We start from the raw sequence: 51,015 nt of genomic DNA, 5'->3' as shown, positions 1-51,015 counted from the left end.
ACATCGCCAGGCTTTAAATTTTGGACACTTGCAGTAGCGAGTGATACCACTGCGGAGTGGTAGTTCAGTTGGTTAGAATACCGGCCTGTCACGCCGGGGGTCGCGGGTTCGAGTCCCGTCCACTCCGCCACTTATTTGAAGGTTTCGACCTTCGGTCGAATGAGTCCCGCTTGAACGCAAGCCCGGCCATTTCGCCACTTATTTGAGAGTCGTCTCATTAAAAACGAACTGCAGGGGTGTAGCTCCAATTGGCAGAGCAGCGGATTCCAAATCCGCGTGTTGGGAGTTCGAATCTCTCCACCCCTGCCATTATTAAGAAGCCTCGTTCGAAAGAACGGGGCTTTTTTACATCTGTAATTTGGGGATTGTAGAGTCGCTCCAATTGGCAGAGCAGCGGATTCCGCTAATACCAAAAGATCAGTGCGTGTTGGGAGCTTGGGGGCAAGTCCCATCGAATCTCCACCCCTGCCATTATTAAGAAGCCTCGTTCGAAAGAACGGGGCTTTTTTACGTCTGTAGTTTGGTGTTTGCAGAGCCACTTACTGGGATGTCGAATATAGCTATTGTCAGAGCATTATTTCTCTCCTAGCTGAACCAGGTGTTACCGACAGTGTCCGGGCGGTTTAGTCTCAACCTTTCTTCTTGTTGTTCTTCGCCATACTATCGATACCATGGTGGTTTCATTTCGCCTTTTCCTAATTAGTTCTAAACTTAGTCTATTCCTTGCTCGACTGGAGCTTGAGTTAGACCATAGTGCGCGCCGGGTGATATAAAACGGACTTCTTGATATGATCGCGGCTTAATTCTAATAATGGAAAGTACGTTTATGCCACATTTTCGATTTCGTGCTGTAGAGCCTCAAACGGTTCAGGCTCTGTCAAAACCGCTCACGGATGAACTGCAACCTCTGATGGAATGTCCGCGTGAGGACTTTACTTTTGAGTACATCTATACGACGTTTTTTAGTGAGGGAGAAGTTAGCGCAGCATACCCTTTTGTGGAGGTGCTTTGGTTTGATCGTGGGCAGAAGGTTCAAGATAAAGTCGCTAAAACCATTACTCAGAAAGTTCGTGGTATCGTTGGAGAAGATATAGATGTTGCAGTGATATTTACTCCGCTCTCTCCTAAAGCCTACTATGATAATGCTGAACACTACTAAGGAGTGACATTATGAGGCTGAGTATTTTTCTCCACACCAGTTTGCTTTTCTCAGCTTCTATTTTTGCAACTCCGTGGGAGCAGGTTTCGGCTCCCACTCAGAATTCTTCTTCTTCCATTGGTAGTTATGCGAATGGCTGTCTGGATGGCGCTTATCCTTTGCCTCTCGAGGGGACTGGATATCAAGTCCTGCGCAGTAGAACGAATCGCTACTATGGGCATCCCAATACTATCTCATTTATTGAAAATCTTGCCTTAACAGCGAATAAAGAGTTAAGTACAAATTTATTGATCGGTGATCTGTCATTGCCTCGTGGTGGTCGTTTCTCATCTGGTCACTCTAGCCATCAAACTGGTTTAGATATTGATATCTGGCTGCGTTTAGCTGACCAGCCGCTTTCCTACAATGAATTACAACTGCCTAAGCCAATGAGTGTGGTTGACCTTAAAGGCTATTCAATACTTGATCATCGCTGGGATGACCGGCATTTTGAATTGATTCGCTATGCTGCTCAGAATGATGGGGTCGCGCGCATCTTTGTTCATCCAGTCATTAAAGAGCAGTTATGTTCGCAAGAGGAAGGCAAAGATCGTACTTGGTTACGTAAAGTTCGCCCTTGGTGGGGACACCACTATCATTTTCACGTTAGATTATCTTGCCCGGATTCCAGTCGAAATTGTGTTGATCAAGCGCCTCCTCCGGCCGGAGATGGTTGTGGCTATGAGTTAGCGAGCTGGAAACCGAAGGCGGTAGTGCCTGTAACCCCTTCGACTAAAAAAGTGGTGGCAAAACCAAAACGAGCGAAAGTGATTCCATCGCAATGTCAGCCACTTATTCGTACCAATTAAAAAACGCTGAGCTTCTTATAGCCTTTGTCGAATCTCCGTTATGAAACTGGAGAAACATCATACTTTTGTCTACAGTGAATAATACGAATATAAAAATTAACCTAATTAGTTTGGGTGACATGTTATAGGAATCTCGAATAAACAAAGGGTTACGGTTTTTTAGGTTAGTGCCTCTGTTTTTTTAAGTTCTTTTGTCGCGATACTCTGATTTCTGTTCAATATGTCCGTCGCTTGGTAAAAAGAAAAATAGCAACGTGGGCAATTGTATTGAGGTAGGTTTAGTGGTGTTACCTGCCAATAGAGTTAATCAAGGATAAAACCATGACTATGATTTGTGCAAAAGAGTTTGCAGAGTGGTTAAGACACAGATTTAGCAGTGAGACCAAGGGAGTCTTTTTGACTCGAGAAGATTTGAATCATCTGACAGGGCGTCAGCGTCTTGATCCGGGGTTTGTTAATGATGTGCATTACGAGCTGATGCAATACGGGATGGCTTTCGTTACTGATACCAGCCGGGAGAATTTCTATTTAGTTCCAGTATCTCAAGCGGAAAACTGGCGAGATAGGCTAGAGTATCATTTTGAGAAAGAGTTATTCTGCAATATCTATCCCATCGAAAAATCGGGCTAAAAAAAAGGTTCAACTTTACATACAAAGTTGAACCTTATCTAACTACGCCAATCCTTGGATTATCACGAACTTTTCTAGCAACTGCTCTTCTGTTTCGACATGATTCGGATCGGTGATAATGCATTTCGTAATAGGACAAACGGACTGACAGGTCGGCTTATCATAATGACCCTTACACTCAGTGCACAAATCTGGGTCGATTTCGAAAATACTGTCGCCCATGCTGATCGCGCCGTTAGGGCATTCTGGATCACACATGTCACAGTTAATGCATTTATCGGTAATGAGTAATGCCATGATTACTTACCAGTTGGGTTACGAGTGTCCTGACCAGAGTTTAGGTTACGCATTAACAGGCCGTACTCTAAGTTCATATCTTCTGGTACTGGAATAAATACGAAGTGGCCGTTACCTTTTGCATCTTCGATTGACTGTGACTTACGGTTTTCCATCGCCTCCAGAGTGAAAACAACGTTGCCTTTTGGTGTCATTAGCTCAAGGCTGTCACCTACCAGGAATTTGTTCTTCACTTCTACTTCAGCCATGTCACCACGACGTTTACCTGTGAATTCACCAACAAACTGCTGCGCATCAGATACTGAGTAGCCATAGTCGTAGTTTTGATAGGTGTCATGTGTATGACGGCGTAGGAAGCCTTCAGTATAGCCACGGTGAGCCAGGCTCTCTAGCGTACTCATTAGGCTTTCATCGAATGGTTTGCCTGCGACAGCATCATCGATGGCTTTACGGTAAACCTGAGCGGTACGAGCACAGTAGTAGAACGATTTAGTACGGCCTTCAATTTTAAGCGAGTGCACACCCATCTTAGTCAGACGCTCAACATGCTGGATTGCACGAAGGTCTTTAGAGTTCATGATGTACGTGCCGTGCTCATCTTCGTAAGCCGCCATTTTTTCTTCTGGACGGTGAGCTTCAGAAAGTAGAACCACTTCATCTGTTGGCTTGCCACGCCCGATTGTGGTTTCAGGGCGTTCATCTTGAACTTCGACAGGCTGTGCTTCAGATGGGTCAAATTTCTCAACGATATCGCCAGTGTCGTTTTCTTTGCCTTCTTCTACTTTGTATTCCCAACGACATGCGTTAGTACATGTACCTTGGTTAGGGTCACGTTTGTTGATGTAACCAGAAAGCAGACAACGACCAGAGTAAGCCATGCAAAGTGCACCGTGAACGAAAACTTCCAGTTCCGTTTCAGGACAGTGCTCACGAATTTCTTCGATCTCTTCAAGAGAAAGCTCACGAGAGACGATGACGCGCTCAACGCCGTTTGCCGCCCAAAACTTAACGGTTGCCCAGTTTACAGCGTTGGCTTGTACGGAAAGGTGAATTGGCATTTCTGGGAAAGCTTCACGAACCATCATGATTAGGCCTGGATCAGACATGATCAGTGCGTCCGGACCCATTTCTACAACCGGTTTAAGGTCGCGAATGAAAGTTTTTAGCTTAGAGTTGTGCGGCTGAATGTTACATACCACGTAAAGCTTTTTGCCTTGGGCATGCGCTTCATCGATACCGATTTTTAGGTTCTCGTGGTTAAACTCATTGTTACGTACACGAAGGCTGTAGCGAGGCTGGCCTGCGTACACCGCATCAGCGCCATAGGCGAATGCGTAACGCATGTTTTTCAGGCTGCCCGCAGGAGACAGTAGCTCAGGTACGAATGCTTTCTCAGTTGTCATTGCTCAATTCTCTTAATATCTGATCACAAGTCAGGCCAATTCCACCTTATGGAAGTGGGGCGCAAATTTTACGTCAAAATGTGAACTGTGACTAGGGGAATTGTGCTTTTGGTGAACAAACGCCCCATAAAAAGTAGGGGCGTAGCGAGTGAAAAGTAGGGTTATTTTAGGTGTTCGGGTTTGGTAGCCCACCTAATGCGTCGTATAGATTTGGTAGGAACGCACTGAATTCACCGCACATCAGTGAAAAGTCGGCATCGAAACGAGCGGCTTGATCTTCACGTGGGATGTCATCGTTTTGATCTTTTATCTCGTCGGAGAATTTCAGACGTTTGATGCCCGCATCTTCAGTCATGATAAACTCGATGCGGTCTTGCCAGTTAAGAGCCAGTTTGGTGACCACTTTGTCCGCAGCAATGTGATTGCGGATTTCGTCCGTGGTCAGTTCTTGTTTCTTACAGCGGATTACACCGCCTTCTTCCAACACGGACTTCAACTCAGCTTCGTCCATCATTGTGATGCCTTGTGGCGTATCACCGGTTTTTACCCATTCTGTCAATGTTGTCTCGATGGCCACTTCTGGAATGGCTGGAACGACTGGCAAACTGCCCATGGTTTTACGCAGCAGTGCTAGTACATCTTCTGCTTTTTTATAGCTGCTCGCGTCGACAAGAATAAAACCTTCTTTCGGCATGATTAATACGTGAGTGTGACTGCTGCGGCTGAACGCGCGAGGGAGCAAGTCCATCACGATGTCATCTTTTAGGTTGTCTTTCTCTTTTTTCTTTAGCGGGCGACCTTCTTGCGCTTCCATCGCTTCAACTTTTTCATTCAGAGAGTCTTTGATCACGGAGGCTGGCAGCATCTTTTCTTCTTTCTTCGCGCATATCAAAATGCGGTTTTCAGATACGTGAGTCATCATGTCGCCATGTCTACCCATTGCATTTACCCAGCCAAATTTCTGCTTATCTTGGCTGCCACAAGGGGTGAATTGAAACTCAGCAAGTTGAGTTTCCAGTTGATCTGCATTGAAGTTAACCTCGCGGTTAACGCGGTATACCAGACAGTTTTTAAACCACATAAATCTTCTCTAGGCTTGATGACAAGGGACTAATCATAGGGAATTTTGTTGCTGATGTCCTAATAGAAATGAAAAATATCAGGATGAATCTCAAAAGAAAGTTATATGAAAATTTGTTTTCAAAGGTCACAAAAGTGTCATAATTGGTAGTGATAATGCTTATGCATAGAGGGGCGCTTTGTCTCTTAATTTTATTAGTTCAACAAACATAAGGTTATTCAAGTATGTCTAGAAGGATTCTGGTTGTTGAAGACGAAGCTCCAATTCGTGAAATGCTCTGCTTCGTCCTTGAACAGAAAGGTTACCAAGCGGTGGAGGCTGAAGATTACGACACGGCAGTAACCAAACTGGCTGAACCCTTCCCTGATTTAGTTTTACTGGATTGGATGCTACCAGGCGGTAGCGGTATTAACTTTATCAAGCACATGAAACGTGAAGAGCTAACGCGCAATATCCCTGTGGTGATGCTAACGGCTCGTGGTGAAGAAGAAGACAAGGTTCGTGGATTAGAAGTGGGTGCGGATGATTACATCACTAAACCTTTCTCACCAAAGGAGCTGGTTGCTCGTTTAAAAGCCGTCATTCGCCGTGTCACGCCAACTGCACTGGAAGACGTAATTGATGTACAAGGCCTTAAGCTTGATCCTGTATCGCACCGTGTGACCGCTCATGACGGCCCTGTCGACATGGGACCAACAGAATTCAAAATGTTGCACTTCTTCATGACGCATCAGGAGCGTGTTTACAGTCGTGAACAACTGCTAAACAATGTGTGGGGCACCAACGTGTATGTTGAAGACCGTACCGTTGACGTACACATCCGTCGTCTGCGTAAAGCGCTAGAAGCAGCAGGGCATGATAAGCTAATCCAAACGGTTCGTGGCGCAGGTTACCGTTTCTCGACTAAGGCATAAGTTCTTAAACAGCTGATCGGTCCCATTTTTGGAGTAATGAGTGGTTGAAAGATTAACGTGGAAAAAGCTGGCCTGGGAGCTGGCTTTTTTTTACACCCCTTGGGTGATAGTAGGGTGGATATTCGGTTATATGCCGTGGTTGCTATTAGCAGCCACGGTATTACAGCTTGTGTGGCATTTGCATAATCAAGTTCGGTTGTCCTCTTGGTTATGGGACGAAAAGCGTCTTACGCCGCCTTCAGGTAGCGGCAACTGGGAGTCTTTGTTTAATGGACTATATCGCTTACAGCAGCGTCAGCGTCGTAAACGCAAAGAACTGACCAATTTAATCCGCCGATTTAGAAATGGTGCGGAATCGCTACCGGATGCCGTGGTGGTATTCCGAGCAGAAGGCAATATTGTCTGGTGTAACAAACTGGCTCAGCATCTTTTGGGCTTCCATTGGCCGGAAGATTCCGGTCAACCGATTTCAAACCTGATTCGCACACCAGATTTCATTAAATACCTCAATAAGCAAGATTTCTCTGAGCCGCTAGAAATGCGTTCTCCGATGAATGTGGAACGTATGCTAGAGCTGCGTATCGTACCTTACACTGAAGGTGAGCACTTGATGGTGGTACGTGATGTCAGTCAGTTAAAGCAACTGGAAGGCATGCGTCGCAACTTTTTTGCCAATGTTTCTCATGAACTGCGAACGCCTATGACGGTACTGCAAGGCTACCTGGAGATGACGGAAGATCCAGATATGGTCGTCGGCCCAATGTGGACGAAAGCACACGGCGTTATGACCGAACAGCTTAACCGTATGAATGCATTGGTTAATCAATTGCTGACGTTATCTAAAATAGAAGCTGCGCCAATGCATGAGTTGGAAGATGTCGTCAATGTGCCAGCCATGCTCGAAGTTCTGGAAAAAGAAGCGGCAAGCTTAAGTGGTGATGATCACCATAAACTGAAATTTGATGTCGACAAGAGCCTGCGCGTGTTCGGGGACGATGACCAGCTTCGTAGTGCAATTTCTAACCTAGTGTATAACGCCGTGAAATATACCCCGCCAGGCGCCAATATTAACGTGCGTTGGTATCAGAATGCACAAGGTGCCTGTCTGGAAGTTGAAGATAGTGGTGATGGAATAGAGCCTCAGCATTTACACCGACTGACGGAGCGTTTTTATCGAGTAGATAAGGCACGATCTCGTGACACCGGTGGTAGTGGCCTTGGCTTAGCGATCGTAAAACATGCGCTTAGCCACCATGACTCTCATTTAGAAATACAAAGTGAAGTCGGAGTAGGGAGTAAGTTCTCTTTCGTTCTTCCTGGTCGTTTGGTGGCGAAGTAATGGAGTCTCGAGTGATTAAATCTGCCGGACTCGCGGCGCTGATTGTATTAGCGAGTTCCGGGACGTCTATTGCAAAAGACAAACCTTTGCCAAATTATCAGAAAACAACGGGTATCGTCGGTAATTTGCTGTCGGTTGGCTCGGATACATTAGCTGGCATGACGACGTTATGGGTGGAGGAATTTAAATCCATCTATCCAAACATTAATGCTCAGGTTCAAGCATCCGGATCGTCAACGGCACCGCCAGCGCTGGCTGAACAAACCGCTCAGTTTGGCCCTATGAGCCGCCCGATGCGCCTGAGGGAAGTCGAAGCCTTTGAGAGAGGGCACGGCTACAAGCCAACGGCATTGCGTGTTGCGATCGATGCTATCGGTATCTTTGTCCATCAGGATAACCCGATTTCGGGGCTTAACTTTAAGCAACTGGACGCGATATTCTCAGCCACTTTGCGTTGTGGTGAGAGTAACTTTATTACTAACTGGCAGCAGCTCGGGGTGCAAGCCGAATGGGCTAAACGTAATGTACAACTGTTTGGTCGTAACTCGGTGTCGGGGACTTATGGCTACTTTAAAAGCAATGCCTTGTGCGGCGGTGATTTTAAAACCCGTGTAAATGAGCAGCCTGGTTCGGCCTCGGTAGTACAGTCCGTGGCGTCAACGATAAGTGGTGTCGGTTACTCCGGGGTTGGCTACCGAGTTGCGGGGGTTCGCCTGATCCCTATCGCCAAAGCTGGCACAGACTACATCCGTCCAACGCGAGATAATATTGTGACAGGTAAGTACCCACTTTCGCGCTATCTCTATGTTTACGTAAACAAGCACCCAGACTTTCCGCTCTCGCCTATCGAAGCAGAATTCATCCGGTTTATCTTCTCTGCTCAAGGGCAGGCGTTGGTTGAAAAAGATGGGTACGTGCCAATCACGGCGGATTTCGCAGAAGAAGAGCTAAAAAAAGTCGGCTTATAATTAGCCGACTTCTTCATTTAGAGTGTTGCCTTGTTTTAGAAGGTGAGCACCCACTTCGCGTTTTCCCAACGCTGCTGCTCTTCCTGTAAGTCTGCATGAAGCAACTTATTGTTCTCCAGCCACTCTTCATCCGTACAGGTTAACGTCCAAACATCGTCTTTGATCGATAGAGTGATGTCGGGGAGTGGCTCGTCGTTGCGTTGCCCATTTAGTACAATCGAAATCCTCAGGATTTTAATCAGGCTAAGTACATCACTTTGTTTGTAAAGATTAAAGTCCGGTAATTCATTGAGCTTTAAAGCTTTACGCTGAAAGCGAGCCAGCGTCGCTAACACTAGTTGCTGTTCACGGTTAAAACCTGGCAGCGTTGAGTGCAAGAGAATATAAAACGAGTGGCGGTGAAAACTACGCAAGTTAATGCTTAGACCAACCTCGTGTAGCAGTGCTGCCCATTCGAGTAGGTCAAACAGATCGCTTTTTTTCTTAATACCTAGTTCGGAATGAACGTGTTCTAACATCTCTCTGGCCTGACCTTTAACACGTGCTGCATGTTCAAGATCGACGCGATGCTTCTGCGCTAAGTTTTCAGTGGTACGCATGCGAATGTCAGAACGGGCAAAGCGCTCTTCCATTTCATACAGCAACCCTTCTCTCAATGCACCATCGGAAAAGAACATCTGTTCAACTTTTAGTGCCTGGAAAATGGCAGTAAGAATCGCGACACCAGCTGCAAAAACGGGCTTACGCTCGTCAGTCAATCCGGTGAGTTCAATGTCGTCAATGGAGGAGAATTCGCATAAAGCCTCAATAAGTTTATTAAGGCGTTTTAACGTAATCAAGCCGTCTTCATAGCCCAACCCAATCAATACTTCTTGAATCGCTTTTATGGTACCCGATGAACCAAGCGCGATGTCCCAGCCTTTTTTGCGATACTTACTCGCGATAGATTCCAGCTTTTGCTCTGCCGCCAGCATGGCTTTGCTAAAGTTTTTTCCAGACAGCTTGCCATTTTTGAAAAACTGTTCGGTAAAGCTGACGCAACCCATTTGTTTACTGTTAAGAAGCTCAGGTTCAAACCCCTGACCGATGATCATCTCGGTACTGCCGCCGCCGATATCAACAACGAGTTTAGAATTTGACTCGACCTGAGTATGCGCAACACCTAAATAAATAAGGCGTGCTTCTTCCTCTCCCGGGATAATTTCAATCGGGAAAGGCAACACTTCTTTGGCTCGGTTAATAAACAAGTGCGCGTTTTTTGCTCGTCTTAGGGTGTGAGTCGCGGCAATGCGCACGTTAGACTCGTCCAAGCCTTGCAGACGTTCGGCAAACATTGCCAGGCATTCAAGCGCTCTCTCCATCGAGGCGTGGCTTAAGTTCAGTTCACTGTCCAGGCCGGAAGCCATACGAACTCTTTGTTTATGACGGCTGACTAATTGCAGGTCACTACCGACAACTTTTGCCACCACCATGTGGAAACTGTTAGAGCCGAGATCAATCGCGGCAATATAACGTTCATCTTGTTCAAGTATCTGAGACATCTGGCCTTTGTCTTCTGGTTTGCTTTTCTATATTTTTAAGATAGTCATAGATGGCAACTTGTGAACGAACTTTTTTGCGGTTACCGCGAGGTACGTAGCTGTTACTCATCTCTTTATCTATCAAGCGCGCCTTTACGGTATCGGTAAAGTGGATATTGATTATATCAATAATTCTTTGCTTCAGGCGAGGATCACGAATTGGTGTCGTGACCTCAATGCGGTGATCGATGTTACGAGTCATCCAGTCAGCAGAGGAGATATATACCTGCGGATCGCCATCATTGTGAGCGATGATTACCCTTGGGTGCTCCAAAAAGCGGTCCACGATACTGATGATACGGATATTCTCACTCGCTCCTTCGATACCCGGAACCAGAGAACACATGCCTCGAATGATCATGTTCACTTTTACGCCCGCATTACTTGCCGCGTAAAGTCTGGTGACGATGCCTTTGTCGACCAGGTTGTTAATTTTGATCGTGAGGCTTGCTTTTTTACCCGCTTTTGCGTTGGTGATTTCACCATCAATAAGGCGATAAATTTGTGAACGCGAGTTTCGTGGAGAAACCATCAGGTGGTTGAATTTAACCGGGCGATAAGGATTCTCAATATAACCGAAGACATTGCGAACTTCCGTAGTGAGATCTTGGTCTGCGGTAAGCAGAGCGAAGTCGGTATAAATTCGTGCGGTTTTCTCGTGGAAGTTACCCGTACCGATGTGTGCATAGCGAACAATGTCGTCATCTTCACGACGACTAATGAGCAGCAACTTAGAGTGAATCTTCAGACCTGGCGCACCGAAAATAACGTGTACGCCCGCTTCTGTCAGTACTTTAGACCATTCGATATTCGCTTCTTCGTCAAACCTTGCTTGCAGTTCAACAACCACGGTAACGTTCTTTCCGTTGTGAACAGCATCAATCAATGAATTCATTAAGCGTGAATCTTTGGCGACTCGATACACATTGATTTTTATACCGATGACTTTCGGATCGAACGAGGCCTGGCGAACCAGCTCTGTGATATGGTCAAAAGTATGATACGGGTAGTAAAGCAGAATATCCTTGGCTTTAATCGCCTTGAAGCTGTTGGGATAACCTTCGAAGTCAGCACACTTCATTGGTGGCATAGGTTTGTTTTCTAGGTAGTCACGTCCAACGTTTGGGAAAGAGATAAAGTCTTTGAAGTTCTGGTAGCGACTGCCGGGAATAAGGTTATCGTAGCTCGAAATCTTCATCTTACTGCACAAAAAGTCGAGCATATCCTGTGGCATTTCGCGCTCATAGACAAAGCGTACTGGCATTGCAGTAAGACGCTGATTCACACCCTCTGACATCTGTTCCAGCAAGCTGTATTCGATTTCATTACGTAAATCGTACTCTGCATCCCGAGTCATTTTCATGGCATAGCCATTTAACTCGTCATAGTCGAAAAAGCCTTTAAACAGCTCGTCTAAGCAGTAGCGAATAATGTTATCAAGTAAAATGATGGTCTTACGGCGTTTGCCTTTTTGTTCTGGTACCATCACGAAGCGAGGCAAGTGGTCGGTTGGAATTTCGATCAACGCGTACTGTGAGTTTTGTTCTTTGCGTAACTCGACCGCGATATAAGCGTATTCATCTTTGAGAAATTGAAGGACGTCGATTTCGTCTTTCATCAGTAGCGGCGTAATATGTGGCATCACTTCGTTACGGAAGTATTTGGTTATCCACTTCTGCTGTACTTCATCAAGTTGCTGTTCATTAACCAAGAAAATGCGACGTCGAGCCATTTCTCGTATTAATTCACTGTAAAGTTCGTCGAATTTTTCGTTAAGCTTGAACGCTTTCGCCTGCATCTTTGACAACAGGCGTTTGGAGCTGTCATTTACTCCGCGTTCTTGATTGATTAGGATTCTTCGTTTTACGTCAGCAAAACGTACTTTATAGAACTCGTCCAGATTGTTGGAAAAGATCCCGAGAAATCGAATTCGCTCGATCAATGGAACGGTCTTATCTGCGGCTTCTTGCAATACTCGTTCATTAAAAGACAACCAACTAAGCTCTTTTTCTACATATAGTTTTTCAGTGCTCATTATCTTACCTAGCCAAAAGGTGAAAGTTGCATATTCATCAAGGAAAATATAGTTGAGTGAGAACATTATGAGATTTTTGTTACAGTTTTATTTCATCGTGCTTGTTAGCTTCCAGAGTTGTTTTCTTTTCAGTTGGTTAATGTGATCTGTAATATAATTGTCATCTAAAAGACATATTCTGGTACTGAGTAAAAAAAGGTAGAGAGATAAATGGCACAAGCCGAGTTTTCATTGCAGGAAAAAGATAAGAAGCGACTGATTAAAGATCGTTTGGTCAGGCTTGCAGTGACGATGGGTGGTGTAGGCGTTCTGGCTGCGCTGATTTTGATTTTTGTCTATCTTGCTATGGTGATCATTCCTCTGTTTTCGGATGCGAAAATAGAGACGAACCATGCTTCCAGAAGTGTTCAGCTAGGCGAGCCATTAGCGATATCTGTTGATGATTATGCCCAACAGGCTTTTGTGCTTACCGAAGATGGCCAGGCTCAGTTCCTGTCGATGGATGAGTCGGCGCCGACTTCGCTTTACTCTCAGCAACTCGTTACTCAACCTGTTTCTTTTTCACAATCAGCACCGGGCCGTGGATGGTACGGATTGGTTGATGAGCAAGGCAAAGCGCATATTTTCAAACCTGAGTTTAATGCGACTTTAAAAGAGGATGCGCGTCCGCCAGAGATCGTTACTTTCCATACCAGTATGGATATGGTTCTAACCGACGAGTCTGATCCCGTGGTTCAATTTGCTTTCAGTGCTAGTGAGCAAGCTCCAACCATTGTCTGGCAGACTCAAAATGGCCAGGTTCACGCTCGTTGGCAGTATTCATCTTCTTTGCTAGGCGACGAGCCAAGTACGATAGATTTTACCTTTTCTGCTGGTTTCAACTATCCCGATCAAATTCTGCTAACCCCGGGTGGAGAAACCTTGTACCTGCGAGATGGGTCCGAACTGATCGTTTTGAAGAAAGATAAGTTCACCTTTGTGGTACGTGAGGTGATTGACCTGACACAGGGCGATAGCAAGCATTCGGTGCGAAACATCGATTTACTCTCTGGTGCTTACTCTCTGCTTGTCACCCACAATGATGGCATGGTTTCACAATGGTTCGATACGCTTCAGGGTGATAAGCGAACTCTGACTTACATTCGTAATTTTAAACTGGCGTCGGAGCTCAAATACTTGTTACCAGACTCCCATCGCAAAGGTTTCTACAGCTTCTATACCAATGGCACAGTACAAAGCCATTACACCACCAGTGAAAAGCTGGTGCTATTTAAGCGTGCTTATCAGCAAGCGCCGGCTCTAGCTGCGATGTCGAGTAATGAGCGTTATTTAATTAGCTGGCAAGAGGACAAGCTTAATGTTGCCAAGGTGGACAACCCGTACCCTGAAGTGTCGCTCTCGTCTTTGTGGCAGGAAGTCTGGTATGAAGGCTATCCTGAAGCGGAATTTGTTTGGCAATCAACGTCGGCTAGTGATGACTTTGAAGCCAAGTTCAGCTTAGTGCCTATCGCGTTTGGCACGATTAAAGCTGCGATGTTTGCCATGTTGTTCTCAGTACCACTGGCGGTATTGGGAGCAATTTATACCGCTTACTTTATGTCCCCGCGTATGCGAAGAGTGGTTAAACCTTCGATAGAGTTGATGGAAGCCTTACCAACCGTGATCATCGGTTTCCTTGCCGGGCTTTGGTTTGCGCCAATTGTCGAGGATCATTTGATTACTGTTGTGGTGATGCTGTTTGTATTACCGCTGGGTACGATGATCATTGGTGGACTTTGGGCTCTCCTTCCACAGTCGTTAAGAAACAGACTGCCAAATGGCTGGCATGCTCTGGTATTGATGCCGTTATTGCTGTTGCTGATAGGATTGGGAGTCTGGTTATCGCCCGCTATCGAGCAGAGCTTTTTCGGAGGGGATATGCGTTTATTCCTGACAGAGCATGGTGTTGGCTTTGACCAGCGTAACGCATTGGTTGTCGGGTTGGCGATGGGCTTTGCCGTTATACCAACGATTTTCACCATTGCCGAGGATGCGATTTTCTCCGTACCGAAGCACTTGTCGGATGGCTCTTTAGCTTTGGGAGCAACACCATGGCAGACCTTAATTTACGTTGTGCTGCTGACTGCGAGTCCCGGTATTTTCTCGGCCATTATGATGGGATTGGGACGTGCGGTAGGTGAGACCATGATCGTGCTAATGGCGACGGGTAACACGCCGCTTATGGACTGGAACATCTTAGAGGGAATGCGCAGTTTATCAGCAACGATTGCGGTTGAGTTACCGGAGTCAGAAGTAGGCAGTACGCATTTTCGATTGCTGTTCCTTGCGGCATTAATATTGTTTTTATTTACTTTTGCGGTGAATGCCCTTGCTGAGTTTGTCCGCCAAAGACTGAGAGATAAGTACCGTGCGTTGTAATAATAGTTTGAACAAAGAGCGAGTGGTTGCGTGTTAAATTGGATTCGTTCTGGCGCACCTTGGATATGGCTAACGGGTGGAGCTGTGAGTATCAGCTTGCTCTCCGTTTTAGGTTTGCTTCTGCTTATAGGCTGGAAAGGATTAACCTTTTTCTGGCCTGCACCTTTGTATCAATGGAACGTAGCAGCGTTAACGCCTGTGCAGGGGGAAGTACTGCAGGAAAATAGTAAGCTGATTGGTCAGGTTTACGAGCGGAGCTTTGTGCCCAAAAGCTACTTACCGCAAGAAGCGGTAAATAAACTCGGCGATGATGAAGATTTTGCGACTCGCCTGAGTATTAAAATTGCTAACCGAGAGCTTTATCCTGCGGATTTTATCTCCGTATTACAAATGCAATTGGATGAGCCAACCACCCCTAAAGATTTAGCCGTCATTGAACGCAGCAGCGGTGGGTACTTTTTTGGCAAAATGATCGCGTTTGAAGATGGGGACAAACGCTATGAAAAGAACCTTCGGACGATACTTGATGACAAGATAGACGATGCTGAGATATTACGCCATGAGATTGATTCGCTGGTGGTCGATCAATTACAGGATCTCGGCTGGAAGTTGGAGCAGTTACGACTGGAAAAGCGTAAACATGAGCTCAACAACACCGTTACCGATGCGTTTTTAGCGGATAACCAGCAGAGAAAAGAGCAAATTGAACAACAGCTAGCAAGCCTGGATTTACAGCTTGATGGTCTTCGCCTACAACTATCTGACTATGCTTTAATTGTCGAAGACATGACTGGCGAGCAGGTCGCGATTCCACTCGAAGACATTCTTGATTATTGGTACCCAAATCAAATGTCTCTGCTAGGTAAAGTGGCGCACTGGGGGAAGCAAGTCTGGAAGTTTTTATCGGATGATCCGCGCGAGTCTAATTCCGAAGGTGGCGTCTTCCCGGCGATTTTTGGCACGGTATTCTTAGTAATCATCATGTCTATCATCGTCATGCCGCTGGGGGTTATTGCCGCGATTTATCTGCATGAGTACGCCAAAAACAACGCACTGACACGCGTGATACGGATTGCGGTAATTAACCTGGCTGGTGTTCCGTCGATTGTTTACGGTGTCTTTGGTTTAGGCTTTTTCGTCTATACCATTGGTGGCTCGATCGATAACCTGTTCTATAGCGAGAAACTGCCAGCCCCGACATTTGGTACACCGGGCTTGCTGTGGTCCGCGTTGACCCTTGCTGTGCTAACGTTGCCTGTAGTGATTGTTACCACAGAAGAAGGGCTTACTCGCATTCCCAATTCTGTTCGTCATGGCTCTTTAGCCCTGGGAGCAACTCAGTTTGAAACGCTTTGGCGTGTGATTTTACCCATGGCGACCCCTGCCATTATTACCGGCTTAATACTGGCGATAGCTCGTGCTGCTGGTGAGGTGGCACCACTCATGCTGGTGGGGGTCGTTAAGCTGGCTTCAAGCTTACCTGTTGATGGCCAGTTCCCATACGTGCACCTAGACCGGAAGTTCATGCATTTGGGCTTTCATATTTACGATGTCGGCTTCCAGACCTCTAATATTGAAGCAGCGCGCCCCCTGGTATATGCGACCTCTTTCCTGCTCATTACCGTGATTGTCGGGCTAAACTTAACAGCAATCAGTATTCGTAATGATTTGCGTGAAAAATACAGAACGTTAGGACAAGATTAAGTATGTTTAATTTTGATAATACATTGGGTTACGAGCCACCGTTAGATGTGCATAACCTCACGGATGAACAAACGGCTATCTCCATTGAGAACCTTAATCTTTTCTACGGGCAAGCTCAGGCATTACATGATATCTCGATGCGTATTCCGAAAGGTCGGGTAACGGCATTTATCGGTCCATCAGGTTGTGGAAAATCGACTCTGTTGCGCTGTATCAACCGCATGAACGATTTAGTTGAAGGTTGTAAAGTCACTGGTGAAGTACGACTGCATGGAAAAAATGTCTACCATCCCAGTGTTGATGTTGCAACGCTCAGACGCCGTGTTGGTATGGTATTTCAGCGGCCAAATCCATTCCCTAAATCGATCTATGAAAATGTGGTGTACGGCCTGCGCCTGCAGGGGGTAAAGAATGGCCGAGATCTTAATGACGCGGTTGAACGTTCTTTGCGCGCAGCAGCCCTGTGGGATGAAGTGAAAGACCGATTACATGAGAATGCCTTTGGTTTGTCAGGTGGTCAGCAGCAACGTTTGGTTATCGCGCGTGCCATTGCGATTGAACCAGAGGTGCTATTGCTTGATGAGCCGACATCAGCACTTGATCCAATCTCCACTTTGACTATTGAGGAGCTTATCAATGAGCTGAAAACTCAATATACTGTGGTTATTGTTACCCACAACATGCAGCAAGCAGCAAGGGTCAGCGACCACACGGCATTTATCCATATGGGTAAGCTTATAGAGTATTCAGACGCAGACTCGATCTTCACGTCGCCGATTAAGACTCAGACGGAAGACTACATTACCGGTCGTTACGGTTAATACCCGGCGACAAGATTAAACAGAAGGAAAATTATGCACTTTGGACGTCATATTTCAGGACAATTTAACGTAGAGCTAGAATCTATTCGTACTCATGTTTTAACCATGGGGGGGTTGGTTGAACAGCAGCTGTCGTATGCTATTCAAGCCTTGAATAAAGAAGATATCGAGCTCGCACGAAAGGTTGTGCGTGATGACCACAAAGTGAATGCAATGGAAGTGTCCATTGATGATGCGTGCACTCGTATTATCGCTAAGCGTCAGCCGACAGCGAAAGACCTGAGATTAATCATGGCGATCATTAAAACGATCACCGATTTAGAGCGCATTGGTGATGTTGCGACACGTATTGCTTATGTTGCCATCGAAAGTCCTTCATCAAAAGAGCGCCAGTTCCAGGTATCGTTAGAGCCGCTGTGTCGTCAGGCGATTCAAATGTTGCATCAGGTCCTTGATGCGTTTGCGCGTATGGATGTGGAAGCCGCAGCCGAAGTACACAAGCAGGATGATAAACTGGATGCTGAATATGAAGCGGTCATTCGTCAGTTAATGACCTACATGATGGAAGACCCGAAAAATATCCCCAACATACTGCAAGTGATGTGGTCGGCGCGCGCCATCGAGCGAGTGGGAGACCGCTGTCAGAATATCTGTGAATACATCATCTACTTCGTGAAAGGTAAGGATGTCCGACACCTTGGTGATCAGAGTATTGATGACGTTCTGAAGTAAACCAAGTGGTATTAAACGAGAAAGACCAGCATAACGCTGGTCTTTTTGATTGGGGGAATAGGCAGCTAATACTTCTCCGGCACAAAGGTCTGATCGTCGAGCGGAGCTCTGACATAACCTTTTTTGTTAAGCTCTGGTAATTCAATTGGCGGGTACTCAAGCGCCTTGTAATCAATTTGACTCAAAAGGTGGCTGATGCAATTTAAACGGGCTTTCTTTTTAGAGTCGGATGGCACGACCCACCAGGGGCAGGTTTTGGTGTCGGTATAGGCAAACATCTTATCTTTCGCTTCCGAGTACTCGATCCAGCGGTGACGCGATTCCAAGTCCATAGGGCTGAATTTCCAGCGTTTTATTGGTGTGTTAATGCGTCCGAGGAATCGCTTCTCTTGCTCCTCATCTGAGACTGAAAACCAGTATTTTATTAAGATGATGCCAGAACGCTGTAACATACGCTCGAACTCTGGGCATGAACGCAGGAACTCCTCATACTCTTCCGGTGTGCAAAAGCCCATGACTTTCTCAACACCTGCCCGGTTATACCAACTGCGATCAAATAAGACGATTTCGCCAGCGGAAGGCAGGTGCGCCACATAACGTTGAAAATACCACTGGGTCTTCTCTTTTTCGGTTGGTGCGGGTAGGGCGGCAACACGACATACACGTGGATTAAGCTTTTCGGTAATACGCTTTATCACGCCACCTTTACCTGCTGCGTCGCGGCCTTCAAACAGCACAACCACTTTTAATCCTTTATGCTTGACCCACTCCTGGAGCTTAACCAATTCTGTTTGCAGCTTTCTGAGCTCTTTTTCGTATTCCTTGTTTTTCAGCTTAGACATATCCAGTTCCTCAATCCTTGATATTCAAGATGTTAACACTCAATATTAGCTGGTGGTTTTTCGAAGTTTTTATTTGAGAGCTGATACTAGGTTAGCAATGGCTTTTGCACTGGTCACAGGGATCGTAAAGTCATCAATATCAGATGCGCCCATTTTACTCTGATTGGCGATAAAACTCATATCACTTGGGCGAGTGCTTTTACCTGATAAGTGTACTTCTTGGACCTGCGTCTTTTCGACTAATGCTCTTACGTTCTCTGCGTTAATGCCTGCTCCTGCCATAATATGAATACGCCCATGCGCTTGTTCTACTAATGATTTGATCACATCGCTGCCGATAGGTGCTGATGGTGCCAGGCCGGATGTCAGTAAACGCTCACAACCTAAGCTTATGACATCTTCTAAGGCTTGCTCTGCATTTCGGCACTGGTCAAAAGCACGGTGAAAAGTGATACCTAATCCGAGCGCCTGAGCAAACTCACACAATGCTGTCGCATACGGTATATGAACATCACCATCTTGAGTCAGTACGCCGAGCACCACCCCTTCCAATCCCGCTTGGTATGCGGCTTCGATGTCAGAGCGCATCATTTCGATTTCTTGTTGGTTATAGAGGAAGTCTCCCTGACGAGGTCGAATCATTGTATAGACAGGGATAGTAGCAAGCTTGGCGGCTTGCTGCATAAAACCGTAGCTTGGGGTCAGGCCACCTAAAGCGAGAGAAGAGCAAAGCTCAATACGTGTAGCACCGCCCAAAATAGCATGGTGAAGAGATTCAATGTTGTCGATGCAGACTTCTAATTGAGTAATCATGTGGTTGTCCCAAATGTAACTTTTCAATAAATAGTAACAAGGACAAGAGTGAGAATCTGTATAGAGGTTTCGTGAAATAGAGGTAAAGTTAGCGCTTGGGCATTACCTCGTTTGTGTTTTGAAAGAGAAAAAAGAAAGCCCAAAGAATATACTCTGGGCTTTAATAAGACTTTACTTAGACTGATTGGCGCTTGCGGTTATTCCGCTATAGCTTTTGCTTTATATATACATCCAACCAATTCACCCGTTGAGCTTGGGTGAGGTCTATTTGATTACGCTAGGTCAGCTGCGTTCTCAGATAGGTAAGAAGCTACGCCAGCTGGAGTATCTTTCATACCTGCTTTACCTTCTTCCCACTGTGCAGGACATACTTCGCCGTGCGTTTGGTGGAAGTTAAGCGCGTCAACCATACGTAGCATTTCGTCGATGTTACGGCCTAGTGGTAGGTCGTTAACTACTTGGTGACGTACAGTGCCTTCTTCGTCGATTAGGAAAGAACCACGGAAAGCAACGCCTGCTTCTGGGTGCTCAACGTCGTAAGCTTTACAGATTTCGTGCTTAACGTCAGCAACTAGTGGGTACTTAACTTGACCGATACCGCCATCAGCGATAGCAGTGTTACGCCATGCGTTGTGAGAGAACTGAGAATCGATAGAAACGCCGATTACTTCAACGCCTTTAGCTTGGAAATCAGCTAGACGGTTGTCGAATGCGATTAGCTCAGATGGGCAAACGAAAGTGAAATCTAGTGGGTAGAAGAAAACAACCGCTTTCTTACCTTTAGTGAATTCTGCAAAGTTGAAGTTATCAACGATTTCACCGTTACCTAGAACAGCTGCCGCAGTAAAATCAGGGGCTTGACGACCTACTAGTACCATTTTTTTGCTCCTAAAAAGTATGGTTAGTTCCAAGACGCATAGAGTTATGTCATCTCGGTCCGTATTAATTCGAGACAAACTATAGTACAGATTGTAGTATTGAAAAAAGCGAATTAAATAGATTAAGTCAATCGAAAAAAGCGATAATAACAAAACTCATAACTCGATCACTGTAGTAGTGGTAGGTAATAACAATATTATGAATAAGTGGCCTAGTTTAAAGCAGCTATATTATTTGGTGACACTGCATGAAACGCGTCATTTTAGCGATGCAGCCGTTCGTTGTTTTGTCAGTCAGTCAACCCTGAGCAAAGGCATTCAGAATCTAGAAGATTTGATTGGCTGTCCTTTATATGAAAAGAAAGATAAAAAAAGTCCGTTAGTGTTCACTCAAACTGGTGAAATGGTCGTGAAGCAAGGTCGTGAACTACTGGCGAAGGGGCAGGACTTAGTTGAGCTGGGGCGAATGTGTCAGGGTGATGAGATGCAGGGGCAGCTAAAAGTCGGCTGTATCCCCACTATTGCTCCTTTTTTGCTGAGTGATCTGGTTCAGGAAGTGAACTATCGTTTCCCACAACTCAACATGTTATTAAGAGAAGACACCACAACGAACTTGCTTGCCGCGCTGCGACAAGGGGAGCTGGATGTGTTGATCTTAGCTTTACCTGTAGAAATCGATGGCATGGAAAGCCGCATTGTCGGCTCTGACCCGTTTCGTATGATCATTAGCCGCAATCAGGCCGATTCGATCAAAGTGCCGATTCGCTACGCTGACCTACCGGATGAATCAGTGTTCTTACTTGAAAGAGAACATTGCTTAACCGAGCATGCGGTGTCGGCGTGCAAACTCACCGATAAAGAGAAGATCAATCCTTTCTCTGCGACCAGTCTACACACTCTAGTGCAAATGGTGGCGAATGGTTTGGGAACCACCTTTATTCCACAAATGGCCATCGACCATGGTCTGATCGAGAACCAAAATTTGGTCGTGGTAGACCCACCAGGTAAGCAGGCACATCGTCATATTGGTTTGGTTTGGCGTCCAAGCTCCTCTCGAACTCACACCTTCAATCAGCTAGCAGATGTCGTTTCTGAACTGCTATAGCTATTAGTATTAGCTTAAACTATCCTGATATCCTTCCAAAAGCACACTATAAATGGTGTGCTTTTTAGCATTTTATTCTGTTCGTAAAGTTTAACTTGTAAAATTTTACAGCTTTTCTTTGATGAAGATTTCATAAAATAGTGAAATTTTACAATGTTAATTTTACATATCTTCTTATGCATTGTGTTTAACCTTTGTTTGAATTCTCTGCTCTCTCCCTTGTGAATACAAGGATCGTCACCCTAGTAAACTATTCATACACCTGTTTTAAATGAGTTTTGTGTCAAAAAAATCATGTAATTTTATTACGTAATAACTTACAAAAGTGCATCAAAAAACAACCGTTTGTTTCGCGCCGAATAAAACTTCGAATTTCAGCTTTTGTTTATCTTAGGGGTTCCTCTAAACCCTTTGTTGATATAGCTTAATTAACGGCCGGTAAGACTTATGTCTAGATTGCAAACGCACGCTTTTTTACGCAATCTCTAGACACGGCCTCAAGAGATGAACACAAATATTCAGGATGTAGTTTGTTGTTCGTAACTTACAAATGTAGCTTTTCGCTGACTGCCCAAGATTGATAAAGCACGTTAAGGATGAATGATTATGCTTGCTCAGACAGAACAAAAAACACAACCAACAAAGCAGACCCAAGGCATGCTTGAGGTGACTGGTGCACTTGCTCCGGAACATCAGGCAATTTTCCCTTCAGAGGCCCAAACCTTCTTATCACTGCTTTGTGAAAAATATGCCGGACGTGTAGAACAACTGCTGCAAGCTCGAGAAGAAAAACAAGCTCGCATCGATGCGGGTGAACTACCTGACTTTTTGCCAGAAACACAAGACATTCGCGAAGGAAGCTGGAAGATCTTAGGGATTCCACAAGATCTGCAAGATCGCCGAGTAGAAATTACAGGTCCAACGGATCGCAAAATGGTGATTAACGCGCTGAATGCGAATGTAAAAGTGTTCATGGCAGACTTCGAAGACTCAATGTCTCCAGCCTGGACCGCAGTACTTGATGGTCAGGTGAACTTGCGCGATGCGGTCAATGGCACCATCAGTTACACCAACCCAGGCAACGGTAAACATTATGAGCTGGCTGACGACCCAGCGGTGTTGATCTGCCGTGTACGCGGCCTTCATTTAAAAGAAAAACACGTTACGTGGCACGGTCAGATCATTCCAGGTGCGTTGTTCGATTTTGCACTGTATTTCTACAACAACTACAAAGCGCTAATGCAAAAAGGCAGCGGCCCTTATTTCTACATTCCTAAGTTGCAATCTCACCACGAAGCGAAGTGGTGGAGTGAAGTGTTCCATTTCACAGAAGAATACTTTGGTCTCGACACTGGCACGATCAAAGCGACAGTGCTTATCGAAACGCTACCTGCTGTATTTGAAATGGATGAGATTCTGTTCTCTCTGAAAGAGCATATCGTGGGCCTGAACTGTGGTCGCTGGGACTATATTTTCAGCTACATCAAAACATTAAAGAACCACCCGGACCGTGTATTACCCGACCGTCAGGTCGTGACCATGGATAAACCATTCTTAAATGCTTATTCGCGATTACTGGTACGTACTTGTCATAAACGTGGTGCGTTTGCGATGGGAGGCATGGCCGCTTTCATTCCTGCAAAAGACCAGGAAGAAAACCAGAAGGTTTTGGACAAGATTCATAACGATAAGTCTTTAGAGGCGAACAATGGCCATGACGGTACCTGGGTTGCCCATCCTGGTCTGGCGGATACAGCAATGGAAGTATTCAGCAACATTCTTGGTGAGCGCTCGAATCAGCTGGAAGTCAGCCGCTCTGAAGATGCTCCTATCACAGCTGCAGAGTTGCTTGAGCCATGTGAAGGCGAGCGCACAGAGCAGGGTATGCGACATAATATTCGCGTTGCGCTGCAATACATCGAGGCTTGGATTTCTGGCAACGGTTGTGTGCCAATCTACGGACTGATGGAAGATGCCGCTACCGCAGAGATTTCTCGCGCTTCAATTTGGCAATGGATTCAACATGGTAAATCGCTGGATAACGGCCAAAAAGTGACAAAAGAACTGTTTGAGTCCTACTTGAAACAAGAAGTAGAAGTCGTGAAACAAGAAATCGGAGAAGAGCGTTATCAGGCTGGTCGCTTTGAGGAGGCCGCGCAACTGATGGCGAAGCTGACAACCAGTGATGAGCTAACGAATTTCTTGACCATTCCAGGTTACGAGTATCTGGATTAAGAATACAAATACATAACCAATAACGTGAAAAGCTTTGAAGGCAGAGAGGGATGTACTGCCTGAGAACGGGAACTCAACGCACATACAAAAAGTGCAAATTATAAAGAGGGATAGACCAATGACATTAACTCGCCGCCAACAAATTGAAGCTCTAGAAAAAGATTGGGCAACGAATCCACGCTGGAAAAACGTGAAACGTACTTACACTGCTGAAGAAGTCGTTGAACTTCGTGGCTCAATGGTTCCTGCAAACACAATTGCACAGCGTGGTGCAGACAAATTGTGGTCACTGGTCAACGGTAGCGCGAAAAAGGGTTACGTGAACTGTCTGGGTGCGCTGACTGGCGGCCAAGCTGTTCAACAAGCAAAAGCTGGTATCGAAGCGATTTACCTTTCAGGCTGGCAGGTTGCTGCAGATAACAACACTGCATCTACTATGTACCCAGACCAATCGCTATACCCAGTAGACTCTGTACCTTCTGTTGTTAAGCGTATCAACAACTCTTTCCGTCGTGCTGACCAAATCCAGTGGGCAGGTGGTAAGTCTCCAGAAGATGAAGGTGGTATCGATTACTTCCTGCCTATCGTCGCGGATGCAGAAGCGGGCTTTGGTGGTGTACTTAATGCTTACGAGCTGATGAAGTCTATGATTGATGCTGGTGCTGCGGGCGTTCACTTTGAAGACCAACTAGCCTCAGTTAAGAAGTGTGGTCATATGGGTGGTAAAGTACTGGTTCCGACTCAAGAAGCGGTACAAAAACTGGTAGCAGCTCGTCTGGCAGCAGACGTAGCGGGTACAACAACGCTTGTTATCGCACGTACTGATGCGAACGCTGCTGACCTTCTAACATCTGATTGCGACCCATACGATAAAGACTTTATCGAAGGCGAGCGTACAGCTGAAGGTTTCTACCGTGTACGTGCTGGTATCGACCAGGCAATCTCTCGTGGCCTGGCTTACGCACCATACGCAGATTTGATCTGGTGTGAAACGGCAACGCCTTGTCTGGAAGAGGCACGTAAGTTTGCAGAAGCGATTCACGCTGAATACCCAGATCAGCTGCTAGCTTACAACTGCTCTCCATCGTTCAACTGGGAGAAAAACCTGGATGCAGAAACTATTGCTAAATTCCAGCAAGAGCTTGCGGACATGGGCTACAAGTACCAGTTCATTACTCTAGCGGGTATCCACAACATGTGGTTCAACATGTTTGAACTGGCACACGCTTATGCGCAAGGTGAAGGCATGCGTCATTACGTTGAGAAAGTACAACGCCCAGAGTTCCAGGCTGCAGAAAAAGGCTACACGTTCGTAGCTCACCAGCAAGAAGTAGGTACAGGTTACTTCGACAGAATGACCAATACGATTCAAGGTGGTAATTCATCAGTTACGGCACTAACGGGGTCGACAGAAGAAGACCAATTCTAATTGGCTAGGCAAATTTCTTAGTTAGGCAAACTTTCGATTTCCCACAACGACGCCAGTAGTGGCATATTGAGCGGCATTATTGCCGCTCTTTTTTATTTTCCTGACGACGCTATTCTCAGTTCTGGCCAACTAAAACTCATACGCTTGTTATTGTATTTCTTCGTCTGGCTCGATCTCTTCTGGTTCAACTTCCTCTTGTAGCTCAAGCAAGTTAATAGCAATCGTCACAAAGTCACTGTCTGTGATAATACCGACTAATTGACCTTTATTGACCACAGGCAGACAGCCGACTTTATGCTTTTGCATATAGATGGCACTCTCTTTTAGTCCGGCGCGCGGTTCTGCCGTCATGATGTTGGTGTGCATCATATTTTCGATAGGGGTATCGAGGGTAAACGAGTGTTCGGCTTCATCCGGGTGTAAGCTAGACTCTTGAGCAGCAAGAATATCGCGCTGAGTCACCAAGCCTTGTAAGTGATTATCGGCATCAACAACCGGAATGTGTCGAATATCAAGCGCCTCCATCATCTCTTTTGCGTCACGCAAGGTATGCGCTTTCGACAGGGTATGAGGGTGGCGAGTCATCATGTCTTCAACCTTGAACATAGAAACCTCCAGCAGCATTGTCCTTAGTTAAATATAGAGAATATTTTGCTGTATATCTGAGAGCCACCCCGTTTTTTATCAATAAAATACAGCGATGAAATAACATCATATTTTGGCTAGGCAATGGACGAATTACCGATAATCTTGTCACTTTTGTTTGGTTAGTTTCTGTGCGATCGAGTTTGCATTTCTACCTGATATTGAATGTGCTGAAAATGTAATCCGATGAATTGAATCGCACATTTATGCTTGTCTGATGTTACCTAGTTAGTCTGTCGAGGAAGATAAGCTCAGGCTTACTAAATTGAAGACGACTATGTACAAAAAACTATTTGCGATAGTGGCCACAGTGCTTAGTGTGCAATCGGCGCATGCCATTATTCTGGGACAAGAGGAAACCAATCCGGCTGATCGTGTGTCAATTCGTATCAGTAGTATGGCAGAGTTACCCAACTGCGGTGGCACAATGCTGACCAACCAGTGGGTAATGACAGCCGCACACTGCGTGGTGATGGGGGAGGGAGCCATCGAAGCGAGCTACTATGTCACTCAACCAGGAGAACTCGCAGTTACTGCGAAGGTCCATAATCTAAACGACACCAGTATCGATAATTATTACTCTGTTTCTCATGTTGTCGTGCACCCCAAGTACACTCCGTTTGCTAAAGCAAAACCAGAAAGTGATGGTAGCGTTACCCCAATTCAAACCGCTCTGGATAGCGATATAGCATTACTTTATCTCGATCGTCCGGTCACTAATGTCAGTACTGCTGATCTGGCAACAAAAGAAGAAATGATCGATATTGAAGCTCGGCTTGCCGCTGACTGGGATGAAAATTATCAGACCAATCAACGCTCAGCTAATGTTCAAGTATTTGGCTGGGGAGTAACAAAGCCAACTTCGGATGAAACATCAACGACATTAAAGACTACCACTATTGCTTTTTTGCCGATTGATAAATGTTATGAACGTCTGGAAAGTGGCAGTATGTTTCCTGTCGCCATTAACTCGCCTACAAGCACCACAAAAATTTGTACCCTACCAACCATTAATGATGTTTTAGAAGAGGACGACAGTACCCAGTATGGTAATTCCGCCTGTAACGGAGATAGCGGCGGACCGCTGATTGATATCGCGACCGGTAAACAGATTGGTATCGTAAGTGGTGGGCCCATAATTACACCGGACTGTGGCTCGCTGACCATTCCGATCTACTATACCAAAGTCAGTCAGTACTATGACTGGGTGCAGTCATACATTACGATGGATGGCCCTCCAAGCAGTTACATTATTGCGCCTGAGTTTCTTACTGACATCGAAGACGGTGATACCGATGCGTGTTACGACGGTATTGCAACCAACAACTGTAATTTCAGAGACACGAGCGACGGTGGTGGCAGTCTAAACCTTGGTCTCTTATCCCTGTTGGGATTGCTAGCATGGCGTAGAGCACAAAACATCTAAGGCTTGTTAATCAAACCTAAATTTGAAAAGCAGCGCAGGTCGCTGCTTTTTATTGTCTACAAACCTGCCAATTTAACTGTTTATTACACTCTTTATGACAGCTTTTACAGCTATATTCTGGGGATTCACTTGCTATTGCAGCATCTAACCATATACTAGTCTGCTGCGAAAAACTCGTCGCAATTTTATCGTCGTATTAGACGTGATTTGACCAATATATAAGACAAGTAACATGCAAGTATCAGATTTCCATTTCGACCTTCCAGATGAACTTATTGCTCGCTACCCTCAGCCGGAGCGTACAGCCAGTCGACTACTGCAAATGGACGGTAATACTGGTGAGATTGTTGATGGCACATTTACCGATGTGTTGGCTCAAGTTCAACCGGGTGACCTAGTGGTTTTCAATAATACCCGTGTTATTCCTGCACGTATGTTTGGCCGTAAAGAGTCCGGCGGTAAGCTAGAAGTACTGGTTGAGCGTATGTTGGATGAAAAGAGCATTTTAGCGCATGTTCGCTGCTCAAAGTCACCAAAGCCAGGCACAACCATTATTGTTGGCGAGAACGATGAATATGCCGCTGAAATGGTGGCTCGTCACGACGCACTGTTTGAGCTGAAATTTAACTCTGATAAGACGGTCCTGGAAATTCTGGAAGAAATCGGCCACATGCCGCTTCCACCGTACATCGATCGCCCGGATGAAGACGCAGACAAAGAGCGCTACCAAACGGTATACAACCAAAAGCCGGGTGCCGTCGCGGCTCCGACTGCTGGCCTTCACTTTGATGATGTTCTACTAGAGCAAATCAAAGCGAAAGGGGCTGAGTTTGCGTATGTAACACTGCACGTTGGCGCGGGCACGTTTCAGCCGGTGAAAGTAGAAAACATCAATGACCACCACATGCATGCGGAGTACGTTGAAGTACCACCAGAAGTGGTGGAAGCTATCAAGACCACTAAGGCTCGTGGTGGCCGCATCATTGCTGTGGGCACGACTTCTGTTCGCTCGCTTGAAAGTGCAGCGCAAGATGCTCTGAAGAAAGGGACGGAGTTGGTTCCATTCTTTGGTGATACCGAGATTTTCATCTACCCAGGTTATGAATACCAGTTAGTCGATTGTTTGATTACCAACTTCCACTTGCCAGAATCAACATTGATCATGTTGGTGAGTGCGTTTGCCGGTTACGAGAACACCATGAATGCTTATAAGCATGCCGTAGAAAACAAATATCGTTTTTTCTCGTACGGCGATTCTATGTTCATCAAAAAGAAAACTGTTTAGTTAAAAATAGATTTACGAGTGCTAGCAGTACGCTAGGAAATAAAGCAGATCGCCTGTTTTATCTCTCGCAAGGAAAAGCGACCGCTCCTTAAGTGGGGATAACCCCGAAAATATCGTCAGACTGTTTCTCTGACACCCGGAGGCTTCGTGAAATTAAAATTCGATCTTAAGAAGAAAAACGGCACGGCACGTCGTGGTCAATTGACCTTCGAACGTGGCACAGTGCAAACTCCAGCGTTTATGCCAGTCGGTACTTACGGTACTGTGAAAGGTATGACACCGGAAGAAGTAAAAGGTACAGGCGCTGAAATCCTGCTAGGTAACACATTCCACCTATGGCTACGTCCAGGACAGGAAGTAATGAAAATGCATGGTGACCTGCATGACTTCATGAACTGGCAAGGGCCTATTCTTACTGATTCGGGTGGCTTCCAGGTATTCAGCCTGGGCAAGATGCGCACTATTACTGAAGAAGGTGTACATTTCCGCAATCCAGTCAATGGTGACAAGATTTTCATGGACGCAGAAAAGTCGATGGAAATCCAGAAAGACCTGGGTTCTGACATCGTCATGATCTTTGATGAGTGTACGCCATACCCAGCGACGCACGACGAAGCGAAAAAGTCGATGGAAATGTCGCTACGTTGGGCACAACGTTCACTTGATCACTTTAATAAGCTGGAAAACCCGAATAACCTATTTGGTATCGTGCAGGGCGGGGTTTACGAAGATCTTCGTGACGTGTCGGTAAAAGGTTTAACAGAAATCGGTTTTGATGGTTATGCTGTGGGTGGTCTTGCAGTCGGTGAACCAAAAGAAGACATGCACCGTATTCTGGAGCATACTTGCCCACAGTTGCCAGAAGACAAACCTCGTTACTTAATGGGTGTTGGCAAACCAGAAGATTTGGTAGAAGGTGTACGCCGCGGTATCGACATGTTTGACTGTGTAATGCCAACGCGTAATGCACGTAATGGCCACCTATTTGTTACTGGTGGTGTGATCAAGATCCGTAATGCGAAACATAAAACGGATACAACACCGCTTGATCCGCACTGTGACTGTTACACTTGTCAAAATTACAGCAAGTCGTACCTTCATCATTTAGAGCGTTGTAATGAAATTCTGGGCGCGCGTTTGAATACCATCCATAACTTGCGCTACTACCAGCGTTTGATGGAAAGTATTCGTACAGCGATTGATGAAGATCGTTTCGATGAATTCGTAGTAGAGTTTTACGCTCGTCGTGACCGCGAAGTGCCACCACTAAGCAAAGCTTAAAAGAATTAAAGCCTTTGGCATGTCGCCAGAGGCTTTTGCTAATAAAGTAGGCTAACGCACGTTATTTTTGAGAGAGTGATCTCTATTACTCACTTTCAGACTTGAATCTCAACAGCGAAAGCCCAACTTGTTGGATTATCAATAAAATATAATGAGGATGTTTCAATGTTTATTTCTCAGGCTCACGCAGCAGCAGAAGGCGCACCAGCAGGCGGCGGTTTTGAAATGCTAATCATGCTTGGCATGTTCGCAGTGATCTTTTACTTCATGATTTACCGCCCACAAAGCAAGCGTGTAAAAGAGCATAAGAACCTAATGGCTTCAATGGGCAAAGGTGACGAAGTTCTAACCAGCGGTGGTCTAGTAGGTAAAATCACTAAGATTGCTGAAGACAATGATTTCATTTCTATCGAGCTTAATGCGAACAATGAAGTTGTAATCAAAAAAGACTTCGTAACTGCAGTGCTGCCTAAAGGTACGCTTAAGTCTCTATAAAACAGCAAAAGGGTCCTCGCTGTGCTAAACCGTTACCCATTATGGAAGTACTTAATGGTGCTTTTTGCGATCTTCGCAGCCGCACTATACGCACTTCCAAATATCTACGGTGAAGATCCGGCTATTCAAGTTACAGGGGCGCGTGGCGCCTCTGTAGATATGTCAACGCTGGATACTGTCACTAATGCTCTTGATAAAGAGCAACTTTCTCATAAATCCATTGCTTTAGAGAATGGATCAATTCTTGTTCGTTTTACCGACACTGATACTCAGATTAGTGCTCGTGATGTGATCAACGAAGCGCTTGGCAATGACACTATTGTTGCACTTAACCTTGCCCCTTCAACGCCTGACTGGCTAGAAGCAATTGGCGCGTCTCCGCTTAAGTTAGGTCTTGACCTGCGTGGTGGTGTTCACTTCTTGATGGAAGTGGATATGGATGCAGCCATGGAAAAACTGGTTGGTCAGCAAGAAGAAGCTTTCCGAAGCGAACTTCGTGACGCCAAAATCCGCTATCGAGCTATCCGCCCTTCTGGCAAAGAAGCGGTGGAAGTACTACTTCGTAATGAAGAGCAACTGGCTGAAGCGAAAAGTACATTAGAACAGAATCACCCAGACATGAACTTTGTCGATTCGGATTCTAATGGTCGTTTTGCACTTGTCGCTACTTTCACTGAGCAACGTCTACAAGAGATTCGTAACTACGCGGTAGAACAAAACATTACTATTCTACGTAACCGTGTAAACGAACTCGGTGTTGCGGAACCACTTGTTCAACGTCAAGGCGCAAGCCGCATCGTGGTTGAGCTTCCTGGTGTTCAGGACACCGCGCGTGCGAAAGAAATTCTGGGCGCGACGGCGACACTGGAGTTCCGCGAAGTCGATGACAAAGCGGATCTATCGGCAGCTGCGAATGGTCGTGCGCCAGCAGGTAGCGAGATCAAGCAAGATCGCGATGGTCGTCCTGTGGTACTGAAAAAGCGCGTTATCTTAGGTGGTTCAAGCATCACGGATGCGAGCTCAAGTGTTGATGAATATGGTCGCCCTCAAGTTAACATCTCGCTAGACAGCGAAGGTGGTAACAAGATGTCTGCGTTCTCGAAGAAGAACATCGGTAAGCTGATGGCTACTGTGTTTGCTGAGTACAAAGACAGTGGTCGTAAAACGCCAGAAGGCAAGGTTATCCTGACTAAGCACGAAGAAGTTATTAACCAGGCGACGATTCAGTCTGCCCTTGGTCGTAACTTCCGTATTACCGGTATCGACTCCGCTGCAGAAGCTCACAACCTAGCACTACTATTGCGTGCGGGTGCACTTATTGCACCTATCTCTATCGTTGAAGAGCGTACCATTGGTCCATCAATGGGTCAGCAAAACATCGATATGGGTATTCAGGCATGTATTTGGGGTATGGTAGCGGTAATGCTCTTTACTCTGCTTTACTACCGTGGTTTCGGTCTGATTGCCAACATTGCACTGATGGCTAACTTGGTACTGATTATTGGTGTGATGTCGATGATTCCGGGGGCAACCATGACGTTGCCTGGTATTGCCGGTATTGTATTAACGGTGGGTATGGCCGTTGATGCAAACGTACTGATCTTTGAGCGTATTCGGGAAGAAATTCGCGATGGTCGAAATCCGCAACAAGCGATTCACCAAGGTTACGCGAACGCGTTCAGTACCATTGCCGATGCGAACATCACGACACTTATCACAGCAATCATCTTGTTTGCTGTTGGTACAGGTGCGGTGAAAGGTTTCGCTGTAACACTATCTATCGGTATCTTAACTTCAATGTTCACCGCTATCATTGGTACACGTTGTATCGTGAACCTTATGTATGGTGGCAAGCGCGTTGATAAACTGTCGATCTAAGGCTGGGAATTAATATGTTTCAAATTCTAAAAGCAGAGAAGACGATCGGCTTTATGCGTTGGTCGAAAGTGGCATTTGTATTCTCAATCTTTATGATTGCCGCTTCTATCTTCACATTGTCAACCAAATGGCTGAACTGGGGTCTGGACTTCACTGGTGGCACGCTGATCGAGGTTGGTTTCGAAAGACCTGCTAACCTGGAAGAAATCCGTACTGCCCTTGATGAAAAAGGCTTTGGTGACGCAACCGTACAGAACTTTGGTAGCGCGCGTGATGTGATGGTTCGTCTTCGTCCTCGTGATGATGTATCTGGTGAAACGCTGGGTAACCAAATCATCGGTGCGATTAAAGATGGCACTGGCGAAAGCGTAGAGATGCGCCGTATCGAGTTCGTAGGTCCAAACGTTGGTGATGAACTGACCGAGGCTGGTGGCTTGGCGATTCTTGTATCGCTAATCTGTATCCTTATCTACGTATCAATGCGATTTGAATGGCGATTGGCTGCGGGTGCGGTAATGGCACTGGCGCACGATATCATCATCACGTTGGGTGTGTTCTCGTTCATGCAAATTGAAGTGGACCTAACTATCGTAGCAGCATTGCTAACGGTTGTTGGTTACTCGCTCAACGATACCATCGTTGTATTCGACCGGATCCGTGAGAACTTCCGTAAGATGCGTAAAGGTGAACCCGCAGATATTATGGACGCTTCAATTACTCAAACGTTGAGCCGTACATTGATTACATCGGGTACCACGTTGTTCGTAGTTATCGCACTGTTTGCTCAGGGTGGTGCTATGATTCACGGTTTCGCAACCGCATTGCTGCTTGGTATTACGGTAGGTACTTACTCTTCTATCTACGTAGCATCTGCACTAGCGCTAAAACTGGGTATCCAGAAAGAGCACTTGATGCCACCTCAAGTAGAAAAAGAAGGGGCAGAGTTCGACGAGATGCCATAAGGCAAATTGAGAATCGAAGTTTAAAAACCGCTGAGCAATCAGCGGTTTTTTTGTACCTGATCAAGCAGGAGTTTTTAGCCTGACCAGATAGTCAAGAATTGGATCGTGTTTTGCATACAACCTTGTGCATAACTACATACAAGGAGAGTATAAATGCAACAACTTAGGATTATCAAAACGGTTTTAGTTTCTGCAGTAGCGCTATTTGCCCTATTAGTCGCCTTTAATAATATTACTGACTACGGTTCAAATTTTGCCTTTGTACAGCATGTGTTAACAATGGATACCACCTTTGAAGGTAATCAACTGATGCACCGCGCTATACACACACCAGCGATACACCATATCTCATACGCCATCATCATTTTTTGCGAGGCTTTAGCTGGTGTCCTTTGTGCGTATGGAGCTTGGAAGTTATGGAAAGCGAGAAAGGCAGAACAACGTGAATTTAACAAGTCTAAAGCACTGGCAAATTACGGTTTAACGCTGGGTATTGTTTTATGGTTTACGGGCTTCATGACCGTTGGCGCTGAGTGGTTTTTAATGTGGCAGTCGTCGACATGGAATGGTCAGGCCGCGGCGTTTAAATTTATTGTGATCTTATTTTTGGTGTTGTTCTTCTTGAATCAAAAAGAACACGAAGAGGCTTATTAAATCCATATTGAATCCTGTCATTGCGGCAGGATTTTTTGCATTCTAATGGGTCAACGAAGTACAAAAAAGGGGCAATAAAACAGCACCTTCAACCCTTCAACATAAAAAAGCCCCGCTCAAAGAGCAGGGCGATTTAAAAGTCATCAGCGTGACGGGCTAGTATGACTTGTAAATCTATTACTTAAGGATCGCGGTGTTACCGTTGTCGCGAATGTGCTTAAGGATAGATTTCACGCCACGAGCGCTAGAAGCAACAATGTTGCCAGACTTCATGTATTCAGTTCCGCCAGCAAAGTCAGTCAGGATTGCACCCGCTTCACGAGCAATAAGCTCACCCGCCGCCATATCCCAAGGTTTTAGACCTAGCTCGAAGAAACCATCCACACGGCCCGCAGCCACGTAACATAGGTCAAGAGCAGCAGAACCGCTACGACGGAAATCAGCACATTCAGTGAATAGAGAGCCAACGATCTTGATGTAAGACTCAGCGTGTTGTTTCTGCTTGAATGGGAAACCTGTTGCCAGAACCGTACCTTGAAGGTCTTTCAGTTGAGCAACACGGATACGCGCGCTGTTTAGCTGTGCACCTGCACCACGTTGTGCAGTGAATAGCTCGTTTTGCATTGGATCGTAAACACAAGCAACTTCAGTTTTGCCTTTGATACGAACTGCAATAGAAACAGCGAAGTGTGGGTAACCTTTTACAAAGTTAGTGGTGCCATCCAGTGGGTCGATGATCCATTGTACGTCTTTATCTTTACCTTCGATAAGACCTTGTTCTTCAGCAACGATACAGTGCTCTGGGTAAGACTGCTTGATAGTATCGATGATGATGTATTCTGCTTCTTTGTCTACGTTAGTGACAAAGTCATTAGTGCCTTTAAGCGTAGATTCAACTTTATCTGTGTTTTCTAATGATTTAGCAATATGATTGCCTGCTTTTCGCGCAGCGCGAATAGCAATGTTTAGCATTGGATGCATACGAATTTCCCAACGGATGTTAAAGAACGAATATAAAAGCGGCGGCGAGTATACCAAAGATAAACGAAAAAGGAAGTGGTTATTTTTTACTCTAATTAACAGGAAGGCGAGCCCCTTTACTGTTTGGTATACGACATCTATTAACGAGAATGCGAATAGGGCACAGCTTCACCCTAGGGTGTGTTAAAAAATTATGTTAATATCCTGCGGTTTTTAATTAGGTAGCAAACACAGATGTTGGATCAAGTAAAAATCGTACTCGTAGGTACCTCTCATTCAGGCAATATTGGCTCTGCAGCCCGTGCAATGAAAGTCATGGGGTTAAGCCAACTTGTATTGGTTGATCCGCAGTGTGACGTGGATGAACAAGCGTTAGCACTGGCCGCTGGCGCCAGTGATATTGCTCAAAATGCGGCAATCGTTGGTACTCTGGATGAAGCCGTTAAAGATTGCGGACTGGTGGTTGGATCAAGTGCACGTTCACGTACTTTAGAGTGGCCAATGCTGGAGCCGCGAGAGTGTGGTGAGAAGTTTGCCGTTGAAGGTCAAAAGCACCCTGTTGCTCTCGTGTTTGGACGTGAAAGAACTGGTTTAACCAACGAAGAGTTACAGAAGTGTCACTATCACGTTTGCATTCCCGCGAATCCGGAATATAGTTCTCTGAACTTAGCCATGGCCGTTCAGACGCTGAGCTATGAAGTTCGCGTTGCGCACCTGAATCTGGAAAAAAGTCAGTTTTCACCTGCTGAGCAAGAGGAATACCCTCGCCACAAAGAACTAGAAATGTTCTTTGAACACCTTGAAAAGGTGATCGTGGAAACCCAGTTTATAAGTAAAGAACAGCCTGGACAGGTGATGAATAAACTGCGCCGCTTGTTCAATCGTGCTCGACCAGAGGCTCAAGAACTCAATATTTTGCGAGGCATTTTGACCTCGATAGAGAAAAAACGCTAAGGGGAAATTAGCCGCTTTTAGTGTAAGGATAAATACTTGAGTAAATTAGTCAGATAAATACTTGACTGAAACACTCAGGTATGGAAAAATCATAATCATTACAAACCATGTGGATACGGTGTGGTATGAAACTTACATCTAAAGGAAGATATGCGGTGACAGCCATGCTGGATGTGGCACTGCATTCGCAACAGAACCCTGTGCCTCTTGCTGACATTTCAGAACGTCAGGGGATTTCGCTCTCTTACTTAGAGCAGTTATTTTCTAAATTGCGTAAAGCAGGCCTTGTTGCCAGTGTTCGTGGTCCTGGTGGTGGTTACCGACTAGGTACAGACGCAAACGACATCGCCATTGGTACTGTTATTGCTGCTGTGGATGAGTCAGTCGATGCAACAAAATGCCAGGGTAAAGGAGACTGCCAAGGCGGGACTCGTTGCTTAACGCATACTCTTTGGCGCGACTTGAGCTCTCGTATCAGCGACTTCTTGAATAACATCACGCTCGGTGAGCTGATGAAAGACAATGAAGTACTAGAAATTTCTGATCGTCAGGACATTGATCTGGCGGTGACTAATGGGCTTTCCAACAAAAATACAACTACCGCGCCCATCGGTATCAACGTCCGCTCATAGCGGTCAGCATTTTACATTGGAGTAGAGAATGAAACTGCCGATTTATCTTGATTATTCCGCTACATGTCCAGTTGATCCACGTGTTGCTGAAAAAATGGTTCAGTACATGACAATGGATGGCACATTTGGCAACCCAGCGTCTCGTTCGCACCGTTACGGCTGGCAGGCAGAAGAAGCAGTGGATACTGCTCGTGAGCAAATTGCTGACCTTCTAAATGCAGATCCACGCGAAATCGTATTCACATCAGGTGCGACTGAGTCTGATAACCTTGCAATTAAAGGTGCGGCTCACTTTTACTCTAAAAAGGGTAAGCATGTAATCACTTGTAAAACAGAACACAAAGCGGTTCTTGACCCATGTCGCCAACTAGAGCGCGAAGGGTTTGAAGTGACTTACCTAGAGCCAGAAACAAACGGTCTGATCGATCTAGAAAAACTGAAAGCTGCAATGCGTGATGACACAGTTCTGGTTTCTATTATGCACGTGAACAACGAAATCGGCGTTATTCAAGACATCGCAGCTATTGGTGAGTTATGTCGTGAGCGTAAAATCGTGTTCCACGTAGATGCCGCTCAATCAGCAGGTAAGTTGCCAATCGACGTTCAAGAAATGAAGGTTGATTTGATTTCACTGTCGGCACACAAAATTTATGGCCCTAAAGGTATTGGTGCGCTTTACGTTCGTCGTAAGCCTCGTATTCGCCTTGAAGCGCAAATGCACGGTGGTGGTCACGAGCGCGGTTTCCGCTCTGGTACACTAGCGACTCACCAAATTGTTGGTATGGGTGAAGCTTTCCGCATCGCAAAAGAAGAGATGCAGAAAGATTATGACCACGCCCTAGCGCTTCGCAACCGTCTTTACGATGGTGTTAAAGACCTTGAAGCGGTAACGGTAAACGGTGATTTTGAGCAACGCGTACCACAAAACCTAAACATCAGTTTTGCTTTCGTAGAAGGTGAATCACTGCTGATGTCGCTAAAAGATCTAGCGGTATCTTCTGGTAGTGCTTGTACTTCTGCGAGTCTAGAGCCTTCTTACGTTCTTCGTGCTCTTGGCATGGATGACGAATTGGCTCACAGCTCGGTTCGTTTCTCATTCGGTCGTTTTACGACGGAAGAAGAAGTTGATTACGCAATTGAACAGATCCGCGTTGCAGTGACTAAGCTACGCGACATGTCTCCTCTATGGGATATGTACAAAGAAGGGATTGATCTGAGCACAGTTGAATGGGCTCACCATTAATCTCAGGGATAGATAGAGGATTCGAGGTAATTTATCATGGCATACAGCGAAAAAGTAATTGATCACTACGAGAACCCACGTAACGTTGGTTCATTTGACAAAGACGACTCATCAGTAGGTAGCGGCATGGTTGGCGCTCCAGCTTGTGGTGACGTTATGAAACTACAAATCAAAGTGACACCAGAAGGTATCATTGAAGATGCGAAGTTCAAAACATACGGTTGTGGTAGTGCAATCGCATCAAGTTCACTAGTAACTGAATGGGTTAAAGGTAAGTCTGTTGATGAAGCAGCTGCAATCAAAAACTCTGAGATTGCTGAAGAGCTAGAACTTCCACCTGTGAAAGTTCACTGCTCAATTCTTGCTGAAGATGCAATCAAAGCAGCGGTTGCAGACTACAAGAAAAAACACCAAGAATAATTATTCCGTAATATAATGGGAGCCTTTAACGCTCCCATTCCAATCGTAATTTAGACAGACTAAGGTGCAGTATGGCCATTACAATGACAGAAACAGCGGCAAGTCGCGTAAAAGCATTCCTGGATAACCGAGGTAAAGGTGTCGGTTTACGTCTTGGAGTGAAGACGACTGGTTGTTCCGGTATGGCGTACGTGCTTGAGTTTGTTGACGAGCTTAATGATGAAGAAGATGAAGTCTTTGACCTGTCAGGGGTGAAGATCATCATCGACAAAAAAAGCTTAGTCTACCTAGACGGTACCGAATTGGATTACGTGAAGGAAGGGTTGAATGAAGGTTTTGAGTTCAACAACCCTAACGCAAAAAGTGAATGTGGTTGTGGTGAAAGCTTCAACGTCTAATTGATTGTCCTTCTGGGCAAACGAGTCCGGAAGGCTTTACTAGGACCCGAACTTAATGAATCACTTTGAATTATTTGGGCTACCAAGTCAGTTTAAGCTGGATGGTAGCCTTCTTTCTTCTCAGTTCCGAGAACTACAAAAACGTTTCCACCCGGATAATTTTGCTACGGCATCCGAGCGTGATCGCTTGATGGCCGTGCAAAAAGCCGCGCAAATTAACGATGCGTATCAAATCCTGAAAAATCCAATCTCCCGAGCGGAGTACATCTTGGCCGAACAGGGTATTGAAATTCGTGGTGAACAACAAACCATGCAAGATCCTATGTTCTTAATGGAGCAAATGGAACTGCGTGAGGAACTGGAAGACATTGCTGGCAGCTCTGATCCTGAATCGGCGCTTTTTGACTTCGATTCTAAGGTCAGCAAAATGTATAAGCAGCATTTGGCAAGCGTTGAGCAAGAGCTTAATGACGGTCTTTGGGCAGAAGCCGCAGACCGAGTTCGCAAACTGAAATTCGTAGCCAAACTAAAGAACGAAATTGAGCTGGCTGAAGAGCGACTCCTCAGCTAGTTAGTGTGACAAGGATCTATAATGGCACTACTTCAAATCGCAGAACCGGGCCAAAGCTCGGCACCTCATGAGCATAAGTTAGCGGCAGGTATCGACTTAGGCACGACCAACTCATTAGTTGCTACCGTGCGTAGTGGCGATACCACGACTTTACAAGATAAACAGGGTCGTAGCATTCTGCCATCGGTGGTGAACTACTCAGCAGAAGCAACCATCGTGGGTGATGATGCAAAAGACAAAGCTGAGTTCGAACCTGAAAATACCATTATCTCGGTAAAACGTTTAATCGGTCGTTCACTGAGCGACATCCAATCTCGTTACCCATCGTTACCTTATCAGTTTAAAGAGAGCGATAACGGTCTACCGGTTCTACAAACTGCTCAAGGTGATAAAAACCCGATTGAAGTCTCTGCTGATATTCTAAAAGTGCTGGGTCAACGTGCTGAAGAATCATTAGGTGGTGAGCTGGCTGGCGTCGTAATCACAGTGCCAGCATACTTTGACGATGCGCAACGTGCTGGTACAAAAGATGCCGCTAAATTGGCTGGTCTGCACGTTCTTCGTCTTCTTAACGAACCAACTGCAGCGGCAATCGCGTATGGTCTGGACTCCGGTCAGGAAGGCGTGATCGCCGTATACGATTTAGGTGGTGGTACCTTTGATATCTCTATCTTGCGTCTGTCTAAAGGTGTCTTCGAAGTACTGGCAACTGGTGGTGATTCAGCGCTAGGTGGTGATGACTTTGACCATTTATTTGCAGACTTCCTGATGGAACAAGCAGGTCTTGAAGCCCCGCTTTCTGCAGAGAAAAACCGCACCCTATTAAACATTGCAACTGCAACGAAAATTGCATTTTCCGAGCAAGACAGCGTAGACGTTGATGTATTCGGTTGGAAAGGCACGGTAACGCGTGAGCAGTTTGAAGAGCTAATCCGTCCTCTTGTGAAGAAAACACTGATGTCTTGCCGCCGTGCATTAAAAGACGCAGATGTCGACGCTGAAGAAGTGCTTGAAGTAGTGATGGTTGGTGGTTCAACTCGCACTTTATTAGTACGCGAAATGGTTGGCGAATTCTTCGGTCGCACTCCGCTAACAAGCATTAACCCGGATGAAGTCGTTGCGATTGGCGCAGGTATCCAAGCGGATATTTTGGCAGGTAACAAGCCTGATTCTGAAATGCTGCTGCTGGACGTGATTCCATTGTCATTGGGCATCGAAACCATGGGTGGTTTGGTCGAAAAAATCATTCCTCGCAACACCACGATTCCGGTTGCTCGTGCGCAAGAATTTACCACGTTCAAAGATGGTCAAACGGCGATGAGCGTGCATGTCGTGCAAGGTGAGCGCGAAATGGTGGATGATTGCCGTTCTCTGGCTCGTTTCTCCCTGAAAGGTATTCCGCCAATGGCAGCAGGTGCAGCGCACATTCGTGTCACTTATCAAGTAGACGCTGATGGCTTGCTTTCTGTTACCGCGATGGAAAAGAGCACCGGAGTGCAGTCTGAAATTCAAGTGAAGCCTTCATACGGTCTGAGTGATGATGAAGTGGCTAACATGTTGCGTGACTCGATGGATCATGCAAAAGAAGACATGCAAGCACGTGCGTTAGCCGAACAGCGCGTAGAGGCAGACCGTGTTATTGAAGGCTTAATCGCTGCCATGCAAGCTGATGGTGATGAACTACTATCAGAGCAAGAGAAACAAGATCTAGTAAAAGCCATTGAAGCATTGATCGAGCTACGCAATGGTGATGATGCTGATGCGATAGAGCAAGGCATTAAAGATACCGATAAAGCGAGCCAAAACTTTGCATCGCGTCGTATGGATAAATCGATTCGAGCTGCGTTGTCAGGTCAATCAGTAGACGATATATAAGAGATAAGTAGTTATGCCTAAGATTATTGTATTACCACACGAAGATTTGTGCCCAGAGGGTGCCGTGCTGGAAGCTGATACTGGTGAAACTGTTCTGGACGTAGCGTTAAAGAATGGTATCGGTATTGAACACGCATGTGAAAAATCCTGTGCTTGTACCACTTGCCACGTGATCATTCGTGAAGGTTTTGATTCTCTTGAAGAGAGCGAAGAGCTAGAAGATGACATGCTAGATAAAGCATGGGGTCTTGAGCCTGAGTCTCGTCTTGGTTGTCAGGCGAGAATAGCGGATGAAGACCTGGTTGTTGAGATTCCGAAATACACGCTGAACCACGCGTCAGAAGATCACTAAAACTATCCCTTAATGACAAGGGAAAGAAAAAGGAACATGAGCATGAAATGGACAGATTCTCGCGATATCGCGATTGAGCTTTGTGACAAGTTTCCAGATGTCGATCCACAAACTGTACGTTTTACCGATCTTCATCAATGGATCATGGAGCTGGATGAGTTTGAGGATGACCCAAACCACTGCAACGAAAAAATCCTCGAAGCCGTTATTATGTGCTGGATGGATGAAGCAGACTAATGCTCAATTCGGCGGTAAAACACAGCCGAGTTAACAATTTTTACTAAAAAAAGCGGACCCTTAGGTCCGTTTTTTTATCATTTTGACATTTTTGCCCTACATAATGCTAACATCCGTGAGTTACTAAAAAACAAGCGGCGTAGGCAACGCCGTTATAAGACAAGGAGAAACCATGTCTACACAGATGTCTGTATTTTTAAGCCAAGATTCTGCCGCTCCACATTGGGGCGAAAAGGCCCTGCTCTCGTTTGCCGAGGCTGGAGCAACCATACACTTGGGTGAAGGTCATGATCTTGGTGCAATTCAGCGCGCAGCTCGTCAGCTCGATGGCCAGGGAGTTCATTCCATCCTACTTTCTGGTGATAACTGGGACCTAGAGAGTGTCTGGGCTTTCCATCAAGGCTACCGTAACCCGAAAAAACACGGCTCTCTTGAGTGGGGTGCTCTATCCGAAGAAGATCAATCTGAACTTCAGGCGCGTATTACCGCGACCAACTTCACCCGCGATATCATCAACAAAACGGCAGAAGAGGTTGCGCCTCGTCAACTTGCAACCATGGCAGCGGAATTCATCAAATCTGTTGCACCAGAAGGCACCGTTACTGCGCGTATCGTTAAAGACAAAGATCTTCTAGCAGAAGGCTGGGAAGGTATTTATGCCGTTGGTCGTGGTTCTGAGCGTACATCAGCCATGCTGCAATTGGACTACAACCCGACTGGTGATGAGAATGCACCGGTATTCGCGTGTTTGGTCGGTAAAGGCATTACGTTTGATTCAGGCGGCTACAGCCTGAAGCCTTCTGCATTTATGAGTGCAATGAAAGCGGACATGGGCGGTTCAGGCACCATTACGGGTGGTTTAGGCTTAGCGATTCAGCGTGGTTTGAATAAGCGTGTGAAACTGATCCTTTGCTGCGCGGAAAACATGGTGTCAGGTCGTGCACTTAAGTTGGGCGACATCATCAAATACAAAAATGGTAAAACCGTTGAGATCATGAACACTGACGCCGAAGGTCGTTTGGTGTTGGCTGATGGTTTAATCTTTGCCAGTGAGCAGAACCCTGAACTTATTATTGACTGCGCAACACTGACTGGCGCGGCGAAAAACGCACTGGGTAACGATTACCACGCATTATTGAGTTTTGATGATGAGCTTTCTCATCAAGCTCTGACGGCGGCGAACCAAGAAAAAGAAGGCTTATGGCCACTTCCTCTGGCTGATTTCCACCGTGGCATGCTGCCATCAAACTTTGCTGATCTATCAAACATCAGCTCCGGTGACTACTCTCCAGGCGCAAGTACAGCCGCGGCATTCTTGTCTTACTTCGTTGAAGATTACAAGAAAGGCTGGTTACACTTTGACTGCGCTGGCACGTACCGCAAATCAGCGTCTGAAAAATGGGCTGCAGGTGCGACTGGTATGGGTGTTCGCACTCTTGCTCGCTTTCTTAACGAGCAAGCCGACAAGTAATCAAAGTGCGGTATTGGCTAGCTGATGCCGCATTAATCAGTCACTTTGATATAAAACTATTATTACAAGTACAAAAAAGGAAACTTTATGGCTCTAGAAAGAACGTTTTCAATTGTTAAGCCTGATGCTGTGGAACGAAATCTGATTGGTGAAATTTACAATCGCATTGAAAAAGCAGGTCTGCGTATCGTGGCGGCTAAAATGGTTCACCTGACTGAAGAGCAGGCGAGCGGTTTTTACGCTGAACATGAAGGCAAAGAATTTTTCCCTCCTCTAAAAGAGTTTATGACTTCTGGCCCTATTATGGTTCAGGTCCTTGAGGGCGAAAATGCCATTGCACGTTACCGTGAACTGATGGGTAAAACTAACCCAGAAGAAGCGGCTGCAGGCACACTTCGTTGTGACTATGCGCTAAGCATGCGCCACAACTCAGTACATGGCTCTGATAGCCCGGAGTCAGCGGCCCGTGAGATTGAGTTCTTCTTCCCTGAATCAGAGATTTGCCCGCGTTAATCTTAAATTAACCTGTGCTCGTAACGATAGTAAGCCTTGGAAAAATCCGAGGCTTTTTTGTTTGTCAGCGCAGATTTGCCCTAGCGACAGTGTTGTTTAAAATTTAATCAGAATAATTTTAATGCCTTAGCAAAGTCAGGGTTTTAGACCCCTTGTTGTAGCTGCATAAAGGCTGTACAATTCGCGCCCTTATTCTTGTTTCAGTCATTGAGAGGCAACATGACCACTGAAAAAATTAATCTACTCGACTTTGATCGCAAAGGCATGCGTCAATTTTTCGCGGAAGAACTTGGCGAGAAAGCGTTTCGTGCTGATCAGGTTATGAAGTGGATCTACCATTTCGGTGTTGATGACTTCGACAATATGACGAACATCAACAAGAAACTGCGTGAAAAACTGCAGCACAAGTGTGAAATCAAAGCACCTACTGTAGCGGAAGCACAACACTCATCAGATGGCACTATCAAATGGGCGATGAAGGTGGGTGATCAAGACGTAGAAACGGTATACATCCCGGAAGACGATCGCGCGACATTATGTGTCTCTTCTCAGGTGGGTTGTGCATTGGAATGTAAATTCTGTTCAACAGCTCAACAGGGTTTTAACCGTAACCTTAAAGTTTCTGAAATCATTGGTCAGGTGTGGCGTGCTGCACGTGAAATCGGCCTTGAGAAAGAGACTGGCCGTCGTCCAATTACCAACGTGGTAATGATGGGGATGGGTGAGCCTCTTCTTAATATGAAAAACCTGATTCCAGCGCTAGAAATCATGCTGGATGATTTAGGTTTTGGCTTATCTAAGCGCCGAGTGACGGTATCAACATCTGGTGTTGTATCGGGACTTGATCAGATGACGGGTAAAATTGATGTTGCATTAGCGATCTCTCTTCATGCGCCAAACGATAAGTTGCGTAGTGAAATCATGCCAATCAACGACCGTTGGGATATTGAAGACTTCTTGGCGTCAGTGCGTCGCTATATTGCTTCGTCTAATGCAAACCGCGGCAAAGTGACGGTAGAGTACGTCTTGCTTGATCACGTGAATGACGACATGGACCATGCGCGTGAATTAGCCGAGCTGATGAAAGATACGCCGTGTAAGATAAACCTGATTCCGTTTAACCCGTACCCAGGTTCACCATATAACAAGCCAAGCAACTCTCGTATTGATCGCTTCCAAAAGACGCTGATGCAATACGATCATACGGTGACTGTGCGTAAGACTCGTGGTGATGATATTGATGCGGCATGTGGTCAGCTTGTTGGTGACGTTATTGACCGTACCAAACGTACTGCGGCTTTAAAAGCAGCCCGTGGTGCGGATACGATTGAAGTCAAAGCCGTCTAAGCTGTGTGAATTTTAAAATAGCCAGAGCCATTTGCTCTGGCTATTTTGTTTACAGAGGGCGCCATAAGCAAATGGCTGTCATGGCTGGAGATGCATAGCGTTTCTCAGCGATGTTGGCTGCTAAAAATCACGATGCTAAAGCGAGCGACTGACGTCGCTTGGTAACATAACCCTGTGCTTTGAGTGGAATTGCGTATAATTTCCAATTACAGTGTCAAAGTTTGGACAAAAGCTTGAGCAATCTGTTAGTTTGAGTGGAAAGAGTTTTTGTCTTTGTTATACATTGTCTTATCATGTTGTATAACACTTACAACAACAGTGGGAAATCTCGGCTTTTTCTCTCATACGTTTCGCTGAATTCTGCGAAGCGAGTATTCATATCCAAGCTCAGAGAATTTCTGAAAATTATTACTTTGGTTAACATGATCAGGCTAGCTATCTTTTAGTGGGTCTTAAGAAAAACAACGAAAATAAATATCAGTGTTAACCACTAAAACAGACTAAAAACCATCATTATGACAGAACACGAAAATACCAATGAAGTCCCGCTTTCTATCGAAGCGGGCACACTATTGAAAAACAAACGCGAATCTTTAGGTATGACACAAAAGCATGTTGCTGATCGCCTAAGACTTCGCGTTTCTGTTATTGAAGACATTGAAAATAATCGATTTGAATCACAGCAAGTCGCAACGTTTACTCGTGGTTATTTGCGCTCATATGCCAAAGTGGTAGGTCTTGATGAAAAAGTGGTATTAACGGCATTAGAGCAAACGGCCAATATACAACCGCAAGATCAAGAAATCGAAATGCAGAGCTTTTCTCGCAAAACAAAGCATGAAAAGCACAACAGCCGTATTATGTTTCTGACCTGGGTTATCGCAATAGTGATTACCGGGATCTCCGCTGCCTGGTGGTGGCAAAACCAACAGGATAATAGCCTGACTCAGGTGGTGACAGATTCCAGTGTTGAAGCACCAGCACCGAGCGAAGAAGAGTTAGCCGACATCGACCAAATGAGTGCCGATGAGTTAATCGCGAGCGAGCCAGCAGATGTCGCTTCAACAGAACAACCTGTAGCCACAGACGCAACAATAAGCACTACAGAATCAACAGAGGTTCTTGCCACTATTAGTGAAGAACTAGCAAGCACAGAAGTCGAAGAACCAGTTTCAGTTATTGAAGAGGCTTCGGTTGTTGAAGAGCCTGCTATCATCGTGCCGGAAGGAATGAGCCTGCTTACCATGACATTTAAAGCGGATTGCTGGATTCAGGTTAAAGATACCAATGGCAAAACGTTGGTGAGCGGCACCCATAAACCAGGTCAGGATGTAGAACTTACCGGAAAAGCACCATTTAAAGTGATCTTGGGCGCGCCGGAAGGGGTTACAATGACATTTGCGAGTGAACCTGTCGACCTTTCTGGGTATACTTCAGGCAAAGTCGCTAGATTCACTTTACCGTTATAAAAAATTATGCAACACGAATCTCCTATTATTCGTCGTAAATCGACGCGTATTTATGTGGGTGATGTGCCAATTGGTGATGGTGCGCCAATTGCTGTACAGTCAATGACCAACACTCGCACGACTGACGTAGAAGCGACAGTCGCACAAATCCGAGCACTAGAAAAAGTAGGCGCAGACATCGTCCGTGTTTCCGTACCTACGATGGATGCTGCTGAAGCCTTTAAACTGATCAAACAGCAAGTCTCTGTTCCGCTGGTCGCCGATATTCACTTTGATTATCGTATTGCGCTTAAAGTGGCTGAGTACGGTGTTGATTGTCTGCGTATCAACCCAGGTAACATTGGCAACGAGGAGCGTATTCGCTCGGTAGTTGACTGTGCCCGAGACAAAAACATTCCAATCCGTATTGGTGTCAACGGCGGTTCTTTAGAAAAAGACCTGCAGATGAAGTACGGAGAGCCAACACCAGAAGCCTTGGTTGAGTCGGCAATGCGTCATGTGGATCATCTTGATCGCCTTAACTTTGATCAATTCAAAGTGAGCGTGAAAGCATCCGATGTTTTCCTTGCGGTAGATTCATACCGTCTTTTAGCGAAGAAAATTGACCAACCATTGCACTTAGGCATTACCGAAGCCGGTGGTGCACGTGCAGGTGCAGTGAAGTCTTCTGTTGGTCTGGGGATGCTTCTGGCTGAAGGTATCGGCGATACTTTGCGTATCTCTCTTGCAGCGGATCCTGTCGAAGAGATCAAAGTTGGTTTCGATATTCTGAAGTCCCTACGCATTCGTTCACGCGGTATTAACTTCATTGCGTGTCCGAGCTGTTCGCGTCAGGAATTTGATGTTATCGGGACCGTTAACGCACTTGAAGAGCGTTTAGAAGATATCATCACTCCTATGGATGTATCGATAATCGGCTGTGTCGTCAATGGCCCGGGTGAAGCAGAAGTTTCCCATTTAGGCTTGGCGGGTAGCAACAAGAAGAGTGCTTTTTATGAAGATGGCAAACGCCAGAAAGAGCGCTTTGATAACAATGACCTTGTGAATCAGCTCGAAGCTAAGATCCGTGCGAAAGCGTCTATGATGGACAGCGAAAGTCGCATCGAAGTAAAAATACAAGATTAATCTCAACGAGAATTACGGTAAGTATTGTGGCAAAAACAATTCAAGCAATTCGAGGCATGAACGACTGCCTCCCAACTCAATCACCACTGTGGCAAAAGCTAGAAAACGCAGCGAAAAATGTAATTAGTGCGTACGGTTATAACGAAATGCGCATGCCAATCGTTGAGATGACTCATCTATTCAGTCGCGCAATTGGTGAAGTGACTGACGTGGTTGAGAAAGAAATGTACACGTTTGAAGACCGTAATGGCGACAGCCTGACGCTGCGCCCAGAAGGGACGGCTGGTTGCGTACGTGCTGGTATCGAAAACGGTCTGCTGTACAACCAGGAACAACGAGTTTGGTATATCGGTCCAATGTTCCGTCACGAGCGTCCTCAAAAAGGTCGTTACCGTCAATTCCACCAATGTGGTGTGGAAGTGTTTGGCTTAAACGGCCCTGACGTTGATGCTGAACTTATTATGATGACGGCGCGTCTTTGGCGTGAGCTTGGTATCGACAAACACGTTCGTCTTGAACTGAACTCAATTGGTTCACTAGAAGCGCGTGCAAACTACCGTGAAGCTCTGATTGCCTTTCTGGAACAGCATATGGATGTTCTGGATGATGATTGTAAACGTCGTATGCACACCAACCCACTGCGTGTTCTTGACTCTAAGAACCCTGATGTGCAGGCTATTTTAGGTGATGCTCCTCGTCTTTCTGATCATTTAGATGACGAATCTAAGCAACATTTTGCAGGTCTGTGTGAACTTCTTGATGCTGCAGGCATCGAATACACTGTTAACGAACGTCTTGTTCGTGGTCTGGACTACTACAACCGCACTGTATTTGAGTGGATCACTGAAAGCTTAGGTGCACAGGGCACGGTATGTGGCGGTGGTCGTTATGACGGTCTGGTTGAGCAGCTCGGTGGTAAAGCAACGCCTGCAGTTGGCTTTGCAATGGGCCTTGAGCGTCTAGTACTTATGCTGGAAACGCTAGAGCTGACTGAAGTACGTCGTAGCGTGGACGTATACGTCGTGACTGCGGGCGAAGGTACCATGATGGCAGGGATGAAACTTGCCGAGCAGCTTCGTGAAGAAGTACCAGGCGTACGTGTGATGAATCACTTTGGTGGCGGTAACTTCAAGAAACAGTTTAAACGCGCAGATAAAGTCGGTGCTGTTGTAGCATTGGTTCTGGGTGAAAATGAAGTTGCGGATAATACCGTCGTATTGAAAGACTTGGCTGGTGGTGAGCAACAGACTTACAACCAAGCAGAAGTTGCTGAAAAGATCGCAGCACTGATTTAAGTCTTTTAGTAAGCTAGTAATTTTATCCTGGTTCGTGATTTGAGGCTCCCACATGTGGAGCCTTTAAACGAAATGGGAACAATGGCAGCTTGGCTGCCATTTACATGTTTTAAGAGGACAGGAAGTGGAACTTTACGATACTGAAGAACAACAAGTTGAAGCCATTAAAGACTGGTGGAAAGAGAACGGCAAAGCCGTCATCATCGGTGCAGTTGTTGGTCTGGGTGGTTTATTTGGTTGGCGTTACTACCAGGATTCAGTGATTCAGGCGAGTGAAGCTGCTTCACAAAACTACACAACTGCGATTAATGCATTGCAGGAAAAAGGCGTTGATGCACAGGCTGAAGTTAAAGCTTTCATCGACTCAAGCAAAGTTAAAGAATATTCAGTATTGGCCGCTCTGCAACTTGCGAAATCACAAGTTGAAGCACAAGACCTTTCTGCTGCACTTGAGCAATTAAAGTGGGCTCAAAGTAGTACGCAGGATGTCGCATTGTCTCCACTTATCAGCTACCGCATTGCTCGTATTGAAGCTGAACTGGGTAACTTTGATGCAGCAACGTCTGAGCTGAGCAAAGTAACGGATACCGCATGGACGGGTCGCATTGCAGAGCTTCGTGGTGACATTGCGCTTCGTCAAGGTGACAAAGATGCCGCTTATGCCGCGTATACTGAAGCGCAGCAAGCGACGGATGCGAGCCCGACACTACAAATGAAATTGGACGATCTGGCAAAATAAGGACCGCATTGGATGAAAAGAGTCTTTAAAAAAGCCTTGTTAGGGGCGTTAACGTTGGGAGTTCTTGCTGGCTGTGCTAGTGAAGAAGATACCATCGTAATGGCGCCGCTACCTCAAGTCGACAGTGAGTTTACCACTCACACCGAATGGAGTACGTCGGTGGGTGATGGCGTAGGTCATTACTTCTCTAAACTGTCTCCAGTTTATGCTAACGGTACATTATTTGTTGCCAGCCGAGACGGTGTTGTCAAAGCGCTGGATCCAGAAAACGGCAACTCGCTCTGGGAATCTGACCTGGAAGAAAGCGTCGTTGCGAGGCTTTCTGGTGGTATCACAGCTGCTTATGGGAGCCTATACATCGGTTCTGACAATGGCGACGTAATCTCGCTTTCTCAAGAAACGGGCGAAGTGAATTGGCGCGTTAAGGTTGGTGGAGAAGTACTGGCAAAGCCCGTGGCGGATTCTGGCCTAATCATTATTAATACCAGCCAAGGCAAACTTGTTGCGCTTAATGAAAGTACTGGTGAGCAACGCTGGGCATTGAGCACCGAAGTTCCAAACCTGACTTTACGCGGTGACAGTACACCTGTTGCTATTGGTGGTGGTGTTTTCTGGGGCACCGCAAATGGTCGACTGGCAGCGGCGATCGTAGAACGTGGGCAGATGATTTGGCAACAACCAGTAGGTACGCCAAAAGGTGCAACTGAAATCGATCGCTTGGTTGATGTTGACGCTTCGCCAGTTGTTCTTGGCGGCACTCTTTTCACCATCGGTTTTAATGGTCAGCTCATCGCTGTTGATTTGCGCTCTGCTAATCCAATTTGGAAGCGTAATTATTCATCGGCGAATGATTTAGCAACGGATGGCAGCCGTCTGTTTGTTATCACCGAGAAAGATCATGTTGTTGCTGTTGATGCGCGAAGTGGCACAGAGCTGTGGGAAAACAGCTTGCTAGAGCATCGTCAACTGACAGCGCCTGTTGTAATCGGAAGCTATGTGGTCGTTGGTGACACATTGGGTTATCTACACTGGATAGATCGCTCAACGGGTGATTTCGTTGCGCAGCAATATGTTGATGACAGTGGTTTTGCTGTTGGTCCAACATTGTTGTCTGATGGTTATGTCCTCACTACTCGCAACGGCGATGTAAAGAAACTAACCATTAACGAATAATATCGTGATATAATTCACATTCGGCTCCTGGCTGGTGACAGTTAGGAGCCGTTTTGTTGTTTGAAATTATTATTTATTAAAGTTATTCCTGACGTGGTTATAGGTAAAACCTGGTTTGATTTGGCATTGGGCAAGTCGTTACCTATAACTACAGAAGAAAGATTATTGTAGAGGTTGTTATGGTACCTGTTGTGGCCCTAGTTGGGCGTCCGAATGTAGGTAAATCTACACTATTTAACCGATTAACTCGCACTCGTGATGCGTTGGTTGCGGACTTTCCTGGCCTGACGCGAGACCGTAAATATGGCCAAGCCAGACTTGGTGAAGAGCACGAATTTATCGTCATCGATACCGGTGGTATTG

47 protein-coding genes, 2 tRNA genes and 2 pseudogenes (1 of these 51 running past the window's edge) are annotated in these 51,015 nt (G+C 45.8%); 41 read left to right on the top strand and 10 right to left on the bottom strand.

Going from position 1 to position 51,015, the window contains the following annotated elements; all coding sequences use genetic code 11:
• The first annotated feature begins 53 nt into the window (after positions 1-53).
• From RXX31_RS15990 to RXX31_RS15970, 5 genes are all read left to right on the top strand, one after another.
• Positions 54-130 (top strand) — tRNA-Asp (locus RXX31_RS15990).
• A 102-nt stretch (positions 131-232) separates the two neighbouring features.
• Positions 233-309, top strand: a tRNA-Trp gene (locus RXX31_RS15985).
• 517 nt (positions 310-826) lie between these two features.
• Positions 827-1,159: a DUF1904 domain-containing protein gene (locus tag RXX31_RS15980; RefSeq protein WP_317590574.1), complete on the top strand. Its 333-nt coding sequence runs from the start codon at positions 827-829 to the stop codon at positions 1,157-1,159.
• Positions 1,160-1,170: 11 nt separating this feature from the next.
• Positions 1,171-2,007: a penicillin-insensitive murein endopeptidase gene (gene mepA / locus RXX31_RS15975; protein ID WP_317590573.1), complete on the top strand. Its 837-nt coding sequence runs from the start codon at positions 1,171-1,173 to the stop codon at positions 2,005-2,007.
• 321 nt (positions 2,008-2,328) lie between these two features.
• Complete coding sequence (locus RXX31_RS15970; protein ID WP_317590571.1) at positions 2,329-2,637, top strand: hypothetical protein; 309 nt, start codon at positions 2,329-2,331, stop codon at positions 2,635-2,637.
• A 42-nt stretch (positions 2,638-2,679) separates the two neighbouring features.
• Here RXX31_RS15970 and RXX31_RS15965 read toward each other — a convergent pair whose 3' ends face one another.
• The 3 genes from RXX31_RS15965 to rdgC all read right to left on the bottom strand — a co-directional run bounded on the left by RXX31_RS15965 (position 2,680) and on the right by rdgC (position 5,418).
• Positions 2,680-2,934 (bottom strand): YfhL family 4Fe-4S dicluster ferredoxin, encoded by a 255-nt coding sequence (locus RXX31_RS15965; protein ID WP_014230901.1) that lies wholly within the window; start codon positions 2,932-2,934, stop codon positions 2,680-2,682.
• A 2-nt stretch (positions 2,935-2,936) separates the two neighbouring features.
• A complete protein-coding gene (yegQ, locus tag RXX31_RS15960) occupies positions 2,937-4,337 on the bottom strand; it encodes a tRNA 5-hydroxyuridine modification protein YegQ (RefSeq protein WP_317590569.1) in 1,401 nt (466 codons plus the stop codon).
• A 166-nt stretch (positions 4,338-4,503) separates the two neighbouring features.
• Positions 4,504-5,418, bottom strand: coding sequence for a recombination-associated protein RdgC (gene rdgC / locus RXX31_RS15955; protein ID WP_317590568.1), 915 nt, complete (start codon positions 5,416-5,418; stop codon positions 4,504-4,506).
• 224 nt (positions 5,419-5,642) lie between these two features.
• On the opposite strand from rdgC, the gene phoB reads away from it, so the two are divergent.
• From phoB to RXX31_RS15940, 3 genes are read left to right on the top strand one after another with little or no spacing between them, the layout of a single operon-like run.
• Entirely contained in the window at positions 5,643-6,332 is a 690-nt protein-coding gene (gene phoB / locus RXX31_RS15950; protein ID WP_317590567.1) for a phosphate regulon transcriptional regulator PhoB, read from the top strand.
• A 40-nt stretch (positions 6,333-6,372) separates the two neighbouring features.
• Complete coding sequence (phoR, locus tag RXX31_RS15945) at positions 6,373-7,671, top strand: phosphate regulon sensor histidine kinase PhoR (RefSeq protein WP_317590565.1); 1,299 nt, start codon at positions 6,373-6,375, stop codon at positions 7,669-7,671.
• The gene (locus RXX31_RS15940; protein WP_317590563.1) at positions 7,671-8,639 is read left to right on the top strand and encodes a phosphate ABC transporter substrate-binding protein PstS family protein; all 969 of its coding nucleotides are present in this window, start codon (positions 7,671-7,673) and stop codon (positions 8,637-8,639) included. The genes phoR and RXX31_RS15940 overlap by 1 nt, the downstream gene beginning before the upstream one ends.
• 35 nt (positions 8,640-8,674) lie before the next feature.
• Here RXX31_RS15940 and ppx read toward each other — a convergent pair whose 3' ends face one another.
• Both ppx and ppk1 read right to left on the bottom strand, forming a co-directional pair.
• Positions 8,675-10,180 carry an exopolyphosphatase gene (gene ppx / locus RXX31_RS15935; protein WP_317590561.1) on the bottom strand — a complete coding sequence of 502 codons (1,506 nt, stop codon included), beginning with the start codon at positions 10,178-10,180 and terminating at the stop codon, positions 8,675-8,677.
• Entirely contained in the window at positions 10,164-12,254 is a 2,091-nt protein-coding gene (gene ppk1, locus RXX31_RS15930) for a polyphosphate kinase 1 (protein WP_317590560.1), read from the bottom strand. Before ppk1 ends, ppx begins: the two co-directional genes overlap by 17 nt.
• A 210-nt stretch (positions 12,255-12,464) precedes the next feature.
• Between ppk1 and RXX31_RS15925 the strand changes: the two genes are divergently transcribed.
• The 5 genes and pseudogenes from RXX31_RS15925 to phoU all read left to right on the top strand — a co-directional run bounded on the left by RXX31_RS15925 (position 12,465) and on the right by phoU (position 17,929).
• Positions 12,465-14,672, top strand: a complete 2,208-nt coding sequence (locus RXX31_RS15925) for an ABC transporter permease subunit (protein ID WP_317590559.1) — start codon at positions 12,465-12,467, stop codon at positions 14,670-14,672.
• 30 nt (positions 14,673-14,702) lie between these two features.
• Positions 14,703-15,147: pseudogene (locus tag RXX31_RS24840) on the top strand (phosphate ABC transporter, permease protein PstA); the annotation flags it as partial.
• Positions 15,148-15,407: 260 nt separating this feature from the next.
• Positions 15,408-16,376, top strand: a pseudogene (pstA, locus tag RXX31_RS24835) (phosphate ABC transporter permease PstA); the annotation flags it as partial.
• Positions 16,377-16,378: 2 nt separating this feature from the next.
• A complete protein-coding gene (gene pstB / locus RXX31_RS15915; RefSeq protein ID WP_317590556.1) occupies positions 16,379-17,197 on the top strand; it encodes a phosphate ABC transporter ATP-binding protein PstB in 819 nt (272 codons plus the stop codon).
• Between the two features lie 33 nt (positions 17,198-17,230).
• Complete coding sequence (gene phoU / locus RXX31_RS15910; protein ID WP_317590555.1) at positions 17,231-17,929, top strand: phosphate signaling complex protein PhoU; 699 nt, start codon at positions 17,231-17,233, stop codon at positions 17,927-17,929.
• A 65-nt stretch (positions 17,930-17,994) separates the two neighbouring features.
• Here phoU and ppk2 read toward each other — a convergent pair whose 3' ends face one another.
• The 3 genes from ppk2 to RXX31_RS15895 form a co-directional block, all read right to left on the bottom strand.
• Positions 17,995-18,771 carry a polyphosphate kinase 2 gene (gene ppk2, locus RXX31_RS15905; protein WP_317590554.1) on the bottom strand — a complete coding sequence of 259 codons (777 nt, stop codon included), beginning with the start codon at positions 18,769-18,771 and terminating at the stop codon, positions 17,995-17,997.
• Between the two features lie 69 nt (positions 18,772-18,840).
• Entirely contained in the window at positions 18,841-19,584 is a 744-nt protein-coding gene (locus tag RXX31_RS15900; protein WP_317590552.1) for a copper homeostasis protein CutC, read from the bottom strand.
• 272 nt (positions 19,585-19,856) lie between these two features.
• Positions 19,857-20,462, bottom strand: coding sequence for a peroxiredoxin C (locus RXX31_RS15895; protein WP_317590551.1), 606 nt, complete (start codon positions 20,460-20,462; stop codon positions 19,857-19,859).
• Between the two features lie 199 nt (positions 20,463-20,661).
• On the opposite strand from RXX31_RS15895, the gene RXX31_RS15890 reads away from it, so the two are divergent.
• From RXX31_RS15890 to aceA, 3 genes are all read left to right on the top strand, one after another.
• Positions 20,662-21,567: a hydrogen peroxide-inducible genes activator gene (locus tag RXX31_RS15890; protein WP_317590549.1), complete on the top strand. Its 906-nt coding sequence runs from the start codon at positions 20,662-20,664 to the stop codon at positions 21,565-21,567.
• Between the two features lie 606 nt (positions 21,568-22,173).
• Complete coding sequence (aceB, locus tag RXX31_RS15885) at positions 22,174-23,802, top strand: malate synthase A (protein WP_317590548.1); 1,629 nt, start codon at positions 22,174-22,176, stop codon at positions 23,800-23,802.
• Positions 23,803-23,920: 118 nt separating this feature from the next.
• Positions 23,921-25,231 carry an isocitrate lyase gene (gene aceA, locus RXX31_RS15880; RefSeq protein ID WP_317590546.1) on the top strand — a complete coding sequence of 437 codons (1,311 nt, stop codon included), beginning with the start codon at positions 23,921-23,923 and terminating at the stop codon, positions 25,229-25,231.
• 147 nt (positions 25,232-25,378) lie between these two features.
• Here aceA and RXX31_RS15875 read toward each other — a convergent pair whose 3' ends face one another.
• Entirely contained in the window at positions 25,379-25,837 is a 459-nt protein-coding gene (locus RXX31_RS15875) for a CBS domain-containing protein (protein ID WP_317590544.1), read from the bottom strand.
• A 316-nt stretch (positions 25,838-26,153) separates the two neighbouring features.
• Here RXX31_RS15875 and RXX31_RS15870 point away from each other — a divergent pair, with 316 nt between their 5' ends.
• The 7 genes from RXX31_RS15870 (at position 26,154) to RXX31_RS15840 (ending at position 33,857) form a co-directional block, all read left to right on the top strand.
• On the top strand, positions 26,154-27,302 hold the full coding sequence (locus RXX31_RS15870) for a S1 family peptidase (RefSeq protein WP_317590542.1): 1,149 nt from the start codon (positions 26,154-26,156) through the stop codon (positions 27,300-27,302).
• A 232-nt stretch (positions 27,303-27,534) separates the two neighbouring features.
• The gene (gene queA / locus RXX31_RS15865; protein WP_317590541.1) at positions 27,535-28,587 is read left to right on the top strand and encodes a tRNA preQ1(34) S-adenosylmethionine ribosyltransferase-isomerase QueA; all 1,053 of its coding nucleotides are present in this window, start codon (positions 27,535-27,537) and stop codon (positions 28,585-28,587) included.
• Between the two features lie 147 nt (positions 28,588-28,734).
• The gene (gene tgt / locus RXX31_RS15860) at positions 28,735-29,868 is read left to right on the top strand and encodes a tRNA guanosine(34) transglycosylase Tgt (RefSeq protein WP_317590539.1); all 1,134 of its coding nucleotides are present in this window, start codon (positions 28,735-28,737) and stop codon (positions 29,866-29,868) included.
• Positions 29,869-30,033: 165 nt separating this feature from the next.
• Positions 30,034-30,363 carry a preprotein translocase subunit YajC gene (gene yajC / locus RXX31_RS15855; protein ID WP_237318587.1) on the top strand — a complete coding sequence of 110 codons (330 nt, stop codon included), beginning with the start codon at positions 30,034-30,036 and terminating at the stop codon, positions 30,361-30,363.
• 21 nt (positions 30,364-30,384) lie between these two features.
• Positions 30,385-32,241, top strand: a complete 1,857-nt coding sequence (secD, locus tag RXX31_RS15850; RefSeq protein WP_317590538.1) for a protein translocase subunit SecD — start codon at positions 30,385-30,387, stop codon at positions 32,239-32,241.
• Between the two features lie 14 nt (positions 32,242-32,255).
• Positions 32,256-33,203, top strand: coding sequence for a protein translocase subunit SecF (gene secF / locus RXX31_RS15845; RefSeq protein ID WP_317590537.1), 948 nt, complete (start codon positions 32,256-32,258; stop codon positions 33,201-33,203).
• Positions 33,204-33,356: 153 nt separating this feature from the next.
• On the top strand, positions 33,357-33,857 hold the full coding sequence (locus RXX31_RS15840; protein WP_317590536.1) for a DUF2165 domain-containing protein: 501 nt from the start codon (positions 33,357-33,359) through the stop codon (positions 33,855-33,857).
• A gap of 177 nt (positions 33,858-34,034) precedes the next feature.
• On the opposite strand, the gene suhB is transcribed toward RXX31_RS15840, so the two are convergent.
• Positions 34,035-34,838 (bottom strand): inositol-1-monophosphatase, encoded by an 804-nt coding sequence (gene suhB, locus RXX31_RS15835; protein ID WP_317590535.1) that lies wholly within the window; start codon positions 34,836-34,838, stop codon positions 34,035-34,037.
• A gap of 234 nt (positions 34,839-35,072) precedes the next feature.
• On the opposite strand from suhB, the gene trmJ reads away from it, so the two are divergent.
• The 18 genes from trmJ to der all read left to right on the top strand — a co-directional run.
• Positions 35,073-35,792, top strand: coding sequence for a tRNA (cytosine(32)/uridine(32)-2'-O)-methyltransferase TrmJ (gene trmJ / locus RXX31_RS15830; protein WP_317590533.1), 720 nt, complete (start codon positions 35,073-35,075; stop codon positions 35,790-35,792).
• Positions 35,793-35,917: 125 nt separating this feature from the next.
• A complete protein-coding gene (gene iscR / locus RXX31_RS15825) occupies positions 35,918-36,424 on the top strand; it encodes a Fe-S cluster assembly transcriptional regulator IscR (protein ID WP_014230928.1) in 507 nt (168 codons plus the stop codon).
• 28 nt (positions 36,425-36,452) lie between these two features.
• Positions 36,453-37,667: an IscS subfamily cysteine desulfurase gene (locus RXX31_RS15820; RefSeq protein ID WP_317590532.1), complete on the top strand. Its 1,215-nt coding sequence runs from the start codon at positions 36,453-36,455 to the stop codon at positions 37,665-37,667.
• 36 nt (positions 37,668-37,703) lie between these two features.
• Entirely contained in the window at positions 37,704-38,087 is a 384-nt protein-coding gene (gene iscU, locus RXX31_RS15815; protein ID WP_317590531.1) for a Fe-S cluster assembly scaffold IscU, read from the top strand.
• A 71-nt stretch (positions 38,088-38,158) separates the two neighbouring features.
• Complete coding sequence (iscA, locus tag RXX31_RS15810; protein ID WP_317590530.1) at positions 38,159-38,485, top strand: iron-sulfur cluster assembly protein IscA; 327 nt, start codon at positions 38,159-38,161, stop codon at positions 38,483-38,485.
• 55 nt (positions 38,486-38,540) lie between these two features.
• Complete coding sequence (gene hscB / locus RXX31_RS15805) at positions 38,541-39,056, top strand: co-chaperone HscB (protein ID WP_317590529.1); 516 nt, start codon at positions 38,541-38,543, stop codon at positions 39,054-39,056.
• A 21-nt stretch (positions 39,057-39,077) separates the two neighbouring features.
• A complete protein-coding gene (hscA, locus tag RXX31_RS15800) occupies positions 39,078-40,931 on the top strand; it encodes a Fe-S protein assembly chaperone HscA (protein ID WP_317590528.1) in 1,854 nt (617 codons plus the stop codon).
• A 13-nt stretch (positions 40,932-40,944) separates the two neighbouring features.
• On the top strand, positions 40,945-41,283 hold the full coding sequence (gene fdx / locus RXX31_RS15795) for an ISC system 2Fe-2S type ferredoxin (RefSeq protein WP_237318568.1): 339 nt from the start codon (positions 40,945-40,947) through the stop codon (positions 41,281-41,283).
• 42 nt (positions 41,284-41,325) lie between these two features.
• On the top strand, positions 41,326-41,520 hold the full coding sequence (gene iscX / locus RXX31_RS15790; protein ID WP_005391546.1) for a Fe-S cluster assembly protein IscX: 195 nt from the start codon (positions 41,326-41,328) through the stop codon (positions 41,518-41,520).
• A gap of 172 nt (positions 41,521-41,692) precedes the next feature.
• The gene (pepB, locus tag RXX31_RS15785; protein ID WP_317590526.1) at positions 41,693-42,991 is read left to right on the top strand and encodes an aminopeptidase PepB; all 1,299 of its coding nucleotides are present in this window, start codon (positions 41,693-41,695) and stop codon (positions 42,989-42,991) included.
• Positions 42,992-43,078: 87 nt separating this feature from the next.
• Positions 43,079-43,504 (top strand): nucleoside-diphosphate kinase, encoded by a 426-nt coding sequence (ndk, locus tag RXX31_RS15780; RefSeq protein WP_014230937.1) that lies wholly within the window; start codon positions 43,079-43,081, stop codon positions 43,502-43,504.
• 219 nt (positions 43,505-43,723) lie between these two features.
• Positions 43,724-44,851, top strand: a complete 1,128-nt coding sequence (locus RXX31_RS15775; protein WP_317590524.1) for a bifunctional tRNA (adenosine(37)-C2)-methyltransferase TrmG/ribosomal RNA large subunit methyltransferase RlmN — start codon at positions 43,724-43,726, stop codon at positions 44,849-44,851.
• 515 nt (positions 44,852-45,366) lie between these two features.
• Positions 45,367-46,320: a cytoskeleton protein RodZ gene (gene rodZ, locus RXX31_RS15770; RefSeq protein ID WP_317590522.1), complete on the top strand. Its 954-nt coding sequence runs from the start codon at positions 45,367-45,369 to the stop codon at positions 46,318-46,320.
• Between the two features lie 6 nt (positions 46,321-46,326).
• Positions 46,327-47,445, top strand: coding sequence for a flavodoxin-dependent (E)-4-hydroxy-3-methylbut-2-enyl-diphosphate synthase (ispG, locus tag RXX31_RS15765; protein ID WP_317590521.1), 1,119 nt, complete (start codon positions 46,327-46,329; stop codon positions 47,443-47,445).
• A gap of 26 nt (positions 47,446-47,471) precedes the next feature.
• A complete protein-coding gene (gene hisS / locus RXX31_RS15760; RefSeq protein ID WP_317590519.1) occupies positions 47,472-48,740 on the top strand; it encodes a histidine--tRNA ligase in 1,269 nt (422 codons plus the stop codon).
• A 124-nt stretch (positions 48,741-48,864) separates the two neighbouring features.
• Positions 48,865-49,479, top strand: coding sequence for a YfgM family protein (locus tag RXX31_RS15755; RefSeq protein WP_317590517.1), 615 nt, complete (start codon positions 48,865-48,867; stop codon positions 49,477-49,479).
• 12 nt (positions 49,480-49,491) lie between these two features.
• A complete protein-coding gene (bamB, locus tag RXX31_RS15750) occupies positions 49,492-50,652 on the top strand; it encodes an outer membrane protein assembly factor BamB (protein ID WP_317590516.1) in 1,161 nt (386 codons plus the stop codon).
• A gap of 179 nt (positions 50,653-50,831) precedes the next feature.
• A protein-coding gene (gene der, locus RXX31_RS15745; protein ID WP_317590515.1) for a ribosome biogenesis GTPase Der crosses the window boundary here: on the top strand, positions 50,832-51,015 show its 5' portion. 1,313 nt of this gene lie beyond the right edge of the window; the window shows 184 of its 1,497 coding nt (coding positions 1-184); it begins with the start codon at positions 50,832-50,834; the stop codon falls past the right edge of the window.

This window comes from Vibrio sp. EA2 (genome assembly GCF_033042495.1).
GTDB lineage: Bacteria > Pseudomonadota > Gammaproteobacteria > Enterobacterales > Vibrionaceae > Vibrio.
Note: the sequence above shows the minus strand (reverse complement) of the source record. Positions and strands in the feature narration are given on the sequence as shown.

Excerpts from the sequence above, each read along its gene's own strand:
- RXX31_RS15980 (WP_317590574.1), top strand. The coding sequence starts at position 827 with ATGCCACATTTTCGATTTCGTGCTGTAGAGCCTCAAACGGTTCAGGCT.
- mepA (WP_317590573.1), top strand. The coding sequence starts at position 1,171 with ATGAGGCTGAGTATTTTTCTCCACACCAGTTTGCTTTTCTCAGCTTCT.
- RXX31_RS15970 (WP_317590571.1), top strand. The coding sequence starts at position 2,329 with ATGACTATGATTTGTGCAAAAGAGTTTGCAGAGTGGTTAAGACACAGA.
- RXX31_RS15965 (WP_014230901.1), bottom strand. The coding sequence starts at position 2,934 with ATGGCATTACTCATTACCGATAAATGCATTAACTGTGACATGTGTGAT.
- yegQ (WP_317590569.1), bottom strand. The coding sequence starts at position 4,337 with ATGACAACTGAGAAAGCATTCGTACCTGAGCTACTGTCTCCTGCGGGC.
- rdgC (WP_317590568.1), bottom strand. The coding sequence starts at position 5,418 with ATGTGGTTTAAAAACTGTCTGGTATACCGCGTTAACCGCGAGGTTAAC.
- phoB (WP_317590567.1), top strand. The coding sequence starts at position 5,643 with ATGTCTAGAAGGATTCTGGTTGTTGAAGACGAAGCTCCAATTCGTGAA.
- RXX31_RS15940 (WP_317590563.1), top strand. The coding sequence starts at position 7,671 with ATGGAGTCTCGAGTGATTAAATCTGCCGGACTCGCGGCGCTGATTGTA.
- ppx (WP_317590561.1), bottom strand. The coding sequence starts at position 10,180 with ATGTCTCAGATACTTGAACAAGATGAACGTTATATTGCCGCGATTGAT.
- ppk1 (WP_317590560.1), bottom strand. The coding sequence starts at position 12,254 with ATGAGCACTGAAAAACTATATGTAGAAAAAGAGCTTAGTTGGTTGTCT.
- RXX31_RS15925 (WP_317590559.1), top strand. The coding sequence starts at position 12,465 with ATGGCACAAGCCGAGTTTTCATTGCAGGAAAAAGATAAGAAGCGACTG.
- pstB (WP_317590556.1), top strand. The coding sequence starts at position 16,379 with ATGTTTAATTTTGATAATACATTGGGTTACGAGCCACCGTTAGATGTG.
- phoU (WP_317590555.1), top strand. The coding sequence starts at position 17,231 with ATGCACTTTGGACGTCATATTTCAGGACAATTTAACGTAGAGCTAGAA.
- ppk2 (WP_317590554.1), bottom strand. The coding sequence starts at position 18,771 with ATGTCTAAGCTGAAAAACAAGGAATACGAAAAAGAGCTCAGAAAGCTG.
- RXX31_RS15900 (WP_317590552.1), bottom strand. The coding sequence starts at position 19,584 with ATGATTACTCAATTAGAAGTCTGCATCGACAACATTGAATCTCTTCAC.
- RXX31_RS15895 (WP_317590551.1), bottom strand. The coding sequence starts at position 20,462 with ATGGTACTAGTAGGTCGTCAAGCCCCTGATTTTACTGCGGCAGCTGTT.
- RXX31_RS15890 (WP_317590549.1), top strand. The coding sequence starts at position 20,662 with ATGAATAAGTGGCCTAGTTTAAAGCAGCTATATTATTTGGTGACACTG.
- aceB (WP_317590548.1), top strand. The coding sequence starts at position 22,174 with ATGCTTGCTCAGACAGAACAAAAAACACAACCAACAAAGCAGACCCAA.
- aceA (WP_317590546.1), top strand. The coding sequence starts at position 23,921 with ATGACATTAACTCGCCGCCAACAAATTGAAGCTCTAGAAAAAGATTGG.
- RXX31_RS15875 (WP_317590544.1), bottom strand. The coding sequence starts at position 25,837 with ATGTTCAAGGTTGAAGACATGATGACTCGCCACCCTCATACCCTGTCG.
- RXX31_RS15870 (WP_317590542.1), top strand. The coding sequence starts at position 26,154 with ATGTACAAAAAACTATTTGCGATAGTGGCCACAGTGCTTAGTGTGCAA.
- queA (WP_317590541.1), top strand. The coding sequence starts at position 27,535 with ATGCAAGTATCAGATTTCCATTTCGACCTTCCAGATGAACTTATTGCT.
- yajC (WP_237318587.1), top strand. The coding sequence starts at position 30,034 with ATGTTTATTTCTCAGGCTCACGCAGCAGCAGAAGGCGCACCAGCAGGC.
- secF (WP_317590537.1), top strand. The coding sequence starts at position 32,256 with ATGTTTCAAATTCTAAAAGCAGAGAAGACGATCGGCTTTATGCGTTGG.
- RXX31_RS15840 (WP_317590536.1), top strand. The coding sequence starts at position 33,357 with ATGCAACAACTTAGGATTATCAAAACGGTTTTAGTTTCTGCAGTAGCG.
- suhB (WP_317590535.1), bottom strand. The coding sequence starts at position 34,838 with ATGCATCCAATGCTAAACATTGCTATTCGCGCTGCGCGAAAAGCAGGC.
- trmJ (WP_317590533.1), top strand. The coding sequence starts at position 35,073 with ATGTTGGATCAAGTAAAAATCGTACTCGTAGGTACCTCTCATTCAGGC.
- iscR (WP_014230928.1), top strand. The coding sequence starts at position 35,918 with ATGAAACTTACATCTAAAGGAAGATATGCGGTGACAGCCATGCTGGAT.
- RXX31_RS15820 (WP_317590532.1), top strand. The coding sequence starts at position 36,453 with ATGAAACTGCCGATTTATCTTGATTATTCCGCTACATGTCCAGTTGAT.
- iscU (WP_317590531.1), top strand. The coding sequence starts at position 37,704 with ATGGCATACAGCGAAAAAGTAATTGATCACTACGAGAACCCACGTAAC.
- iscA (WP_317590530.1), top strand. The coding sequence starts at position 38,159 with ATGGCCATTACAATGACAGAAACAGCGGCAAGTCGCGTAAAAGCATTC.
- hscB (WP_317590529.1), top strand. The coding sequence starts at position 38,541 with ATGAATCACTTTGAATTATTTGGGCTACCAAGTCAGTTTAAGCTGGAT.
- hscA (WP_317590528.1), top strand. The coding sequence starts at position 39,078 with ATGGCACTACTTCAAATCGCAGAACCGGGCCAAAGCTCGGCACCTCAT.
- fdx (WP_237318568.1), top strand. The coding sequence starts at position 40,945 with ATGCCTAAGATTATTGTATTACCACACGAAGATTTGTGCCCAGAGGGT.
- iscX (WP_005391546.1), top strand. The coding sequence starts at position 41,326 with ATGAAATGGACAGATTCTCGCGATATCGCGATTGAGCTTTGTGACAAG.
- pepB (WP_317590526.1), top strand. The coding sequence starts at position 41,693 with ATGTCTACACAGATGTCTGTATTTTTAAGCCAAGATTCTGCCGCTCCA.
- ndk (WP_014230937.1), top strand. The coding sequence starts at position 43,079 with ATGGCTCTAGAAAGAACGTTTTCAATTGTTAAGCCTGATGCTGTGGAA.
- RXX31_RS15775 (WP_317590524.1), top strand. The coding sequence starts at position 43,724 with ATGACCACTGAAAAAATTAATCTACTCGACTTTGATCGCAAAGGCATG.
- rodZ (WP_317590522.1), top strand. The coding sequence starts at position 45,367 with ATGACAGAACACGAAAATACCAATGAAGTCCCGCTTTCTATCGAAGCG.
- ispG (WP_317590521.1), top strand. The coding sequence starts at position 46,327 with ATGCAACACGAATCTCCTATTATTCGTCGTAAATCGACGCGTATTTAT.
- bamB (WP_317590516.1), top strand. The coding sequence starts at position 49,492 with ATGAAAAGAGTCTTTAAAAAAGCCTTGTTAGGGGCGTTAACGTTGGGA.